The 56289-nt window shown below is 62.4% G+C and carries 54 protein-coding genes and 1 tRNA gene (2 of these 55 cut by a window edge); 33 read left to right on the forward strand and 22 right to left on the reverse strand.

Annotated features, from left to right (window positions below; all coding sequences use genetic code 11):
* The 4 genes from V4T21_RS14620 to V4T21_RS14635 form a co-directional block, all read left to right on the forward strand.
* Positions 1-1553, forward strand: the 3' portion of a protein-coding gene (locus V4T21_RS14620) for a DNA polymerase III subunit gamma/tau (protein WP_332718103.1). 175 nt of this gene lie to the left of the window's left edge; 1553 of the gene's 1728 nt are visible here — the last part of the coding sequence; its start codon lies beyond the left edge, outside the window; the stop codon is at positions 1551-1553.
* On the forward strand, positions 1550-1873 hold the full coding sequence (locus tag V4T21_RS14625; RefSeq protein WP_332718105.1) for a YbaB/EbfC family nucleoid-associated protein: 324 nt from the start codon (positions 1550-1552) through the stop codon (positions 1871-1873). Before V4T21_RS14620 ends, V4T21_RS14625 begins: the two co-directional genes overlap by 4 nt.
* 19 nt (positions 1874-1892) lie before the next feature.
* Entirely contained in the window at positions 1893-2495 is a 603-nt protein-coding gene (recR, locus tag V4T21_RS14630; RefSeq protein ID WP_332718107.1) for a recombination mediator RecR, read from the forward strand.
* A 110-nt stretch (positions 2496-2605) separates the two neighbouring features.
* Positions 2606-5002, forward strand: a complete 2397-nt coding sequence (locus V4T21_RS14635) for a bifunctional diguanylate cyclase/phosphodiesterase (protein WP_332718109.1) — start codon at positions 2606-2608, stop codon at positions 5000-5002.
* Between the two features lie 3 nt (positions 5003-5005).
* Here the strand turns inward: V4T21_RS14635 and V4T21_RS14640 are convergent, their stop codons facing one another.
* A complete protein-coding gene (locus V4T21_RS14640; protein WP_332718111.1) occupies positions 5006-5404 on the reverse strand; it encodes a hypothetical protein in 399 nt (132 codons plus the stop codon).
* Positions 5405-5463: 59 nt separating this feature from the next.
* Complete coding sequence (locus V4T21_RS14645; protein ID WP_332718113.1) at positions 5464-6609, reverse strand: DNA recombination protein RmuC; 1146 nt, start codon at positions 6607-6609, stop codon at positions 5464-5466.
* A 101-nt stretch (positions 6610-6710) separates the two neighbouring features.
* On the opposite strand from V4T21_RS14645, the gene def reads away from it, so the two are divergent.
* The 3 genes from def (at position 6711) to truA (ending at position 9026) form a co-directional block, all read left to right on the forward strand.
* Positions 6711-7226, forward strand: a complete 516-nt coding sequence (gene def / locus V4T21_RS14650) for a peptide deformylase (RefSeq protein WP_332718115.1) — start codon at positions 6711-6713, stop codon at positions 7224-7226.
* 135 nt (positions 7227-7361) lie between these two features.
* Positions 7362-8285, forward strand: coding sequence for a methionyl-tRNA formyltransferase (gene fmt / locus V4T21_RS14655; protein WP_332718117.1), 924 nt, complete (start codon positions 7362-7364; stop codon positions 8283-8285).
* Entirely contained in the window at positions 8286-9026 is a 741-nt protein-coding gene (gene truA / locus V4T21_RS14660) for a tRNA pseudouridine(38-40) synthase TruA (protein ID WP_332718119.1), read from the forward strand.
* On the opposite strand, the gene V4T21_RS14665 is transcribed toward truA, so the two are convergent.
* The 4 genes from V4T21_RS14665 to dapD all read right to left on the reverse strand — a co-directional run bounded on the left by V4T21_RS14665 (position 9017) and on the right by dapD (position 12302).
* Positions 9017-9619, reverse strand: a complete 603-nt coding sequence (locus V4T21_RS14665; RefSeq protein WP_332718121.1) for a hypothetical protein — start codon at positions 9617-9619, stop codon at positions 9017-9019. The two genes, truA and V4T21_RS14665, sit on opposite strands and share 10 nt — an antisense overlap.
* Positions 9620-9622: 3 nt before the next feature.
* A complete protein-coding gene (locus V4T21_RS14670) occupies positions 9623-10192 on the reverse strand; it encodes a hypothetical protein (RefSeq protein ID WP_332718123.1) in 570 nt (189 codons plus the stop codon).
* An 85-nt stretch (positions 10193-10277) separates the two neighbouring features.
* Entirely contained in the window at positions 10278-11453 is a 1176-nt protein-coding gene (gene dapE, locus V4T21_RS14675) for a succinyl-diaminopimelate desuccinylase (protein ID WP_332718125.1), read from the reverse strand.
* Between the two features lie 3 nt (positions 11454-11456).
* Positions 11457-12302 carry a 2,3,4,5-tetrahydropyridine-2,6-dicarboxylate N-succinyltransferase gene (gene dapD / locus V4T21_RS14680; RefSeq protein ID WP_332718127.1) on the reverse strand — a complete coding sequence of 282 codons (846 nt, stop codon included), beginning with the start codon at positions 12300-12302 and terminating at the stop codon, positions 11457-11459.
* Positions 12303-13150: 848 nt separating this feature from the next.
* Between dapD and V4T21_RS14685 the strand changes: the two genes are divergently transcribed.
* The gene (locus V4T21_RS14685) at positions 13151-13996 is read left to right on the forward strand and encodes an LOG family protein (RefSeq protein WP_440589661.1); all 846 of its coding nucleotides are present in this window, start codon (positions 13151-13153) and stop codon (positions 13994-13996) included.
* 3 nt (positions 13997-13999) lie between these two features.
* Here the strand turns inward: V4T21_RS14685 and V4T21_RS14690 are convergent, their stop codons facing one another.
* The 4 genes from V4T21_RS14690 to argB form a co-directional block, all read right to left on the reverse strand.
* Complete coding sequence (locus tag V4T21_RS14690) at positions 14000-15214, reverse strand: hypothetical protein (RefSeq protein ID WP_332718129.1); 1215 nt, start codon at positions 15212-15214, stop codon at positions 14000-14002.
* A 38-nt stretch (positions 15215-15252) separates the two neighbouring features.
* Positions 15253-16512, reverse strand: a complete 1260-nt coding sequence (locus tag V4T21_RS14695; protein ID WP_332718131.1) for an aq_1923 C-terminal domain — start codon at positions 16510-16512, stop codon at positions 15253-15255.
* A gap of 125 nt (positions 16513-16637) precedes the next feature.
* A complete protein-coding gene (locus tag V4T21_RS14700) occupies positions 16638-17342 on the reverse strand; it encodes a pyrimidine 5'-nucleotidase (protein ID WP_332718133.1) in 705 nt (234 codons plus the stop codon).
* Between the two features lie 51 nt (positions 17343-17393).
* Complete coding sequence (gene argB, locus V4T21_RS14705) at positions 17394-18284, reverse strand: acetylglutamate kinase (RefSeq protein ID WP_332718135.1); 891 nt, start codon at positions 18282-18284, stop codon at positions 17394-17396.
* Positions 18285-18411: 127 nt separating this feature from the next.
* Here argB and V4T21_RS14710 point away from each other — a divergent pair, with 127 nt between their 5' ends.
* The 4 genes from V4T21_RS14710 to msrB all read left to right on the forward strand — a co-directional run bounded on the left by V4T21_RS14710 (position 18412) and on the right by msrB (position 20981).
* Positions 18412-18954, forward strand: a complete 543-nt coding sequence (locus V4T21_RS14710; protein ID WP_332718137.1) for a sigma-70 family RNA polymerase sigma factor — start codon at positions 18412-18414, stop codon at positions 18952-18954.
* Positions 18955-18963: 9 nt separating this feature from the next.
* Entirely contained in the window at positions 18964-19680 is a 717-nt protein-coding gene (locus V4T21_RS14715; protein ID WP_332718139.1) for an anti-sigma factor, read from the forward strand.
* A 99-nt stretch (positions 19681-19779) separates the two neighbouring features.
* Positions 19780-20337 carry a fasciclin domain-containing protein gene (locus tag V4T21_RS14720; RefSeq protein WP_332718141.1) on the forward strand — a complete coding sequence of 186 codons (558 nt, stop codon included), beginning with the start codon at positions 19780-19782 and terminating at the stop codon, positions 20335-20337.
* Positions 20338-20498: 161 nt separating this feature from the next.
* Entirely contained in the window at positions 20499-20981 is a 483-nt protein-coding gene (gene msrB, locus V4T21_RS14725; RefSeq protein WP_332718143.1) for a peptide-methionine (R)-S-oxide reductase MsrB, read from the forward strand.
* 146 nt (positions 20982-21127) lie between these two features.
* Here the strand turns inward: msrB and V4T21_RS14730 are convergent, their stop codons facing one another.
* Positions 21128-21574 carry a DUF488 domain-containing protein gene (locus tag V4T21_RS14730; protein ID WP_332718145.1) on the reverse strand — a complete coding sequence of 149 codons (447 nt, stop codon included), beginning with the start codon at positions 21572-21574 and terminating at the stop codon, positions 21128-21130.
* 67 nt (positions 21575-21641) lie between these two features.
* Here V4T21_RS14730 and V4T21_RS14735 point away from each other — a divergent pair, with 67 nt between their 5' ends.
* Both V4T21_RS14735 and V4T21_RS14740 read left to right on the forward strand, forming a co-directional pair.
* Positions 21642-22352, forward strand: coding sequence for a glutamine amidotransferase-related protein (locus V4T21_RS14735; protein WP_332718148.1), 711 nt, complete (start codon positions 21642-21644; stop codon positions 22350-22352).
* Between the two features lie 119 nt (positions 22353-22471).
* Positions 22472-22855 carry a GFA family protein gene (locus tag V4T21_RS14740; RefSeq protein ID WP_332718150.1) on the forward strand — a complete coding sequence of 128 codons (384 nt, stop codon included), beginning with the start codon at positions 22472-22474 and terminating at the stop codon, positions 22853-22855.
* Positions 22856-22998: 143 nt separating this feature from the next.
* Here the strand turns inward: V4T21_RS14740 and yihA are convergent, their stop codons facing one another.
* Genes yihA through rpmH form a run of 4 tightly spaced genes read right to left on the reverse strand, consistent with a single transcriptional unit; the run spans position 22999 to position 26023 of the window.
* Entirely contained in the window at positions 22999-23628 is a 630-nt protein-coding gene (yihA, locus tag V4T21_RS14745; protein WP_332718152.1) for a ribosome biogenesis GTP-binding protein YihA/YsxC, read from the reverse strand.
* 49 nt (positions 23629-23677) lie between these two features.
* Entirely contained in the window at positions 23678-25495 is a 1818-nt protein-coding gene (yidC, locus tag V4T21_RS14750; protein ID WP_332718154.1) for a membrane protein insertase YidC, read from the reverse strand.
* On the reverse strand, positions 25492-25845 hold the full coding sequence (gene rnpA / locus V4T21_RS14755; RefSeq protein ID WP_332718156.1) for a ribonuclease P protein component: 354 nt from the start codon (positions 25843-25845) through the stop codon (positions 25492-25494). Before rnpA ends, yidC begins: the two co-directional genes overlap by 4 nt.
* Before the next feature lie 43 nt (positions 25846-25888).
* Positions 25889-26023: a 50S ribosomal protein L34 gene (gene rpmH / locus V4T21_RS14760; RefSeq protein WP_309162820.1), complete on the reverse strand. Its 135-nt coding sequence runs from the start codon at positions 26021-26023 to the stop codon at positions 25889-25891.
* Positions 26024-26253: 230 nt separating this feature from the next.
* Between rpmH and V4T21_RS14765 the strand changes: the two genes are divergently transcribed.
* The 13 genes from V4T21_RS14765 (at position 26254) to V4T21_RS14825 (ending at position 41537) form a co-directional block, all read left to right on the forward strand.
* Positions 26254-27702 (forward strand): dihydrolipoyl dehydrogenase family protein, encoded by a 1449-nt coding sequence (locus V4T21_RS14765; RefSeq protein ID WP_332718162.1) that lies wholly within the window; start codon positions 26254-26256, stop codon positions 27700-27702.
* Positions 27703-27729: 27 nt separating this feature from the next.
* Positions 27730-29166, forward strand: a complete 1437-nt coding sequence (locus tag V4T21_RS14770; protein ID WP_332718164.1) for a sensor histidine kinase — start codon at positions 27730-27732, stop codon at positions 29164-29166.
* A 118-nt stretch (positions 29167-29284) separates the two neighbouring features.
* A tRNA-Arg gene (locus V4T21_RS14775) sits at positions 29285-29361 on the forward strand.
* A gap of 226 nt (positions 29362-29587) precedes the next feature.
* Entirely contained in the window at positions 29588-30643 is a 1056-nt protein-coding gene (locus V4T21_RS14780) for a LacI family DNA-binding transcriptional regulator (protein WP_332718166.1), read from the forward strand.
* 2 nt (positions 30644-30645) lie between these two features.
* Positions 30646-31620, forward strand: a complete 975-nt coding sequence (locus V4T21_RS14785; protein WP_332718168.1) for an ABC transporter permease — start codon at positions 30646-30648, stop codon at positions 31618-31620.
* On the forward strand, positions 31620-32522 hold the full coding sequence (locus V4T21_RS14790) for a carbohydrate ABC transporter permease (protein ID WP_332718170.1): 903 nt from the start codon (positions 31620-31622) through the stop codon (positions 32520-32522). Before V4T21_RS14785 ends, V4T21_RS14790 begins: the two co-directional genes overlap by 1 nt.
* Positions 32523-32552: 30 nt before the next feature.
* On the forward strand, positions 32553-33968 hold the full coding sequence (locus V4T21_RS14795; RefSeq protein ID WP_332718172.1) for an extracellular solute-binding protein: 1416 nt from the start codon (positions 32553-32555) through the stop codon (positions 33966-33968).
* Complete coding sequence (locus V4T21_RS14800; RefSeq protein ID WP_332718174.1) at positions 33965-35176, forward strand: ADP-ribosylglycohydrolase family protein; 1212 nt, start codon at positions 33965-33967, stop codon at positions 35174-35176. The genes V4T21_RS14795 and V4T21_RS14800 overlap by 4 nt, the downstream gene beginning before the upstream one ends.
* A gap of 27 nt (positions 35177-35203) precedes the next feature.
* Entirely contained in the window at positions 35204-37300 is a 2097-nt protein-coding gene (locus V4T21_RS14805; RefSeq protein ID WP_332718176.1) for an ADP-ribosylglycohydrolase family protein, read from the forward strand.
* Between the two features lie 22 nt (positions 37301-37322).
* Entirely contained in the window at positions 37323-38387 is a 1065-nt protein-coding gene (locus V4T21_RS14810; RefSeq protein ID WP_332718177.1) for an ABC transporter ATP-binding protein, read from the forward strand.
* Positions 38387-39586, forward strand: a complete 1200-nt coding sequence (locus tag V4T21_RS14815) for a CaiB/BaiF CoA transferase family protein (RefSeq protein ID WP_332718179.1) — start codon at positions 38387-38389, stop codon at positions 39584-39586. The genes V4T21_RS14810 and V4T21_RS14815 overlap by 1 nt, the downstream gene beginning before the upstream one ends.
* Positions 39586-40380: an HpcH/HpaI aldolase/citrate lyase family protein gene (locus V4T21_RS14820; RefSeq protein WP_332718181.1), complete on the forward strand. Its 795-nt coding sequence runs from the start codon at positions 39586-39588 to the stop codon at positions 40378-40380. Before V4T21_RS14815 ends, V4T21_RS14820 begins: the two co-directional genes overlap by 1 nt.
* A 131-nt stretch (positions 40381-40511) precedes the next feature.
* Entirely contained in the window at positions 40512-41537 is a 1026-nt protein-coding gene (locus V4T21_RS14825) for an SPFH domain-containing protein (protein ID WP_332718183.1), read from the forward strand.
* Positions 41538-41554: 17 nt separating this feature from the next.
* On the opposite strand, the gene V4T21_RS14830 is transcribed toward V4T21_RS14825, so the two are convergent.
* From V4T21_RS14830 to V4T21_RS14855, 6 genes are all read right to left on the reverse strand, one after another.
* Positions 41555-42271 (reverse strand): FadR/GntR family transcriptional regulator, encoded by a 717-nt coding sequence (locus tag V4T21_RS14830; RefSeq protein WP_332718188.1) that lies wholly within the window; start codon positions 42269-42271, stop codon positions 41555-41557.
* A 3-nt stretch (positions 42272-42274) separates the two neighbouring features.
* Entirely contained in the window at positions 42275-43312 is a 1038-nt protein-coding gene (locus V4T21_RS14835; protein WP_332718190.1) for a four-carbon acid sugar kinase family protein, read from the reverse strand.
* On the reverse strand, positions 43309-44925 hold the full coding sequence (locus V4T21_RS14840; protein ID WP_332718192.1) for an ABC transporter ATP-binding protein: 1617 nt from the start codon (positions 44923-44925) through the stop codon (positions 43309-43311). Before V4T21_RS14840 ends, V4T21_RS14835 begins: the two co-directional genes overlap by 4 nt.
* A complete protein-coding gene (locus V4T21_RS14845; protein ID WP_332718194.1) occupies positions 44918-45844 on the reverse strand; it encodes an ABC transporter permease in 927 nt (308 codons plus the stop codon). The genes V4T21_RS14840 and V4T21_RS14845 overlap by 8 nt, the downstream gene beginning before the upstream one ends.
* Before the next feature lie 12 nt (positions 45845-45856).
* Positions 45857-46771, reverse strand: a complete 915-nt coding sequence (locus tag V4T21_RS14850; protein WP_332718196.1) for an ABC transporter permease — start codon at positions 46769-46771, stop codon at positions 45857-45859.
* A gap of 71 nt (positions 46772-46842) precedes the next feature.
* The gene (locus V4T21_RS14855) at positions 46843-48330 is read right to left on the reverse strand and encodes an ABC transporter substrate-binding protein (RefSeq protein ID WP_332718476.1); all 1488 of its coding nucleotides are present in this window, start codon (positions 48328-48330) and stop codon (positions 46843-46845) included.
* Positions 48331-48644: 314 nt separating this feature from the next.
* Here V4T21_RS14855 and V4T21_RS14860 point away from each other — a divergent pair, with 314 nt between their 5' ends.
* From V4T21_RS14860 to V4T21_RS14885, 6 genes are read left to right on the forward strand one after another with little or no spacing between them, the layout of a single operon-like run.
* Entirely contained in the window at positions 48645-49814 is a 1170-nt protein-coding gene (locus V4T21_RS14860; RefSeq protein ID WP_332718198.1) for a sialidase family protein, read from the forward strand.
* On the forward strand, positions 49811-50761 hold the full coding sequence (gene pdxA / locus V4T21_RS14865) for a 4-hydroxythreonine-4-phosphate dehydrogenase PdxA (RefSeq protein WP_332718200.1): 951 nt from the start codon (positions 49811-49813) through the stop codon (positions 50759-50761). The genes V4T21_RS14860 and pdxA overlap by 4 nt, the downstream gene beginning before the upstream one ends.
* On the forward strand, positions 50758-51687 hold the full coding sequence (locus V4T21_RS14870) for a dihydrodipicolinate synthase family protein (protein ID WP_332718202.1): 930 nt from the start codon (positions 50758-50760) through the stop codon (positions 51685-51687). Before pdxA ends, V4T21_RS14870 begins: the two co-directional genes overlap by 4 nt.
* The gene (locus V4T21_RS14875) at positions 51680-52816 is read left to right on the forward strand and encodes an iron-containing alcohol dehydrogenase (RefSeq protein WP_332718204.1); all 1137 of its coding nucleotides are present in this window, start codon (positions 51680-51682) and stop codon (positions 52814-52816) included. Before V4T21_RS14870 ends, V4T21_RS14875 begins: the two co-directional genes overlap by 8 nt.
* Before the next feature lie 5 nt (positions 52817-52821).
* Entirely contained in the window at positions 52822-53781 is a 960-nt protein-coding gene (locus V4T21_RS14880; protein WP_332718207.1) for a hydroxyacid dehydrogenase, read from the forward strand.
* A gap of 33 nt (positions 53782-53814) precedes the next feature.
* On the forward strand, positions 53815-54855 hold the full coding sequence (locus V4T21_RS14885; RefSeq protein ID WP_332718209.1) for an Ldh family oxidoreductase: 1041 nt from the start codon (positions 53815-53817) through the stop codon (positions 54853-54855).
* A gap of 40 nt (positions 54856-54895) precedes the next feature.
* Here the strand turns inward: V4T21_RS14885 and V4T21_RS14890 are convergent, their stop codons facing one another.
* Positions 54896-56289: the 3' portion of an FAD-dependent monooxygenase gene (locus V4T21_RS14890; protein ID WP_332718211.1), read on the reverse strand. 250 nt of this gene lie beyond the right edge of the window; 1394 of the gene's 1644 nt are visible here — the last part of the coding sequence; the start codon falls outside the window, past its right edge; its stop codon occupies positions 54896-54898.

Genomic DNA, 56289 nt, shown 5'->3' on the forward strand with positions numbered 1-56289 from the left:
AGACCACGACCGCCCGCATCCTCGCCCGCGCCTTCAACTACGCCGACGAGACCGGGCCGCATCCGACGCTGGATCTTTCCAAGGAAGGCATCCATTGCGCCGAGATCATCGCGGGCACTCATGTGGACGTGATGGAAATGGACGCCGCCTCCAATACCGGCATCGATTCCATCCGCGAAATCAACGCCATGACCCGAACGCCGCCGATGAGCGCGCCTTACAAGGTGTTCATCATCGACGAAGTTCACATGCTCTCGACTTCGGCCTTCAACGGGCTTTTGAAGACGCTTGAAGAGCCGCCTCCTTATGTGAAGTTCATCTTCGCGACCACCGAGATCCGCAAGGTTCCGGTCACTATCCTCTCGCGCTGCCAGCGGTTCGATCTGCGCCGCATCTCGCCCGAAGTGATGACCGGCTATCTTTCGCGGCTGCTGGAACGGGAATCGATTCCGGTCGAGCCCGAAGGGCTCTCGATGATCGTGCGCGCTGGGGAAGGTTCGGCCCGCGATTGCCTGTCTCTGACCGATCAGGCCATCGCCCATGGGGGTGGGGCGATCACCGCCCAATCGGTGCGCGACATGCTGGGGCTCGCCGACAGGGCGCGCATCATCGACCTTTTCGAAAAACTCATGGGCGGCGATATCGCCGGAGCGCTCGACGACGCGCGGGCGCTTTACGATTCGGGCGCCGACCCCACGACGATCATCTCCGATCTGGCCGAACTCACCCATCTCGTGACCCGCATCAAGATCGTGCCCTCGGCCGCCGAGGACCCGGTGCTGACCCCCGACGAGCGGACGCGGGGCGCCGACCTCGCCCAGAAACTGGGACTGAGGGTTCTGACACGGACCTGGCAGATCCTTTCCAAGGGATTGGGCGAAATCGCCCAATCGGGCAATGGCCTGCAAGCCGCCGAGATGGTGCTAATCCGCCTGGCCTATGCCGCCGATTTGCCCAGCCCGGACGAATTGATCGAAAAGCTATCGTCCCTGCCGCCCGATTCAGGACCGGCTCCCACGGCGCCGGCGCCCAATGGCGGCGGCTATCAGGCGCGCGCCGCCGCGGCGCCTGCTGCCCGGCCCGCCCCCGCGCCCCAGAGCGCGCCGCAGGCTTCGGCTCGGCCCATGCCGCAGACCTATGCCGAACTCGTGGCGCTGGCCGGCGAAAAACGCGACATCGCGATCAAGCATGCCCTGGAATCGGATTTAAAGCCGGTGTCTTTCGAGGTGGGTCGTATCGAGGTGGCGCTGACGCCCACCGCCAATCCCTCGATCGTTTCCGCGCTTTCGGCCAAGCTCAAGGAGTGGACCGGGCGACCTTGGATGGTCACCATCTCCACCCGCGAGATTTCGGCTCCCACGATGCGCGAGGCGCGGCAGGCGGCCGAGAACGACGCGCGCAACCAGGCGCTCGAGGACCCGCTGGTCAAGGCTGTGATGGAAACGTTTCCGGGCGCCAAGCTGGTCGATATTCGCACCCGCGCCGAGCTCGCCGACGAGGCCGAGATGGCGCCCGATGATTTTGTTCCCATCGATCCGGAGGACGACCAATGAAAGACCTGATGGGCATGATGAAAAAAGCCCAGGAATTCCAGCAGCGCGCCCAGGAAATGCAGGCCGAGGCGGCAAGCCACATCGTCGAGGGCGTCGCCGGCGCCGGCATGGTGACCGTCACCATGACCGCCAAGGGCGACCTTCAGGGTTTAAAGATCGACCCCTCGCTCTTTAAGCCCGACGATGCGGAAATCGTCGAGGATCTGATCGTCGCCGCGCATGCGGACGCTCGCCGCAAGGGCGAGGAGTTCCTGCAAAAAAAGATGAGCGAGATGACCGAAGGGCTTCCCATTCCGCCGGGCATGAAATTTCCGTTCTGATGCCTGCGGATTAGTCGAAATGTCCAATCCTTCCGGCGGACCGGAAATCGAACAGCTTATCCAGCTCCTCTCGCGCCTGCCCGGCCTGGGGCCGCGTTCGGGCCGTCGCGCGGTGCTGCACCTCATCAAGAAAAAAGAGCAATTGATGATCCCGCTCGCCGCAGCGCTCGATCGCGCCGTGGCGGCGGTCAAGGTGTGCGAAACCTGCGGCAATATCGATACGGTCTCTCCATGCACCATCTGCTCGGACTCGCGCCGCGCCGAATCGGGGCTGTTGATCGTCGTCGAAGACGTTGCCGATCTCTGGGCGCTGGAGCGGGCGGGCATCGGCCCGGTGCGCTACCATGTGCTGGGGGGCGTACTGTCGCCCCTCGATGGGGTGGGGCCGGATGATCTCTCCATCGACCAGCTCTTGCGGCGCGCCGGGGAGTATTCCGAGATCGTCATCGGCGTCAACGCCACGGTCGAAGGGCAGACGACGGCCCATTACATCACCGACCGGCTGGCGGAATCCGGCGTCACCATCACCCGGCTGGCCCATGGCGTGCCGGTGGGCGGCGAGCTCGACTATCTCGACGAGGGAACGTTGAGCCAGGCGCTCAAGGCCCGCACGCGCTTTTAACGCGGCGCTAAGCCTGACTGCGAATTCCCCCAACGCGATCGCCGCGTTTCTTGGTTGTTTACCCCTCAGGCCTCATAGGCGTATTCCCTTACGCACCAGTGGGCCTCGGCATGAGCGACCTTATCACGACCCTTTTCATCCAGCACGACATCCGCTTCGTGCTGCTTGCCGCGGCCATATGCGCTCTGTCGGCTTTCGCCTGCATTTCGATCCTCACGCACGCGCGCCATTCCCTGGGCTGGACGCGAACCGTGTGGATCGGGGTGGCTGCCGTATCGGCGGGATTCGGAATCTGGGCGACCCATTTCATCGCCATGCTCGCGTTCGATATCGGCTTTCCGGCCTCCTACGACGTGGCGATCACCGTTGCGTCCCTGATGATCGCGATTGCGGTGTGCGGGGCCGGCGTTGCCATGGCGGCGATCGGCAAAAAGCCATCGGACCTGCTGCTGGGCGGTGCCATCGTCGGTGTCGGCATATCGACGATGCACTATACCGGCATGTGGGCGCTCCAGATCGGGGGCGAGGTGAGCTGGAATTCGGGCCTTGTCGCGCTTTCGGTCGTCTTCGGCATGGCGCTTTCGGCGCTCGCTTTCCGGATCGGCACGGCGCGCAATAAATTCATGGCCCAATCGGCGGGGGCAGGACTGCTCACGCTGGCCATCTGCGCGATGCATTTCACCGCCATGGGCGCGGCGGGCTTTGAAAACTGCTATGCCATTATAACCTCCGGCGATATCCATTCTTCGATCCTGTCCTTGATCGTGGGGGTGGTCTCCCTCGGCATTCTCGCGGCCGCAATGGGCGCGGTGATGCTCGATCTGCGCGAGCGCAGGCGGGCCGTCGCGGAAGAAGGCCGACTGCGCAGCCTCGCCGATGCCGCGGTCGAAGGACTGGTGGTTTGCGACGACCGCAGCATTGTCGCCGTCAACGCGAGCTTCCAGCTCCTGCTGGGCGAAAACGTTGATATTTCGGGCCGTGATATCGATGATTTCCTGCCTTCCATCGATCGGATGGCACTTTCAGACCGACCCAACCAGCTTGTCGAGACCGAGCTTTCGACGCTTTCGGGCGATCGGATACCGGTCGAAATTGTCCTGCGCGAAGTCGATTTCGGCGGCCATGCTCATCATGCGGTTGCTGTGCGAGACTTGCGGGCGCGCAAGGAGGCCGAACACCACATCCGGTTTCTGGCCCATCACGACGCGATGACGGGCCTGGCCAATCGCACCAGCTTCAACAAGCGCCTCGAGGACGAAATCGCCCGCGCCAAGATGATGGGCCAGCGGCTCGGCGTGATGTGCATCGATCTCGACAGGTTCAAGGAAGTCAACGACCTCTTCGGCCATGCGGCGGGCGATGCGTTGCTTCAGAGGGTCGCCGCGACCATGGAAGGGGCGCTCGATGTCGGCCAGTTCGCCGCGCGACTGGGGGGAGACGAGTTCGCCGTCATCCTTCCAGTAATCGGCGATGGCGCCGAAACGGCGGCCGCAGCGCTGCTCGAAGCCTTTTCCGACGCCAATATCAGCAATGCGGAGGGCGGGGTGATCTCCGCCTCGATCGGCATCGCTCTCTATCCCGATCACGCGGTCGCCGCGGATCAATTGATGAGCTTTGCCGATACCGCACTCTATTGCGCCAAGGATGAAGGCCGGGGCAGTTACCGGCTGTTCGAGCCGCAGATGGGCGCCCAGATGCGCGACCGGCGCCAGCTCGAACACGATTTGCGTCTGGCCCTGGCGCGCGGTCAGCTCAAGCTTGCCTATCAGCCCCAGGTCGATATCCGCTCCAGCAGCGTGACCGGGTTCGAGGTGCTGTTGCGTTGGACGCATCCCGATCGGGGTGCGGTGCCGCCCTCCAAATTCATTCCCATTGCCGAGGAAACCGGCCTGATCACCCAATTGGGTGAATGGGTCATGCGAACGGCCTGCGAGGAGGCGGCCGGTTGGGCCAATCCGCTAACCGTTGCGGTCAATGTGTCCGCTGTTCAACTCCATGGCGCCCATTTCGTCGACTTCGTGCGCGACGTGCTCGGGGCCACGGGACTGGCGCCCGAACGGCTCGAACTCGAGATCACCGAAACCGCGATGATCCGCAATATCAACCGCGCCATCTCCAATTTGCGTCAGGTGAAGGCTCTGGGCGTGCGGGTCGCGATGGACGATTTCGGGACAGGCTATTCGTCACTCTCGAACCTGCGGGCCTTTCCCTTCGACAGGATCAAGGTCGACCAGTCCTTTATCCGATCGGTCAACGATAACGATCAGTCGGCGGCTATCGTTCGGGCGGTGCTGGGGCTGGGGAAGGGATTGAATCTGCCGATCCTGGCCGAGGGGGTGGAGCGCATCGAGGAGCTTCAATTCCTCAGCGATGAGGTCTGCGATTCCGCGCAGGGTTATTGGTTCGGTCGTCCCCAGGACATTTCGACCTACAAGGATATCGTGGACGGCACGTGTACGACGCTGTCGGTGCCCGAAGCGCCTGTTGTGCAAAAGCTGCCGGCCTGATTCCTATTCCTCGATCCGGCCTTCGCTGTCCTCGCCGGTGATGCGCTCGATGGCGTCCTCGTCATCGGGGGATTGGGCCTCGATGTGATCGGCCGGGTCGAAACTGGTGGCCGCATCGTCGGGAGCCGAAAGCTCGGCGCCTTCGATGGCGGCAATGGCCGCCGCCACCTCGTCGCGAAGCGCATCGACGTCGCTGCCCACATCGGAGGCCTCGAGGCCCGCAAGGCTGTCGCGGATTTCCCGCAGACGGTCCAGTCTTTCCTCGGCCGGGCGGCTCTCGTCATAGAGATAGTCGTTGACCTCATCGAGGCTAATCGGCATCAGCGCGGCCAGCGGATTGGCATCGTCGCCCATGGCCTGATCGACGGGAATGACGCGGCCTTCGTGGGGATGTTCGGCCATGATGACTACTCCTTGGCAGGTGTTTGACTGCCAACGCGAGCGCCGGGCTTTGGTTGCCATCAATCGATGAGCGAGGGACGATCTTCCTCGAATTCGAGCGCCTCGATCTTTTCGCCGCGCCGCGTCACCTTGCCGGTCGAAATCAGGATCTGATCCACGTCGGCCTGCGTCTGGGTGAAATGGGTCTTGAGCTTGCCGACCCGGTCGTTGAGCCTGCCCACATCGTCGAGAAGCGCGATTACTTCCTTTTGGATAATATGGGCCTGCTCACGCATGCGGACGTCGCGAAGGAGGGCCTGGATGACCTGAATCGAGAGCATCAGCAGCGACGGGGAGACGATCACCACCCGCGCCCGGGCGGCACGCTGCACCACGTCCTCGAACCGCTCGTGCAGATCGGCGAAGATTGATTCCGAGGGCACGAACATGAAGGCGGTGTCCTGCGTCTCACCCGCGATCAGGTATTTTTCGGCGATGGCCTTGATATGGGTTGCACAGTCGCCACGGAAAGCGGTCATCGCCGCGCGCACGGTCTCGGGGGTTTCGGCCTCCGCGATGCGCTGCCAGCCTTCAAGGGGGAATTTGGCGTCGATCACCAGCGAGGGCGCGCCATTGGGCATGTGGACGAGGGCGTCGGGCCGTGAATTGTTCGAAAGCGTTGCCTGGAAGGCATATGCGCCCTGGGCGAGCCCATCGGCGATGATCGCCTCCATCCGCCCCTGGCCGAACGCTCCGCGCTGCTGCTTGTTGGCCAGGATCGATTGCAGCGAGACGATCTCGCCCGAAAGCTGGGTGATGTTGGTCTGCGCCCTGTCGATCACCGCCAGCCGTTCGTTCAATTTGGTCAGCGTTTCCTCGGTCTTGGTCCGGTTTTCGGTCATCGACTGGTTGACGCGATGGGAATTGGCGTCGATCCGCTCGGTGAGGACCCGCGCCAGATCCGAGGTGCGCGTGCCGAAAATCTCGCTCATGGTCTGCATGCGCCCGGTCATTTCCGACTGGATGCGCATCATGTCGGCCATGTGCCGTTCCATTTCGGCCGTCCGGGCCATTTCGGAGGTGGCCTGCTCCTCGCGTTGCCGGGCCGCGCGTGACTGGCTGATCAGCAGCACGACGAGCAACAACACCGCCAGCCCCAGCCCGCCGGCGAGCGCTTCGATGATGGTTATGGGCGTTCCGCCCAGCGTGAAGAGCACTGTTTCCATAATGTTCTTGTTATCTGATTCGCCCGCTCCCATATCCGCTTTGCTTGACCGCGCACGTCCCGGTGGATTAACCAGTGCGCTTCAACCAAACGAGACATCCGATGGCCGTACGCGAAATCCTCATCCTGCCCGATCCTCTGCTGCGCAAGGTGGCCGAGCCCGTCGAAGCGTTCGATGACGATCTGAGAAAGACCGTCGAGGATATGTTCGAAACCATGTACGAGGCGCCCGGCATCGGGCTCGCCGGTCCCCAGATCGGCTATATGAAGCGCGTCGCGGTGATCGACCTCGCCGACGAGGAAAATCCCGATTCCGGCAAGATCGCCATGGTCAATCCCGAAATCGTCGGTCTGAGCGAAGAGACGGCGGTTTCCGAGGAAGGGTGCCTGTCGATTCCCGAATTCTATTACGAGGTCGAGCGCCCCGCCGAGGTGACCGTCAAATACTGGACGCCCGAGGGCGAGGAAGTGACGCGCCACGCCACCGGACGGCTTGCCGTATGCATGCAGCACGAAATCGACCATCTCGATGGCGTGCTCTATATCGACTACCTCTCGCGGCTGAAACGCGACCGGGTGAACAAGAAATTCCAGAAAAGGGCGCGTCTGGCGTCCTAGAGCGTTTCCAGCAAAAGTGGATACCACTTTTGCGGTTCGGAAACGCGCCAAAACTAAAGACTTAGAGCAATTGAAGCGGTTCGTAGAAGCGCTGAAATACTCTAGGCCCTTCCGGCCGAAACAGGGGACAATCCAATGCGCGTCGTCTTCATGGGCACGCCCGATTTCGCGGTGCCCACGCTGACCGAGATCGTCATGCGCGGTCACGAGGTCATCGCCTGTTATACGCGCGCGCCCAAGCCGGCCGGGCGCGGGCAGGCCGAGCGCAAATCCCCGGTCCATCTGGCGGCCGAAGAGTTCGGCATCCCCGTCTTTACCCCGCGCAATTTCCGCGACCCCGCCGATGTCGCGACCTTCGCCGCGCTGGGCGCCGAGGTTGCGGTGGTCGTCGCCTATGGTCTTTTGCTGCCGCCTTCCCTCCTCGACGCGCCGGAAAAGGGCTGCCTCAATCTCCACGGCTCGCTCCTGCCGCGCTGGCGCGGCGCGGCGCCCATCCAGCGCGCGGTGATGGCCGGTGACGCCCGCACCGCTGCCTCCGTCATGAAGATGGAAGAAGGGCTCGATACCGGGCCGGTGGGGCTTGTCGAGGAAATCCCCATAGGCGCGGAGATGACCGCCGGCGAACTCCACGACGAAATGATGCGGCGCGGGGCCGATCTTATGGGCCGAGCCCTTGCGGCGCTCGATCGCGATGCGCTCGATTTTACGCCCCAGCCCCAAGAGGGCGTCACCTACGCCAAGAAGATCGAAAAAGCCGAGGCCCATATCGATTTTTCGCGCGCGGCGCACGAGGTTCACAACCACATAAGAGGTCTTTCGCCTTTTCCCGGCGCGTGGTTCGAAGTGGACCTCGCGGGCAAGCCGGTTCGCGTCAAGGCGCTGCGCTCGGCCCTGGCCCAAGGGGCGGGAGCGCCCGGTACGGTGCTTTCGGGATTGACCATCGCCTGCGGCAGTGGCGCGGTGCGGCTGACTCAGGTTCAGCGCGAGGGCAAGGGCGCCATGGATGCCGAAGCGTTTTTGCGTGGCGCTGGCGATCTCTCGGGCAAGACGGTGGGCTAGATGCCCCGCTACAAGCTCACCATAGAATATGACGGAACGCCCTTCGTCGGCTGGCAGCGGCAGGCCGACGCGCTTTCCGTCCAGGAGGTGATCGAAGAGGCCATAGCGAGGTTTTCGGGCGAGGCGGTTCGAACCCAGACCGCAGGGCGTACCGATGCAGGAGTGCATGCGCGCGGTCAGGTGGCCCATTTCGACCTCTCCCGCGAATGGGACCCTTTCCGCATCTCCGAAGCCCTCAATTACCATCTGCGTCCCAACCCGATAGCCATTCTAGCCTGTGAGGAAGTGGGCGGGGATTTCGAAGCGCGGTTCTCGGCGACGGCGCGCCATTACCAATATCGTATCCTCAACCGCCGGGCGCGGCCGGCGATCGAGGAACGCAAGGTCTGGCATGTGGCGGTGCCTCTAGATGCCGATGCCATGCACGAGGCCGCCAAGGTGCTGTTGGGGCGGCATGATTTCACGACCTTCCGCTCGGCCCAGTGCCAGGCCAATTCGCCGCTTCGTACGCTCGACAGGCTCGAGGTTTTCCGTGACGGTGACGCGGTGATCATCGAGACCTCGGCGCGGTCATTCCTCCATCATCAGGTGCGGTCGATGACCGGGTCGCTCAAGCTCGTGGGCGAGGGGAAGTGGTCGGCCGGCGATCTTCGGGCGGCGCTCGATGCCAAGGACCGGGCGCGGTGCGGCCCCATGGCTCCGGCCTCGGGGCTTTATCTGATAGGCGTCGATTATCCCTGAAACAGCCGGCTGATAATATAAAGGCCGGCAAGGATAGCGAAGAACTGGGCGGCAAGGACCAGCACGATTTCGGTCGCACGCAATCGGGCCACGATGCGTAGGATATTGACCTCAATTGCCACCAACGCCAGACCCAGCGCGGCCCAGAGCGTCAGGATGAACGAGACAAGCGTAGTGCCCGATGCGGGGCCCAGAACGAGCGCTCCGACGAAGGCGGTTCCGAAGGTGACCGGCACGATGGCGGCAAAGAGGATGGCGCTCGCCCAATTGCTGGCGACCATCGCAGGACGAAAAGCGTCGAGCGCGCCCAGCCGGGGGAGGATGACGCGGAGGGCCGAGTATCTGAGAACCGCGATGGCGCCGAGAACGAAGATCTGCGTTGCCGGCGATACCCCGGTGCTGCCGGCACCCAGCCCGATGAAACCCACGAGGACCACGGCGGCGAGAACCAGGGGGACGAAGCTGCCGGCCAGCCCGCGTTGGGAAAAATCGAAATATGCGCGTGCCTCATCGCGCCCCGTCAGCAGTCGCCAGGTTCCGCCCAGCGCCCAGCCGGCCTCCTGGAACAGGGACGATTGGCTGACCGCTGACACGCCTCAGAGCTCCGGGGTGGGCGCGGGGCCATAGAGCGCGCCCACGGCGAGTAGCGCGATCATCATGCCGATGGTCTGCACCACGATGAGCATGACGATCTGGCCTGCCTTCATGCCCACGACCAGCCGGGCATTGTTGATCCGCGCCAGAAAACCGATGACGACGGCCAGGATCAGGATCAATTCGGCGCTGAAGGTGATCAGCGCGACGACCGCCAGGATCACCGAGACGATGGCGTTGACCCAGTTTTCCACAGTGACGAAGGCGACGAATTTTTCGCTGAGCCCGGTCAGCCGCAACACGACCCAGGACGCGCTCATGATGCCCAGATAGAGCAGGGCATTCTGAACCAGCGCCGCGAAGGTCGAGACACCTGCTGTCGAAGGAGCGACGAGGGCGGAAAAGAGGAAGGTGACGACCAGCGAGGCCAGGAGCGCGATGAAACTCGAGGCGAGCCCGCGCAGGTCGGTGAAGAAATACCCCGGCGCGTCGCGCCGCCCGATGATCAGGCGCCAGCTTCCGACGACCGCCGAACGGGTTTCCTCGATGAGAGTGGGCTGAGGCTGGGACACGGATATCGATCCTAAAGGGCGTTGGTCAACATGTAGAGGGCGGAGGACGATCCGGCAAGCAATGGTCCGCGGTTCTATGCGGTCTTCATTGCCCGGCCTCGGCGGCGAGGAATTTCTCGACGTAATGAGCGTAGAATTTCGCCAGCCGCTCGACATCGGCCACCGGCACGCGTTCATCGACCTGATGCATGGTCGCGCCGATCAGACCGCATTCGACGACCGGGCAATATTGCGCGATGAAGCGGGCGTCCGAAGTGCCTCCGATGGTGGAAAGCTGAGGGCGGATGCCGTTATAGGCTTCCATGACGTCGCTGAGGTGGGCGACATGGCCTTCGGGCGGCGAGATGAAGCAGCGCGAAACCGGTCCGATCTGTTCGAACTCGATTGTCGTGCCGCGCGCATCGATTTTGCCCAGCCGGTCGTGGATCTCCGCCAGCAACGTCTCGCCCGTCCAGGTATCGTTGAACCGGACGTTGAAGCGCAGGCTCGCCTGTTCGGGGATGACATTGGCGGTGGGATTGCCGGCGTCGATCGAGGTGACTTCGAGATTGGTCGGCTGGAAGTGCGCGGTGCCCTCGTCGAGCGGGACATAGAGCGCCCGGGCGATTTCGGCGATGACCGGCATGGGGTTGTTGGCGCGCTGGGGATAGGCGACGTGCCCCTGCTTGCCGATCACCGTGATCTTGCCCGAGACTGACCCGCGCCGACCGATCTTGATCGAATCCCCGAAGGTTTCGAACGAGGACGGCTCGCCCACGACGGCGAAATCGAATTTCTCGCCTCGGGCGTCGGCCCATTCCATGATCTTTTTCGTGCCGTTGACGGCATCGGCTTCCTCGTCATTGGTGATGGCGAGAGAGATCGTGCCGTTCTCCAGCGCTCCCGAAGCGACGAGATCGGCCATCGCGCCGCAGAAGGCGGCGACGCCGCTCTTCATGTCGGTCGCCCCGCGCCCCCACATCACGCCATCGACGATTTCGCCCGAGAAGGGATCGTGCGTCCAGGCCGCGACGTCGCCGGGAGGCACCACGTCGGTGTGGCCGGCGAACAGAAGATGCGGGCCGCTGTTGGCCGTGCCCTTGCGCGTGGCATAGAGATTGTCGACCGGATAGGAGCCGTCGCCCTCGAACCTGAGCCGCGTGCAGGTGAACCCGAGCGGGGTGAGGAAGGCTTCGAGCACGTCCAGAACGCCCTCTTCGATCGGTGTGACCGAGGGGCGCCGTATGAGATCGGCAAGCAGGGCGACGGCGGGATGGGGCATGGTCTAGTCGCGCAGCAGGTCGTTGATCGAGGTCTTCGACCGGGTCTTTTCATCGACCCGCTTGACGATCACGGCGCAATAGAGGTTCGGGCCGGGCGTGCCGTCGGGCAGCGGCTTGCCGGGGAGGGAGCCCGAGACGACCACGGAATAGGGCGGGACCTTGCCGTAGAAGATTTCGCCCGTCGCCCGGTCGACGATCTTGGTCGACTGGCCGATGAAGACGCCCATCGAGATGACCGAACCCTCGCCGACCACGACGCCCTCGACGATTTCCGAACGCGCGCCGATGAAGCAATTGTCCTCGATGATCACTGGGCCGGCCTGCAGCGGCTCGAGCACGCCGCCGATGCCGACGCCGCCCGAAAGATGCACGTGCTTGCCGATCTGGGCGCACGAGCCGACGGTCACCCAGGTGTCGACCATGGTGCTTTCACCCACATGGGCGCCCAGATTGACGAAGGAGGGCATCACGATGGCGTTCTTGCCTATGAAGGCCGAATGCCGCACGATGGCGCCCGGAACGGCCCGGAAACCGGCATCGCGGAACTGGTTTTCGCCCCAGCCGGCGAATTTGGAAGGCACCTTGTCCCACCAGTGCGCCCCGCCCGGACCGCCGGGGATGGCTTCCATGTCGTTGAGGCGGAAGCTCAGGAGCACGGCTTTCTTGAGCCATTGGTTGACCATCCACTCACCGCCCGCGCCCTTTTCGGCAACCCGCGCCTCGCCCGAATCGAGAAGGGCGAGCGCCTTGTTGACGGCATCGCGAACTTCGCCTCCGGTCTGGTAGTTGACGGTATCGCGCGCCTCGAATGCGGCGTCGATGGTGGCGGCAAGCTCGCTCATGGACATGGGGAGGGGTGGCCTTCTGGTCTTTTGGGGAAAGAGAATTCGGCGCGGACCATAGCCCAAGCCCCTTGGGGACGGAACCCTCAATCGCCCCGTGCTGATCCCGCGATGTTCGGCTTTGGGGAGACGAGCCGACGCGCCGCACGCGGTGCCCGCTGCGGTTGTGAACGATTTATAGACGGCATGGGGCGATGAGCGCCTCGTGCTGTATTAGTTAGTATGAAGCGGTCATCGCCCCATGCATCCGGGATTTTGGGCCTGGTCGTCCTCTCATGCTGGGGCCAATCCCCGCTGGCTTTCGCCAGTACACCCTCGACCGTGCCGTGGGTCGGCGCTGGGAACGTTTCTGCCTCCGCTGACGCGACCGCCAACGGACCCGAACCGATCCCGCCCAAACGTTCGTTGCGCTTGCGTCCATGAGTGCGGGGTCGTCGGCTTACTATGGCGCGGGTTGTGGGGACGGGGATAAGTTTTGAAGAGGGGGTTTGGCGCAAGCTCAGCGCACCCCTCATCCGACCGCTTCGCGGCCACCTTCTCCCTCAAGGGGAGAAGGGGAGCTGGGGCCGGTGCTGCGGACGGTCTCGACGGTGGAGCGAGTGGCGAGGCTGAAGCTGGATTCCGGGAATGAATCCCGGAATGACAGGATGGAGAGAGGACGGCGCAGTGCGTCAAGCACACAGCGGTGAGGGCGGGGGATGCTTCTGGCGGCGGTGTGTGTCGGTGAGCTTGCCTTATGCGGGCGCCTGGCCGGGATAACAAAATGCGGCGGACCCCTTGGAAAAATCGCCATCCCCGCTTAACACCGGGGCCAGTAGATATCGGTACGATACCCGCCAAGCAAGGAGCCTCGCATGGGCCGCAAACGCCATTCCTCACTGCGCTCGTCAAAAGAGGATATGGAGGTCGTTCGTCATTCGCCGCAAACGCCGCAGACTCAGTCTGCTGCCTATCGGCTGGCGTTTGCCGATGAGGAGTTCCTGACCAGCGAGGATTTGCGCGGCGTTCGGTTTCAGCTTGAATATCTCAAGGTCGAAACGCGGTTGCGCGAAGCGGGGATCAATTCGACAGTGGTGCTGTTCGGCGGCGCGCGCATTCCCGAGCCGGGCAAGCCGGCCTGGGCGGCCAAGACCGATATCGCCCGTGAAAACCTCGAAAAGAATTCGGTCTACTACGACGAGGCGCGGCGGTTCGCGCGGCTGGCCTCGCTCACCTCCAAGGCCATGGGATTTTCCGAGTATGTCGTGGCGACCGGGGGCGGGCCGGGCGTGATGGAGGCGGGCAATCGCGGGGCGGCCGATGTGGGCGCGCCCACCATCGGCTACAATATCGTGTTGCCGCACGAGCAGGCGCCCAACAGCTATGTGACGCCGCAGTTCTCGTTCAATTTCCATTATTTCGCGACGCGCAAGATCCACTTCCTGATGCGCGCCAAGGTGGTCGCCATCTTCCCCGGCGGCTTCGGCACCATGGACGAATTCTTCGAGGCGCTGACCCTCATCCAGACCGGACGCATGGAGCGCATTCCCCTGCTGCTGTTCGGCAAGGCGTTCTGGAACCGGGTCATCAATCTCGAGGCGCTCGCCGAGGAAGGGACGATTTCGCCCGACGATTTCAAGCTGTTCTCATTCGTCGATACCGCCGACGAAGCCTGGGAAATCGTTCGCAAGACCTACGATCTTCCCGAGATCGAACTCTAGGTCCTATGTGGGCGATGCGATAGTGATCGCCGCGCGCAGGTTTCCGCTCAGCAACCGCATGGGGCTGCCCGAGAGCTTGTCGAGGAGCTTTTCGATATCCACGGGCCGGTCCACGGCGAAGGTGATTTCCAGACCCTCGTCTCCGGCAACGAAGCGATCGACCGCGGCGGTTTCGTCCGCCCGGCGCTCGGCATCGGGCGCGGTGGCCGCAAGACCCAAAAGGGCGGCTTCGAGCATCGAGTGGTCATCGCCGGCGAGTTCGAAGATGCCGGGATCGATTTGGATCGCGGCCGACCGCACCGTCGAGCCGGTGAAATAGGACGACGGCATGAAATGGCCCTCGATCCCCGCAAAGTCCAGAAAGGCCTCGAACGGCAGGACATAATCGTGGGCCGCCATTCTGACGATTCCATGGTCGCCGAAATCGAGCTCAAGGACCGCATCGCCGCTGCCATCGGCATCCCAGGCCTGGCTGGCAATTGCGTTGCGGAGTGCCCGGACCGCGTTGGTCATCGATTGGGGCTGGGATGAGAGCGCGGTGGTCTGGGACGACTGGTCGATGACGATTCCCGTGACTGTGATTTCGTCGTTCAGCGTCTCTTGGTCGGCTTCGATCATCGTCTCCTGGACGAGGCTGTCGAACGTCATGAGGGTGTCGCCGTCAAATTCCAGCGTCAGGTTCTCGATTTCGAGCGTGCTGGGATACGCGCCGGGTGCCAGCGGTTTCTGGCCCACATGATGCAGGGCGAAATCGAGCATCGGGCTGGCCGAGAGCAGGCCATTGGTGCCATCGGCCGGACGTCCCAGATGTGCGGGGGCGAGCGAAATACGCTCGATCTCCACGCCCAGGCCAAGATTGAGGACCGAAATGTCGCTGGCCGAGACGCGTCGGGCACTGTAACCGTCCTCGGCCTCGCTCAACCCCTCGGCAATGACGCCCCCGGCCACATCGGCGCACAGAGTGTGCGGACAGATGTCAAAGCCATGCAGACTGGCCGCGAAATCGGTAAGATAGGGAGCAAGCGGTTCGAACAGAACCAATTCGGAAACGATGGCGTTCTCGCCGTCGAGGCGAATCTTGGGACGGCTTTCGGCTTCTAGGCCAAGCGTCAGCGCATCGGCGATCACCAGGTCGATGAAGTCCTGCGGATCGAGAGCCTGGACCGGCGTGCCGATCAAAACGCCTGCCGCTGCCATGATGGTCGTGCGCAAAACCATTGGGAGAGAGCGCGGCCTGTCGGCCGCGCCCGATCGCCTTACTGCGCCGCCTCGGCCTCGTCATTGGCCGAAATCAGCACGTTGAGCATTTCAACGAGGATGAACGGATCGGCCTCGATCTCGTCGGCACGCTCTTCAAAAGCGCTGAAGAGGACGGGCTGGTCGGGGTCGACCGAGATGGTGAAGTTCTGCGGGTCGGCGATGAAGGTGTTGACCGCCTGGGTCACCATGGTCTTGAACTCTTCGTTCTCGACCTCGGCCAGCGCCATGGGCACCATGAACTGCAGGCCGGCCTTGAAGGTTTCGCCATCCACGCCCTGTTCGGCGCCCACGAAATCGAGAACCTTGTTGAACAGAGAAGCGTCCTCATAGCGCAGAGAACCGTCGACGATGGCGATATCGGCCATATAGGCCATCATCGCGTCGTCGAACTGGGCCATGTGCTCGTCGCTCAACTCCTCGCCGGCTTCGGCAAGCTCGACCATCTTGAGGTTGATCTTGACGAGTTCGTCATAGAGCTCGGTGGTGTAACCTTCGAGCGACATGGCCATGCGCAGGGTCGCCAGGTCGTCGACGGTGAAGGCCATATCCTCAAGGGTCAGAACGCCGGTCTCGGGCCACCAGGTGCCCACCCCGTTCATCGAGGCGTTGATCTGCTGGAGCCCGAAGGCTTCGATGACCGGCTGGGCTTCGGGATCGTCGATGGAGCTCAGATCGGCCGTGATACCGTCCACAGTATAGCCGGTGCGGTAGCCGCCCTCGGCATCGGGGTCTTCCACCCACACTTCCATGTTGGCAACGGCGAAAAGCTCGGCGCCGTCGACATCGCTCACGGTCAGCGGGCCGGCGGAAAAGCGGTCATAAAGCTCGAAGCCGATTTCGAGCATGTCGTCCTGGTTGACCTCGGCCGGCAGGACGATCCCTTCGGCCGCGATGTTGGCAAGGCTGAGCGAGATGCCCTCTTCCTCGTCGGTGTATTCGATATCGGCGATGGTGGCGCGCTCGGCGGTGAACCCGCCATCTTCGGTTTCAACCACGCCTTCGAAAATCACGTCGCCGGGCACTTCGGTGGGGTCTTCGCCCGGAACGGTGAAGGTGAAATCGGAAACCGTGATCGTATCGCCCTCGGCGGTCGCCAAGCCGTAGCTGAACGCAAGACCCATGAGCCTGCTCGTCTCCACGAGCCGGTCGGCGAATGCGGTGGCGTCCTGCGCCAAGGCGCTGTGGGTTCCCAAGGCAAGAAGAGCCGCGGCGGCAAGTGCTGTACGCGAGACGGTATTGAGCATGATGGTCCCCATGGGTTCGGCCCTTCCGGCCAGTCGATGACGTCAAAAGCGGTTATAGCATCGCCGCGTTGGGCGGCCAGCGCAAAGGGTAATGCGCGAGCATGACTTTTCGATCACGCCAATCGGGCGAAAAAGCGTCAGCGGCAGCGCTTGAGGAAGGCCGCGAGGTCGTCGGTGACGTGGTGAACATGCTCATGGGCGTCGTCGCGGCCCAACTCCCAGGGGGCGCATTGCTCATGGGCAAACCCCGCCCCGGCCACCACCTGAACCGTCGCCATGCCGATGGTGTGGGGGACGCGCAAATTCTTTTCGAGGTCGTCGAACATGATGGCGTGAGCCGCTTCCACCCGGTGGGCGGCAAGGAAATCGCTATAGGCGATCTCGAGCGGCTTGGGCTGGTATCGGGCGGCCTTGATGTCGAAGATGGCTTCGAACAGATCGCTTGCGCCCAGCCGGGCGAGCACCGCTTCGGCGTGCCCCGCGCTGCCATTGGTGAAGATGAACTTGCGCCCCGGCAGTGCCGCGATCGCCGCGACCAGGTCGGGATGGGCCACGACGGGGGAATAGTCGATGGCGTGGACGGTGGCCAGATAATGCTCGGGATCGATGGAAAAGGTCTTCATCAACCCGTTGAGCGTGGTGCCGTGGTCGCGGTAATAGGCCCGCTGCATGTCCCGTGCCGCATCGCGGTCGAGCCTTGCGACCTCCATCACATATTGGGTGATGAGGGTATCGATCTGCGCGAACAGATTGCATTCGCGCGGATAGAGGGTGTTGTCGAGGTCGAACACCCAATCGGTGATATGATCGAAGGCGGGCACGGGCGGGGTCATCTGGTTCATGACCCCATTATGCCGCAAATCGATGAATTGGAAATGACTTGCTTGCGAGCGTCACCGCACCATCAGCGTGCCCGCGCCGTGTTCGGTGAAAAGTTCGAGCAGTACCGAGTGGGCGGTTTTGCCGTTGACGATCACCACGCCCTCCACGCCCCGGTCGAGCGCTTCGATGCAGGTTTCGACCTTGGGGATCATGCCCCCCGAGATGGTGCCGTCGGCGATGAGTTGTTGGGCCTCGCGTACCGAAAGCTCGGGGATCAATTCGCCGTTTTTGTCGAGGACGCCCGGAACGTCGGTTAAAAACAGCAGGCGCTTGGCGAACACCGCGCCGGCGATGGCGCCCGCGAAAGTATCGGCGTTGATGTTGTAGGTGTTGCCGTCCCGGCCCGGAGCGACCGGGGCGATCACCGGGATCATCTCCGAACGGGCCAGAAGGTCGAGCAGCGTGCGGTCGATCTCGACGGGCTCGCCCACATATCCCAGGTCGAGGACGCGCTCGATATTGGAGGTGGGGTCGATGTATTTCTTGTTCGCCTTTTCGGCGAACACCATGTTGCCGTCCTTGCCGCACAAGCCGATGGCCCATTCGCCCTCGGCATTGATCATGGCAACGATCTCTTTATTGATCGAGCCGGCCAGGACCATTTCCACGATCTCGACGGTGCGCTTGTCGGTGACGCGCAGCCCGCCTTCGAACTTGGATTCGATGCCGAGCTTCTTGAGCATGTCGCCGATCTGCGGGCCGCCGCCATGGACGACGATGGGGTTGACCCCCGACTGCTTCAAAAGCGCCACGTCGCGGGCGAAAGCCTTGCCCAGCGCAGCGTCGCCCATGGCGTGTCCACCATATTTGATCACGACGGTCTTGTTCTCGTAGCGCTGCATGAAGGGCAGGGCCTTGGAGAGCACTTCGGCGTCGTAGGCGTTCTCAAGTCCGTCGGCCATGGGGCTGGGAAACTCCTCTCTTGATAAATGCTCTCTACCTCAATCGCGCCGTCGGTGAACAGCCCTTGATCTAAAACCACCAGCTTTCGTACAGTGGCGCGATTGACCGCGCACCCGGGGAGGGTCCATGAGCGAGCCAGAAGACGTGTCCGGGCTCCTCGCCCGCGTCGCCTTGCGCGACCGCGACGCCTTCCGCACGCTCTACGCGCGCACGAGCGGGAAACTTTTCGGCGTCACCTTGCGTATCTTGGGCACCAGAAGCGAAGCCGAGGACGCATTGCAGGACGTGTTCGTCAAGGTCTGGCAGCGCGCGGCGGCCTTTCGTCCCGAAACGGCAAGCCCCATGACCTGGCTGATAACCATAGCGCGCAACACCGCGATCGACGCGGTTCGCGCGCGCCGGCCCGGCCACAAGGAGCTCGACGAGGCGTTCGAGCTCCCCGATACCGCCATGACGCCCGAGCAATCGGCCATCAACACCGACGATGGCAACCGGATCGAGGACTGCATGCGCCAGCTCAAGCCCGAGCGTGCCGATGCGGTGCGCCGGGCCTATGTGGAGGGGGAAAGCTATGGGGAACTGGCCGAGCGGCTCGGTGTGCCGCTCAATACCGTCCGCACCTGGTTGCGCCGGTCGCTGCTGGCCCTGCGCGATTGTCTCAGAGCATGAGAAGACGAGATGAGTGATTTTGGTGACAGCGAGCTCGACCGGGACGAGCGGCGTCGTGTGGCGGCCGCTGAATATGCGCTGGGCGTGACCGATGGCGAGGCGCGTGCCGCCATGGAACGGGCCATGGACGCCTCGCCCGCGCTGGCGGCCGAAGTGGCCTATTGGGAACGACGCCTTGCCGCGTTCAACGAGGACTATTTGCCGGCCACGCCTTCGGCCGAGCTGCTCGGGCACATCGAGGCGCGGCTTTTTGCCGAGGGCGATGCGAGGAAACCCTGGTACGATTCGCTTTTGGTCTGGCGCGCGCTGGCCGGAACGGCGGCTGCCATTGCCGTACTGGCGGTCGGGCTCAACCTTCTTGCGCCCGGCGTGCAGCAGCCGTCCGAAACGAATCAGCTCGTTGCGGCGCTGCAGCCCGTCGATAGCGACATCAGCTTTCTTGCCCGCTATGACCCGGCCTCCCAAACCTTGCGTGTGAGCGGAACCGGTGCACCGGCCGGAAGCGGCAATGACTATGAGCTTTGGTTCATCGAGGGCGAGGAAGCGCCGATTTCCATGGGCGTCGTCGCGATGGGAGAGGCGCAAGGGGTGGTCGTGGACGAGGCGCTGCGTGACCGGTTGGCCCAGGATATCACCCTGGCCGTGACCCGCGAAATCGCGGGCGGCTCGCCCACTGGCACGCCGCAGGGGCCCATCGTTGCTGCAGGTCCGTTGGCCGCCATCTGATTTTTTTAAAGGGCAGGTGAAACTTCTCTCGCGGCGGCGCCGTAACTGTCTTCCGAGCTTCCCCGAGCGGGGAAGTCAGAACCAATGGAGACGAACATCATGGCTAACCGTGCACTTGCCCTTTCCGCCCTTCTCGCCGCTTCGGCGCTGTCGGGCGCCGCTCTGGCGCAGGACAATCCCATGGTCGGCGGCGCGCCCATGTCGCCCGAGATGAACATCATCGAAAATGCCGTCAATTCGGCGGACCACACGACCCTTGTTGCCGCGGTCGAAGCCGCGGGACTTGTCGAGACGCTGTCGGGCGAGGGGCCGTTCACTGTCTTTGCGCCCACCAATGCCGCGTTCGACGCGCTGCCCGAGGGGACAGTGGAAACCCTGCTGATGCCCGAGAACAAGGAGCAGCTCGCCCAGATCCTGACCTGTCACGTGGTCGGCACCGAAGCGATGTCGGACGCCATCATGGGGATGGTCGACGATGACGGCGGCTCGCACCCGGTCGAAACCCTGGGCGGTTGCATGCTCGACATCACCTATGAGGGCGACCAGATCACGATCACCGATGAGAACGGGACGATGGCCAATGTGACCATTGCCGACGTCAAGCAGTCCAATGGCGTGATCCACGTGATCGATGCCGTGCTGCTGCCGGCGATGTAAGCGGCCAAAAGGCACCGCGGTTCGGGGCACGGGGCACCCCCGGTCCCGAACCGCAACGCGCCCGGCCCGCCCTCCGTCGGCCGGGCGCACCTTATTGACAGGGGCTTGATTGGACCAATCGGCCCGATGGTGGAATAATGGGGCCTATAGGAGTTTTGCGAATGCTTGATCGTCGCCAATTTCTTCTCGCCGGCTCGGCGTTGGCCGGCACCGCCATTTTGGGTTTCGGACCGGCTCAACCGGCCGACCTTGGCGAATTTCCCTTTAAATTGACCGATGACGAATGGCGCGAGCGGCTTTCCGACGAGGCCTATTACGTCCTGCGCGAGCACGGCACCGAATATGCGTTCTCGTCCCCGCTCGATAAATTCTACGAGGCGGGCACCTATCACTGTGCCGGGTGCGACGAGCCGCTTTATTCGTCCGAGGTCAAATATGACAGCCACACGGGATGGCCGAGCTTTTGGGAAGCCATGCCCGACGCGGTCGGCACTTCGACCGATACCACGCTGATGATGACGCGCACCGAATGCCATTGCGCCAATTGCGGCGGGCATCTGGGCCATATCTTCGACGATGGTCCCGAACCCACCGGCAAGCGTCATTGCATCAATGGCGTGGCGCTGGCCTTCGTCGCCGCCTGACCGGCCCCAGGCCGGATCGACACTAAGTGGCCTTGGCTCATGCTTCTGCTGGACCCTGGGAATAAATCCCGGGGTGACAGGAGGTGGGTGTGGGCAAAGCGGCTGCAAGGCCATTTGCGTCATGTTCGACTGAATGTCGATCGGTCCTAGAGGTGCCGGGCAACGAGCTTTTCGCCCCAGCGTCCGTTGAGATATTCGATGACGAGGCTGCGGTGGCAGTGATGGGGCTCGTGCTCCGAGCAGAGCAGGCACGCGCCCTCGAGCTGGTCCGGGGCCAGGGCGTTTTCGATCTTTCGTTCTGCCATCAATCCCATGAACTGGTCGCGATAGAGCGGCCAATCGTCGTCCTTCTTGCGGAAACCGGCCATGATGGGCTCGGTTGGCGCCAGAAGGGGCTCGTACCGATAGCCGATGCCGTCGATGGCCTTGAGGAAATAGGCCAGATCGTCCGATTTGGCGAAACCGGCGAGCTGGGAGGTGTTGTGAAGGCGCACGTCGATGACGTTTTTGACCCCCGCGCCGGCCAGGCGCTCGAAGAACGAGCGGGCGCTCGATTTGGTAAATCCGATAGTTGCCACTTCAATTGCTGACATATCGCACCGCCTTGACGTTCCCCGTGCACTGGGATTGGATCGGGTTCCTTCCCGCGACGGTCCTACAATGAAGCTTACGATTATCGAAACCGGCCATGTGCCGGAACCGCTGCGCAGTCGGTTCAAATCCTATCCCGACATGTTCAACGCAATGTTCGCGCGCCACGGCGCCGGCATCAAGCCCGATTCCCTGCCCCTGCCCCTGCTCGCCGGCGCGCCGCTGCCCGATCCAACGGGACTGGAGGCCGTTCTGATCACCGGTTCGCCGGCCGGTGTCTATGACGATTTGCCCTGGATGGAACCGCTGCGCGCCTTCATCCGCCGCGCTCATGAGGCGCGGACCAGGATGATCGGCATCTGCTTCGGGCACCAGATCATCGCGGATGCGCTGGGCGGTGATGTGCGCAAATCGGAAAAGGGGTGGGGGCTGGGGCGGCACACCTATGAGGTGATCGCCGCGCGTCCGCATTTCATGCCCGATGCGACCAGCCTTTCGATCGCCTGTTCGCATCAGGATCAGGTGGTTGAACCACCTCAGGGCGCGCGGGTGGTATTGCGTTCCGCGTTCGCACCCAATGCGGGTCTGCTCTATGACACCGGGACGATCCTGACGTTCCAGCCGCATCCCGAATTCGAGGACGATTATGCGAGCGCTCTGATCGAGCTGCGGCGCGGCAAGGCGCCCGCCGATACGATCGAGGCGGCGCATGCCTCGATGAAAACCGCCTCCGACAGTGCTATCCTTGCGCGGGCGATTAGGCAGTTTTTGACCGCTTAGAGCGTTTCCAGCAAAAGTGGATACCACTTTTGCGGTTCGGAAGCGCGACGAAACAAAGACTTAGAGCAATTGAGCGATTCGCAGAAAAGCGAAAATGCTCTAAGCAGAGGAGGTGCGGCATGGAGCGGTTTACGGGCGGGTGCCTGTGTGGCGCGGTGAGGATCGTGGCGACCGGGCGCCCCTATCGCGTGGGGCTTTGTCATTGCCTCGATTGCCGCAAGCATCATGGCGCGCTTTTTACCGCTTTGGCGATGTTTCCCGAAGATGCCGTGGAGATCGAAGGGGAGACGCATCAGTATGAGGGACGGAATTTCTGCCCGCGCTGCGGCTCATCGGTTTTTGCGCGCTCGGGCGATGAAATCGAGGTGAGCCTTGGGGCCTTGGACGCGCCGGATCAGTTGATGCCCACTTACGAGCTTTGGACCGTCCGCCGCGAAAGCTGGCTGCCGGACTTCCCGTTGAAGCACTATGAGCGTGATCGCGAAGGGGAGGGGCGGTTCTAGGCGTGATCGGCGGGAACGTGACCCGACAATCCGCAACGCTACCGGCGGTGCGGGAAGGGTTGGGGATACACTTCTTCTGAAGCTGTGGAAGCCTTGCGGGTCCCCGGGTCGCGCCCGAGGACGACGAGGTGAAACGGGGAGCGCTAGTATCCCTCGCGCACGCGGGCGATCTCGGTGCGCAGGGCGTCGATGCCCTGGCCCTTTTCGCTCGAGGTGACGATGAGCTCGGGATGGGCGGCGGGGCGTTTGGCTATGAACTTGGTCGTGGCCTCGATCACCGCTTCCAGCGGCTTTTCGGTGAGCTTGTCGGCCTTGGTGAGCACCACCTGATAGGAAACGGCGGCCTTGTCGAGTTCGTTCATGACCGTCGCGTCATTGGCCTTGGGCCCGTGACGAGCGTCCACCAGCACATAGACGCGCCGCAGATTGGGACGTCCCCGCAGGAATTGGTGGATGAGCTTGTTCCATTTTTCCACGGCGGGCTTGGGGGCCTTGGCAAAGCCATAGCCCGGCATATCGACCAGCCGGATGCCGCCCGATTCGGGGGAAAAAAGGTTGAGCTCCTGCGTGCGTCCGGGGGTGTTGGAGGTCCGCGCCAAGCTCGATTGGCCGACCAGCGCGTTGATCAGCGAGGATTTCCCCACGTTCGAGCGGCCCGCGAAGGCGACCTCGACAAGATCGTCGGCCGGCAGGTCGGAAACGCGCACGCAGCCCTTGAGGAAGACCCAGGGGCGGGCGAACAGCAGGCGGGTGGTTTCTGAAAAATCGTCCATCGGCGTCACTCAAAAAGAAAGGGCCGGTTTCCCGGCCCTTGCAAAACCCTTATTCGGCGGCCTTGGGCTTGCGCTTGAAGGAATTGCGGATGTTGCCCAAAAGGTCCACCTCGACCCCGTGCCGCTTCATGATCACCCATTGCTGGACGATGGAGAGGAAGTTGTTCCAGGCCCAGTAGATCACCAGACCGGCGGGGAACGTGGCCAGCATGAAGGTGAAGATCACCGGCATCCAGTTGAAGATGATCGCCTGGGTGGGATCGGCCGGCGCCGGGTTCAATCGCATCTGCACCCACATGGTGATGCCCATGATGAGCGGCCAGACGCCCAGCATCAGGAACGAGCCGATGACCGGAACGGTGGATGGATCGAACGGCAGAAGACCGAACAGGTTGAAAATCGTCGTGGGATCGGGCGCGGCCAGGTCCTGAATCCAGCCGAAGAACGGCGCGTGCCGCATTTCGATGGTGACGAACAGCACCTTGTAGAGCGAAAAGAACACCGGAATCTGGATGAGGATCGGCCAGCACCCGGCCACCGGATTGATCTTTTCGGTCTTGTAGAGCTCCATCATCGCCTGCTGCTGGGCAGCGCGATCGTCCTTATGCTTTTCCTGGATCTCCTTCATCTTGGGCTGGACCCGCCGCATGTTGGCCATCGAGGCGTAGCTCTTGTTGGCCAGGGGGAAGAAGATCGCCTTGATGATCACGGTGACCGCGAGGATCGCGAGCCCGAAATTGCCAAGGAATTCATAGAGCAGCCGGATGAGGTAGAACATCGGCTTGGTGATGAAGTGGAACCAGCCCCAGTCGATGATCAATTCGAACCGGTCGATGCCGTAGCCGCGCTCATAGCTGTCGATGATCGATTCCACCTTGGCGCCGGCAAAGGCGAGGCTCTGGTGGCTGGCGCTGCCGCCGGCCGGGACGGAAACGGCCTGCTGGGAAACGAAATTGGCGCGGTAGTCATTGCCGCTGGGCGATCCCGTACCGTGGTAGAAACGGGCGTTGATGGCCTCGTCCTGCGGGGGGATGATCGCGGTGGCCCAATATTTGTCGGTAAAGCCCAGCCAGCCGCCGGTGCTCGCGAAATCGATCTGCTGCTCGCCTTCCAGGTCCGAATAGGAGCGCTCGACCAGATTGGCGTCGCCCAGAACCCCGATCGGGCCTTCGTGCAGGATGAAGAAATTCTGAGTCTGCGGGGTGTAGAGGCGCGCGACGCGCGAATAGGGGAAGAGCGTTACATCGGCGGTGCCGGCGTTTTCGACGCTCTGATCGACGGTGAACATGTAGTTCTCATCGACCCCGATCGTGCGGCGGAAGGTGAGGCCTTGGCCATTATCCCAGGTGAGCGTCACCGGAGTGTCGGCGGTGAGGGTTTCCCCGCTTTCCAGCGTCCATTCGGTCTGCCCGTCGGGAACGGCTACATTGGTTCCAGCCGCTGCCACCCAGCCCTGCTCGAGATAATAGGGCTGGGGCGAGCCGACCGGGGAGAGGAGCGTGATTGTAGGGCTGTCGGGATCGGGCGTCTCGTTGTAGCGGGTGAGGTGCAGATCGTCGATGCGCGCGCCCGTCAGGGAAATCGATCCGGAAAGCGAGCCGGTTTCGATCGCCACGCGATCGGTCGATGCCAGCGCCTCGTCGCGGTTCGCAAACACCGTGCTGTCGCCGGCCGCCGTGGGGATGGTCCCGTCGGCGGCGGGAGCCGCCAGGTCGCCGGCCTGTTGCTCGGTCTGCTGGGTGGAGGTCAGCTCGGCCTGGCGCTGGGCCTGCTCGAGCTGCGGGCCGGCGATGAAGAACTGCCATCCAAAGAGCACGAGCATGCTCAGGACGACGGCCAGGATCATGTTGCGATTGTTTTCGTTCATGGCTTTGGATGTCCGCTGGGCGCTTTCGCCTGAGGTATATGGACGCGCTCGAGAGCTTTTCCAAGCTCCCGCGTCAGCGCGTCGAACGGTTCGGTGAGGCTTTCGCGCCGTCCGATCAACACATAGTCATGGCCGGGTTCGAACCGGTCCGAGGCAGCGCGCACCGCTTCGCGCAGGCGCCGCTTGATCCTGTTGCGTTCGGGAGCGTTACCGGTCTTCTTGGTGACGGTGTATCCCACACCGGGCACCGGATCGGCAACGGCAGCCGCCTGCAACACAAAGCCGCGCCTGGCAATTTTCCTGCCCCGCGCGGCTTTCAGAAACTGCGCCCGCTTTTTCAGGCGCCGCATCGGCGATGCCGGAGTGCCCGGCACGTCGGCTCGATCCGCCGACTTAGGCCGAGAGCCGCTTGCGCCCGAGCGCGCGACGGCGATTGATGATCTTGCGGCCGTTCTTGGTCGCCATGCGGGCACGGAAACCGTGACGGCGGGCGCGCACAAGATTGCTCGGCTGAAAAGTACGCTTCATTGATGGTCTATCGCGCGCTCGCCCGCGCGATCCTCTGGTTTGGCTATGCGTTAAAACTCATGTTTGCACGATAAGGCATGAGACTATCGGTCCCGGGCCATCGGCAAAGGTTGGGCGGCTTATAGGGAAAAGGTCGGGGCAAGTCAATTGCGCGCCGCCCACAATTGCGTCAGTTCCGGCCCGCTGGCCAGCCGCATTGGAGCACGCTAAAAGCGGGATGACAAATCCTCGTGGATTCGGGCGAAATCAAGGGCAGGCGCGTGGCGCAGGACGACAAGACCGATCTTTGCATCATCGGAGGCGGTCCGGCCGGAATTGCCGCCGCCGAGCGCGCCGCAGCGCACGGCATGCGCGTGGTGCTTGTCGAAGCGGGCGAGCTGGGCGGGGTGTCGCACAATTGGGGCACATTGCCGGCCCAGGCCCTGGCGGCGGCGGCCGAGCGGGCCCATCAGATCCGTTCGGCGCGCGATCTGGGCCTTGGGGCGGACGAACCGCGCATCAATTTTACCCGCATCAACGCAAGGCTGCGCACCGCCATTGACGAGGCGAGCCCCAAGGTTTCGGCCGAGCATCTCGCCGCGCAGGGGATTGAGATCGTGCGCGGTCGGGCGCGTTTCATCGGCCCTTCGGCGCTCGAGGTGGATGGCCGCGCCATCCGCGCCGGTCATTTCCTCATCGCCACGGGATCGCGTCCGGTGATTCCCGCCATTCCGGGGCTGGAAGCCGTGCCCTATTTCACGCCGGAAACCATCTTCGAGGTGACCCGGCGCCCCGGCCATCTGATCGTCGTGGGCGCGGGGGCGACGGGACTGGCGCTGGCCCAATCCCATCTGCGGCTCGGTTGCCGGGTGACGATCGTCGAAATGCTCGAACCGCTGGGCGATCAGGACCCCGAAATGGCCCAGGCCGTGCTGCGCCGGCTGGTGGCCGAGGGGCTGGACGTGCGCGAGCATACCGGCGTCGTTTCCGTATCGGGCACCGATGACGAGATCGCCGTCGATATCAAGGCCGGGCCCGACGAGGATCGGCTGACCGGCACCCATCTGCTGTTCGCCACGGGCCGCCGGCCAGATTTCGAAAAACTGGGGCTGGAGGCCGCCAAAATCCGCCTCGATGGGGGCGCGCCGGTGCTGCGCCGCTTCGGGCGCACCAGCAATCCGCGCATATTGGTGGTGGGCGACGCCGCCGGCCACAGCGGCGCCCATGCGGCGCGCCACAGCGCCCATCGGGCGGTCGATGCCATGCTGGGCGGGCGAACCGCCCGCGCCGCGCTGGTGCCCCACCTCGTTCACACCCGCCCGCCCATCGCCTGGGTGGGGCTGACCGAGCCGCAGGTAAGGGCGCAATATGGAACGAAATTCGAAGTGGTGCGGGCCGGCTTTTCCCAGACCGACGCCGCCCACGCCAATGCAGAGCCGCATGGTCACCTCAAGCTGATCGTCGCGCCGAACGGGGCGATTGCGGGCGCGGGAATCGTGGGCCCGAACGCCCAGGATCTGATCATGGTTTTAGCGCTCGCCATCGCCCAGCGACTGGGGCTCGACGAAATAGACCGGCTGGTCGTGCCGCACGCCTCTTTCTCCCAGATGATCGCGCTGGCTGCCGCCCAATATAGCCGCACACGCGGCAAGGCGGGGTCCGCCGGTTGGCGCGCCGCGCTTAAGCGTTTGTTGCCATAGGAAAAATCGGGCTGTACTCTTAAGGTCATGACACGGACCATCGCCAAGGTACCAGGCCCCCTGGCCGGCCTCTCCGTCAAGCTGATCACGGCGATCGCGCTGGTCATTCTCCTTGTGGAAGTCGCGGTGTTCCTCCCCTCGCTCGCCAATTACCGCGTGGGCTGGCTCGAGGACAGGTTGCGCGTGGGCGGCGTGGCGATCAGGGTGTTCGATGCCGTACCCGACGTCATGGATCTGCCCGTCGAGATCACCGATCCCCTGCTGCAATCGGCGGGAGCCATCGCCATCGTCTATCGCCGGGAGGGGCAGACCGATTTGATCGTGCTCGATGCGATCACCATGCCCGAACAGACCCATCTGGCCGATCTGCGTGACACCAACCCCTTGCGGTCGGTCGGCGCGGTGCTCGATACGCTGGCGTTCGGCGGCCAGCGAACCTTGCGCATTGTGGGGCACCCTCCCGGCGCCAGCGATGCCGTGGTCGAAGTGCTGATGCCCGAAAGTCCGCTTCGGGCCGATCTTTTGACCTATACGGGCAATATCGTTCTGGTTTCGATCGTCATCGCAGGCGTCACCGCCTTCGTCATTTATATTCTTACCGAAAGCCTGCTGATCGGGCCCATCAAGCGGCTGACCAACGCCATGCTCGCCTTTCGCGAGAACCCGGAAAACGGCACGCTGATGATCGTTCCCGACGAAACCCGCCGCGATGAGATCGGGATTCTCGAGCGCGCCCTGGCCGATACCCAGGCCGAGCTTTTCGCCATGCTCCATCAGCGCCGGCACCTTGCCGACCTGGGATTGGCCGTTTCCAAGATCAATCACGATTTGCGCAACATGCTGACATCGGCCCAGCTTTTGTCCGACCAGGTGGCCAATCTCGACGATCCCCAGGTCCAACGGCTGGCGCCGCGCCTGGTCAATACGCTCGACAAGGCCATAGCTTTCGCCCAGACCGTGCTCGACTACGGCCGCCAGCAATCCAGCCCGCCCCGGCCTCAGCCGGTCGATCTGCGCGCGATCGGTTTCGAGGCGGCGCTATCGGCGGGGGCAACCGGGCACCCGCGCATCATTTTCGACAACAAGGTTCCCGACGACGTTGTGATCTCGGTCGATCCTGACCAACTGGCGAGGGTTCTGGTCAATCTGTTCAAGAATGCGCGTGAAGCGCTCGAAGCATCGGGCACGAGCGTTTCCCAGCCCGAGATCGGCTTTTCGGCGCTGCACCAGGATGATCGCGTAAGATTGCTGGTTGCCGACAACGGCCCGGGTCTTCCGCCCCGCGCGCGAGAAAACCTGTTCGTAGCGTTCGAGGGCTCGGCCAAGGCCGGCGGCACCGGGCTGGGGCTCGCCATCGCGCGCGAACTGGTCGAAGCCAATGGCGGCACTATAGAGCTTGTCAAGGGCGAGGAGGGGACGGTGTTTGCCATCGATCTCCCACTTTTGCCGGGCGAACGGCGATAGTGACGATTTCGTCGAAAACTTGCATCGGCCGCCCTTGCAATGGCCGCCAACCTTGTATAAGCGTTGCGCCTGCCGATCGGGGCAACGCCCTCGAACGCGTTTACCGCACCGGCACCGCGCGCCCGTAGCTCAGCTGGATAGAGCACCAGACTACGAATCTGGGGGTCAGAGGTTCGAATCCTTTCGGGCGCGCCATTTCATACATATTTCTGAATGTTTCCGCTCGGTGTTGCCTTGGCTAATCATGGCGGCTTGAGGGCTTTTTGCCGCCGACCGCTTCCCCGAAGAGGGATAGCGAACAGGTCTTCGCGAGCAATGCATCCGCCTTGGCTCCGAGCAGATTGACGGCTATCAAGAAATTTTGGTAACGTTCCCATGATGAGGAAGGGAGAGGGTGCGCGATGCGTGCTGCAGATTGGTGATGGGGCCCTCGCGCAAGAGGCAGCCCACCATCATTGATATTGCTGAAGTCGCCGGTGTTTCCAAAAGCACTGTGGCTCGCGCGCTGTCGGATTCGCCTAATATCGGCGAATCGACGCGCAAGCGCGTGCTGGATGCCGTGCGTGCACTGGGCTATGAGCGCAACCATCTCGCCCGTTCCTTGCGCGCCGGTCGCACCGGGATGATCGGCCTGGTCATTCCCGATATCGCCAATCCCTTCTGGGCTGAGGTTGCTCGCGGAGCTCAGGACGAAGCAGCGCGGTCCGGTGCGTCTCTTCTCGTCTTTTCTTCCGATTGGGACGCGGCCCGCGAAGCGAGCCATCTGCGCGCACTGCGTCAGGCCCGCGTCGATGGCGCCATCGTCAATCCCGTCGCTGACAATGTCGATGGCCTTGGACGTTCCGGCTTGCCGGTGGTTCTTATCGGGTCGAGCGCCGAGCGGTTTCCAGAGCTTTCGAGCGTGGGCAGCGATATTGCCCAGGGCGTGGTGCTTGGCCTCGATCATCTCGCAAGTCTTGGACATTACCGGCCCTCGCTCCTGGTGGGCACCCGAAATCGTCTCGCGCGTGTGCGCTTCATGCGAGTGGTTCATGATTACTGCATCGCCCACGATATCGACCCGGCTACGCTCTCGATAGAGGAGGGGGGCTATACGGTGGAATCCGGACACGCCGCGATGCGCAGGCTCCTCGAGCGCGACCGGGATGCCGCGCGCTGCGTCTTTGCCGCCAATGATCTAATGGCACTGGGGGCTTTGCTGGCCACGCGCGAGGCCGGGCTGCGCTGTCCCGAGGATGTTTCGATCCTGGGCTTCGACGGCATTCCGGCAGGAGCCTTTTCCGATCCGGGACTCACCACCATAGAAAAGCCCGCACGGGCAATCGGTCTTGAAGGCATGAAGCTTCTGACCGAGACCATCGAGGGCAAACTCGAGCATCGCCGCGTCCTGTTGGAATGCGGTCTTCTGGTTCGCGGGTCGCTGGCCCAGAACCTCGGCGATGCCGCGCCGCAAGTGCTGGCGGCAGGGAGGAACTAGCCATGAGTCTTGACGAGAAACAGCTCGCATCGACTGTATCCAATATTGGGAACGTTCCCAAATCGGCACGCTCGTCTTACTTCTCTTCCATCGGCCTCAAGCTGCGAATCTGGTGGCCCTATTACCTGATGCTGGCGCCTGGCATCATATTCTTCGTCATCTTCCATTACCTGCCCATCTGGGAGGCCAAGATCGCCTTCGAGCAGGTGCGCATCATTCCGCCCAACGTCTGGGTGGGCTGGCTGCATTTCCAGACCCTGTTCAATTCTCCGGTCTTCTGGCAGGTCTTTTTCAACACGCTGATCATCTCGGGCATGAAGATGATCTTCGTTTTCCCCGTGCCGATCGTCGTGGCTCTCCTGCTCAACGAGGTACGATCGGGCTCGCTGCGCAAATTCGTGCAATCGGCGATCTATCTGCCCCACTTTCTTTCCTGGGTGGTGATCGCCGGGGTAACCATCGCGGCGCTTTCTCCCTCTGGTGGCGTCATCAACCATATCGCCGGCCTGTTCGGCATCGCGCCGCGTTCCTACATGACCGACGCCGGCGCCATCCGCTGGGTGCTGGTGTTCTCGGAAATCTGGCGCTCGGCGGGCTGGGACAGTCTGCTCTATCTCGCCGCCATCATCGCCATCGATCCCCAGCTCTACGATGCCGCCGAGATCGACGGCGCCAATCGCTGGCAGAAGATCTGGTACGTGACGATCCCCGGCATCGTGCCCACCATCGTCACCCTGTTCATCCTCAATGCGGGCATGTTTCTGTCGGCCGACCTCAATCAGGTCATCAATCTCTCCAACGACGCGGTGCTCTCCAGGATCGATATCCTCGACACCTATGTGTACCGCATAGGCCTTCAGACCGGTCAATATTCACTGGCCACCGCCGCCGGCCTGTTCAAGGCTGTGCTGGGCATGATCCTGATCGTCGCTGCGCATCTGCTCTCCAAGCGCCTGACCGGAAAGGGAGTGTGGTGATGCTCGGTCTCAATTCGCGCCGGACGCCACTCGAGCGTCTCGAATACGCGATCATCCTTTCGGCGCTGCTGCTGATGGTGGTGATAACCGTTCAGCCCATCCTCAACCTGCTTGCCGTCTCGCTCTCCGATCCCGCCCAGGTGCCGGGGATGACGGGGCTGGAAATCTTTCCCCAAGGGTTGAGCCTCGACGTCTGGACGCTGCTGCTCAATCATCCGCACGTCATGCGCGGGCTGCTCAATTCCATCTTCATCACCACGGTTGGCACGCTCATCAATCTGGTCTTTACCGCGCTCATGGCCTGGGCGCTCTCGCGCCCCAATTTGCCGGGCCGACGTTTCCTGTTCGTCGCCGTGCTGCTGACCATCGTCTTCGATCCCGGCATCATCCCCGATTACTTCGTCAATCGCCGCCTGGGCCTGCTCGATACCTACTGGTCGGTGATCCTCTACAAGGCCGTCAACGCTTGGTATCTGATCATCCTCATCCGCTTCTTTGAGGAAATCCCGAAAGAACTGCTCGAAGCGGCCGAACTCGATGGAGCCAATGCTTTCCAGGTGCTTTGGTACGTCGTCCTGCCGCTGGCCAAGCCGGCGCTGGCGACCATCGCGCTCTTTTATCTGGTCTTTCACTGGAATGAATTCTTCCGCTCCATGATCTACCTGACCGACCAGACCAAATGGCCGTTGCAGGTGGTGCTGCGCCAGTTCGTGATCAGCGGAGACCGCGTCTCGATGGTCGGTGCGCAAGCCATGGCCAATTTTACCGGTGCCGGCCAGATTTCGATCCGCGCGCTCAACGCGGGGATGATCATCCTCACGATCCTGCCGATCCTGGCGATCTATCCCCTGATCCTCAAATTCTTCACCAAAGGCACCATGACGGGCGCGGTGAAAGGATAACCCATGCAAGACATACCGGAGGAGACCTACATGCTTGCAAGAAAACTGCTTCTGGCCACCTCGGCCGTGGCGTTGGCCGCGACCCTCGCGATCCCCGCGATGGCCCAGCCGGTGACCATTCGTCTGGCGTCCAAGGATTTGCTCACCGCCAATCCCCAGGACGTCGCCCATATCGAGCGCATCGAAGCGGCGCTGGCCGAACGGGGAACCGAGGTCGATATCCAGATCGTCGACCTGCCGGGCTCGGGCTATGCCGAAGCGCTCAACGTCATGATGCTGTCGGGCGATATCCCCGATCTCATCTATTTTCAGGGCGGTGACGCCGAAATGGCCAATCAGGGCGTGCTGGAGGATTTGCGCCCCTATGTGGAAAATTCCGAATTCATCTCGGACGCGCTCTGGCCGCACAATATCGAACGGCTCGAGAACTATCCGTACCTTCTCTACGTCTATCCCCTCCGCAACCCCCAGCCGGTGATCCGCAGGGATTGGCTGGAGCGCAGCGGGGTGGGCATGCCCGAGACGGTCGAGGATTACGTCGAGTTGTTTACCGCCATCCGTGACGGTGATTTCGACGGCAACGGTCAGGACGACACCTTTGGCGTCACCACCGCCGACAACACCAATGAGCTCGATTCGATCTTCAACCAGGCTTTCGGCGTCACCGGAACCTGGATGCAGAACGCTGATGGAGAATGGATCCATTCACGCGTTTCCGATGCCGAACGCGACAAGATCGCCTTCTACGCCTCGCTGCGTGAGCAGGGGCTTTATGATCCCGAATACATAACCACCCGCTGGGATATCAAGGAAGACAAGTTCTATACCGGGCGCGCCGGCGTGATTTTCGGGTCTTCCCCTGAGGTGATCGACATCTATGGCGGCAAAGTCCGCCAGCTCGAGCCTGATGCCGAGCTGGTCCTGCTCCCGCCGCCCGCCGGGCCTGCCGGCCAGGGCATCGCCGCCGCCGACGTTTCCAAGGAAAGCCGTGGCTTTGCCATCTCCTCGCTCTCCGAGCATAAGGAGGAAGCCTTCGCGGTCCTCGATTTCCTGGCGAGCCCCGAAGGGCAGATGTTCGAACGGCTCGGTTTCGAGGGCGAGGAATATACCCGCAACGGCGACGACTATGAGGTCACCGACGCCATCTCCACCTGGTATGCGCGTTTCATGGTCACGTCCAACTGGACGCCTCCGGTCGTCTGGCAGTCCGAGGCGGCGCTCCAATCGCTCGATGTGAGCTCTCAATATTTTGTTCCCGACAATGGTTTCGTCTGGCCGGCTGAATACGCCGCCAGCCTCGATGCCACCGAGAACGTCTATCGTCAGTGGGTCTATCGTTTCGTTTCCGGTGAAGCGAGCATGGACCAGTGGGATAGTTTCGTCGCCGAATGGAACGCAGCCGGCGGCCAGTCCATGACCGAATACGCAAGGACCGTGCTTCAATGACACTCATGCAGAACGCGGGTCCGTCCTTTGACGGGCGGGTCCGCGGGCTGCTCCATGGCGTCGCTTTCGGCGACGCTATCGGGGCGCCCGTAGAAAAGCTCACACCGGCCGAAATCAAGGCCATGTACGGACGTGTGACAACGCTCGACAATCAGTGGCACCGCACCAGCCGCGACCCGGCGGCGGGCAATGGCCGCATCCGGGGCAACGGCATCGTTACCGACGACACGTTGATGACGCTCTCGCTGATGGCCGTCTATAATGATGTGGGACGCCACATCGATGCCTGGGACATGGCCGACGGCTTCGTGCGCCAGATCGCCTGGGTCAAGCGCTACGTCCCCGAACTTCAGCGCGAAACTGCGCTGCTCGAACGCCTGTTCTATCCTGAAAAATGGATATTCCAGCGCCACCAGCTTTCCGCCTGCGATCCGCGCCAGGGTGGCATCGGCAACATGGTCAATTGCGGCGCCGCCATGTACATCGCCCCCATCGGGGTCGTGAACGCTTGCGATCCGCAGGGCGCCTATGACGAGGCCATCGCCTTCGCTTCGGGTCATCAGCAGAGCTATGGGCTTGAAGCCGCCGGCGTCCTCGCCGCCGCCATCGCCGCCGCTTTCATACCCGGCACCGATATCGATACCATTGTGGGAACCGCCTATAGCCTTGCCAGGGACGGGACGCGCTCGGCCATCGGCGAGATCGCCGAAGCCGCGAAAATCCTGCGCGACACCGGCGCCGACCGAGACGAAGTGGTTTCGACCTTTCATGAAAAGATCTTGCCCTTCTCTCCCTTGGGCGACGATCTCGACCACACTGCCGCCAAGGCCGGCAAGGCGACACCCAACTACCAGCCTTCGCGCTTCCTCTCGATCGAGGAACTTCCGCTCGCGCTCGGCTTTGCCATCGTCGCCGGGGGCGAATTCCGCCCGGCCATCGAAGACGGCATCAATTCGGGGCGCGATACCGATTCCATCGGCGTCATGGCCGGTGCGATCCTTGGCGCCATGCACGGAGAAGCGGTGATCGACGCGGCGGAAGCCTCTCAGATCGACCAGATCAACCGCCTCGATCTGGCCGCCGAGGCCACCCGCTTTGCCTCTACTGCCCGCGCCATCCTTGCGGCGGACCGGCAGCGTGCCGAAGCGATTGCGGCGCAGCGCGCCCATTTTATCGATGCCCCCGTTGCCCGCGCCGCGGCCAACTGAGACAAATTCTGACCTACGGGACCTTAAATGCTTTCCAATTCCGATCTCGTCCATCGCATCTATTCGGGCTTTCTGGGCAAGGCCATCGGCGTGCGCGTCGGCGCACCGGTCGAGCCCACCATCTGGTCCTATGAGCGTATCCGCGACACCTATGGCGAGATCACAGGCTATGTGCGCGATTTCAAGACCTTCGCCGCCGATGACGATACCAACGGTCCAGTCTATTTCATCCGCGCCATGCGCGACTACCAGCTTCGTCCCACGCCCCAGGAGGTCGCAAAGACCTGGCTCAATTACGCCGCAGAAGGCCATGGCATGTACTGGTGGGGCGGCTATGGCCGCTCGACCGAGCACACCGCCTATCTCAACCTGCGCGCCGGCATCGAGGCGCCCCGTTCGGGCTCAATCGCCCAGAACGGTGCTGCAATCGCCGAACAGATCGGCGGTCAGATCTTCATCGATAGCTGGGGCTGGGTGAACCCGGGCAACCCACAACGCGCCGCCGAGATGTCGGCGACAGCCGCTTCGGTTGCCCATGACGGGGAAGGGCTCAATGGCGCCCGGTTCTGCGCCGCCATGATCGCAGCCGCCTTCACCGCCAAATCGGTGGAAGAACTCTTTGAGGCCGGCCTTTCGGTCATTGCGCCCGATTCAACCTATGCCGCCGTGGTCAACGCCGTGCTCGCACAGCATAGGGAAAACCCGTCAGACTGGCGCGCCTGCCGCGATCTCCTGACCCGCGACTGGGGCTATGACCGCTATCCCGGTGTCTGTCACATCATCCCCAACGCCGGCGTCCTGGCGCTCGCCATGATCTATGGCCAGGGCGATCTTTGCCGCACCGTCGAGATCGCCACAATGTGCGGCTGGGACACCGACTGCAACGCGGGCAATGCCGGCGCCATCATCGGCACGTTCGAGGGTGTACAGCCCTCCTGGGACAAATACCGCAAGCCCATCAATGACATGATCGTCACCTCGGGGGTCACCGGTGCGCTCAACATCGTCGATGTTCCCACTTTCGCGCGCGAGCTCGCGACCCTCGCTCTCCAGCTCGACGGCAAGGACGTGCCCGAAGGGTGGGCCGAGGCAATGACCGAGCGCGGCGTCCATTTCGATTTCTCGCTGCCCGGCTCGACCCATGGCTTCAAATTCTCGGGCACCAACCAGCTCGAGCTCAAATGGGCCGACAAGGACAATGGAAGCGGGCAGGGAGCTCTTGAAATCCTCGTCGACCGGTTCGAGCGCGGTCATTCGGGCAAGGTGTTCTGGAAGCCCTTCTATCGCCGCTCCGATTTCGATGACGAGCGGTACCGTCCCATGTTCTCTCCGCTGGTCGCCAGCGGCCAGACGGTCTCCTTCGACATTTTCATGGAGCCTTGGGAAGGGGACGGTCATCTGCGCGTCGCCCCATACGTCCGCGCCACGATGAGCAAGTCGATCATCGAGACGGGCGCCTATGAAACGCCTCAGGCTGGCGGGTGGACCCATATCGAATTCAACGTCCCCGAGGCCGACAACGAGGCGATCGACGAAATCGGCATCGACATCGAATATTTCGGCCGCATGAAATTCCTGGGCAAGCTCTACCTTGCCAATTTCCGGGTCGCCGGCAAGGGCGTGACACGCATCGATCCCAAAAAGGAAGTCGAGGAGTGGGAATCGATCACCCGCTTCACCTGGAACCGTGGCTATTGGAAGAAGGAAGGCGATGCCATCACCTGCCTGACCGATACCGATGCGGATATGTGGACCGGCCATCTCTATACCAGAGACGCCACCGTCGCTGCCGAGATCACCCCGCTTTCGGGTGCTTCGCACCTCGTGAGCTTCCGCGCGCAGGGCACCTCGCGCTTTTACGCCGCCGGGTTCGAGCACGGCAAGCTCAGGATCATTCGAGAGGATTTCGGCAAGACGATCCTTGCTGAAACCGATTTCGAAACTGAACTCGGCCGCGCCTACCGTCTCGAAGTCGAAGTCAAAGGCACTGCCATCGCCGTATCGGTGGATGGCCGGCGGCTGCTCGAAACCAGAGACGACCGCTTTGCCTATGGCCAGGCCGGTCCGCGTCTCGGGGGACCCGGCCGCTTCGCCATCGGCTCTTTTGAAATCGTCGAGCACTAATCGGCCAACAAAGGACGGACTCATGTCCCAGATCACGCTCAGAAACGTTTCCAAGCGCTATGGCTCGGTACCCGTGCTCAATGATATCTCCATCGATATCGCCGAGGGCGAATTCGTAGTGTTGGTCGGCCCCTCGGGCTGCGGGAAATCTACGCTTCTGCGCATGATCGCGGGCCTTGAGGACATCTCCTCGGGCGAGATCGAGATTGGGGACAAGGTGGTCAACACCATGCCCGCCAAGCAGCGCGATCTCGCCATGGTGTTCCAGTCCTATGCGCTCTATCCTCATATGAAGGTGGCCGACAATATGAGCTTTGCCTTAAAGCTCGCCGGCCAACCCAAGGCCGAGATCGAGGCCCGCGTGCGCGAGGCCGCCGAAATCCTCGGGCTCGAAAATCTTCTGGACCGCCTGCCGCGCAATCTTTCCGGCGGCCAGCGCCAACGCGTCGCCATGGGCCGCGCCATAGTGCGCAACCCCACGGCATTTCTGTTTGACGAGCCGCTCTCCAATCTGGACGCCAAGCTGCGCGTCAAGATGCGTTCCGAGATCAAGAAGCTGCATCAGCGCCTGGGCCGGACGATGATCTACGTCACCCACGACCAGACCGAGGCCATGACGCTGGCCGACCGCATCGTGGTGCTCAACGAGGGCCGGATCGCCCAATTGGGCACTCCGCTCGAGGTCTATCAGGACCCGGCCAACACGTTCGTCGCTGGCTTCATCGGATCGCCCGAAATCAACCTGCTCGAGGCAAGGGTCCTCGGACCCGACGCCAGGGAAGTTGAACTGGCCGACGGGACGAAGATGCCCATCGCCGTTCCCGCGAAGCTCGAAAAGGGTTCCGCCGTCACCTATGGCATCCGCCCCCAGCACTTTGCTCTCGCCGAAACCGGCCTCCGCGCTGAAGTCGTCCTGGTCGAGCCCACCGGTGACAGCCAGGATCTCGTTGTCCGCGTCGGCCAGACCGAACTTTCCGTGGTCGTCCACAACCGGGCGGTCTTTTCGCCCGGAGATGTGGTTATCATCGCGCCGGAAACCGGCAAGGCGCTGCTGTTCGACAAGGCGACCGGCCAGAGGCTGCGCTGATGGCCCGGAGCTTCGATACCCAAGCGCAGGGTCCTCTTTCGGGGGTTCGCGTCCTCGATCTTTCGCGCCTGGTCGCCGGCAATATGACCTCGCTGCAACTGGGCGATTTCGGCGCCGAGGTGATCAAGGTCGAACCCCCTGCCGGTGATCCCCTGCGCGCCTGGACGGATGGCGGGTCGCCGTTTTTCTGGAAGGTCTATGGCCGCAACAAGCGCTCCATCGCTCTCGATCTTCGTCGTCCCTCCGCCATGGAGGCGCTGTGGTCGCTCATCGAGACTGCCGATGTGCTTATCGAAAACTACCGCCCCGGTACGCTCGAAAAGATGGGCCTCGCTCCTAAGGTTCTGCACGCGCGCAATCCCAATCTCATTGTCCTGCGCGTTTCCGGTTTCGGCCAGACCGGGCCTTACGCCCATCTGCCCGGCTTCGGCACCATCGTCGAAGCCATGAGCGGCTATGCCTATCGCACCGGTTTTCCGGACCGCGAACCGATACTGCCCCCGTTGGCCCTCGCCGACATGATCGCCGGTCTTTACGGCGCGTCGGCGGTGACCACGGCGCTTTTGGCCCGCGAAAAGGGTGCAGCCAACGGCCAGGTCATCGACCTCTCCCTTCTCGAGCCGATCTTTTCCGTCCTCGGGCCGGAAGCGGCGATCTTTGCCAAGACCGGCATCGTCAAGGAACGCATCGGTTCGGCCTCCAACACCTCGTGCCCGCGCAATGTCTATGTCTGCGCCGACGGGAAATATCTGGCCCTTTCCGGGTCCACCCAGGCCGTGGCCGAACGCATCTTCACCATCATAGGCCGCCCGGACATGATCAACGACCCGCGTTTCAGGACCAATTCGGACCGTATCCGGCATCGCGATCTTGTCGATGCGGCCATCGGCGGCTGGTTTGCCGCCCGCCCCAGCGCGGAGGCGCTGTCGATCATGCGCGAGGCCGGCGCCACTGTCGGACCGATCTATTCCATCGCCGAAGCCTATGAGGACGCCCATTTCCGCGAACGCGAGGTCTTTGTCGACGTCGAGGATGCCGATTTCGGTTCGCTCCCCATGCACAACATCGTCCCGCGACTTTCTCAAACCCCAGGAGGGTTCTTCCGGCCGGCACCGGAATTGGGAGCCGATGGCGAAGCGATACTGGCCGAAATCGGATTGGACCCCTCTCTTATCTCGGCGGCGCTGGATATTTCGTGATGAAACTGCGTTCGCTTCTCTACGTCCCCGGCGACAATGAGCGCTTCATCGCCAGGGCGCATGAGCGCGGGGCCGACGCCATCATCATCGATCTCGAGGATTCAGTCCGCCCCGAGCGGCGCGATGGCGCGCGCCAGGCGCTTGCGGACACGGTCCAATCGGCAGGGCAGGGCGGCGCGCAGGTCCTGGTCCGCATCAATGCCGATCCGGAGACGTCGCGCCAGGATGTCGATGCGGCTGCGCGAGCGGGGGCGGACGGGCTTTATGTTTCGAAAGCCAACCGCGCACGCATAGACTCGATTGCCGCCGATGCGCCCGGCACGGCTTTATTCGCACTTATCGAAGACCCTGCAGCCCTTCTCGATGCCGCTGCCATTGCGGGCCATCCCTCGGTGCGAGGGCTTTCGGTCGGAGGCGAGGATATGGCCACCGCGCTGGGTGCCGATCCCGATACCCTGCGTATGCCCAAGCTCATGGTCCATTATGCCGCCAAGGCATTTGGCAAGCTGTCATTGGGGCTCTTCCGATGCATAGCTGATTATGCCGATATCGCCGGCATCGAGACCGCCGCCCAGGAAGCCCGCCGTCACGGCTTTGATGGCGCGAGCTGTATCCACCCCTCAGCCGTGCCGATCCTCAACGCCGTCTTCTCGCCCACGCCGGAAGAGATCGATTGGGCCCGTCGCGTTCTCGCCGCTGCGGAGACGAACGAGGCCGGCGCTTTTACGGTCGACGGCCGCATGGTCGATGCGCCCATTGTCGCGCGCGCCCGCACCATCCTCGTCAAATCATGACCCCGAACCGCTTGATCTTGGGGAAAATATCAGGAAAATCAGGGCAAAGGAAAGATCCGTGGCCAAGTCGAAGGGATGCGAGCGCCGCAAAAATTGTTACGATGTAGCACCTCGGACGACGCCAAGAGAGAATGAAGTATATGTATGAACTCCTGGGAATCCCCATTCCCGTGATGCCCGTCGCCAATAATATCGGCCTGTTGATCGCCCTTATTGTCGGCCTGTTCTGGCTCAAGAGCATTTTCGTCATCACCCCCCAGCAGCACGTCAGGGTGCTGGAGATGTTCGGGCGCTACAGCGGGTATCGCTCAGCCGGCCTGTCGCTCAAACTGCCTTGGCCTCTTCAGGTGGCGCGTAGGCCGTTTTCGCTCCAGACCAAGCAGATCGCGCTGCAACTGGGCGTCAAGTCGAAAGACAATGCCTTTGTGACCATGCCGATCAGCCTGCAATATCGTGTGATCCCACGCGCGGTTAAGGCTGCCTTTTATGAATTGCACAATCCCGAAGAACAGATCGAATCCTATGTGGCAACGGAGGCTCGCGCCGTTGCTGCGACGAAAACCTTCGACCAGCTTTACACCGACCGGGACGAGTTCACCCGCACCGTGCGAGAATCGCTCGATGAAGCGATGAATGGCTATGGCTATGAAATCAGGGCGGTCCTGATCGACGATCCGAGGCCGACCGAGGAAATGATTTCAGCGTTCAATGAGGTGCTTGCATCGCAGAGAAGGCTCGAGGCGGCGCAGAATGACGGCGAGGCCGAAAAGATCAAGCGGACCAAGAGCGCCGAAGCTTCGGCGGCGGCCATGACGATCACCGCCGGCGGCATCGCCGAGAGCCGCAGCATCATCGCCGAGGGCAACGCCAGGGCATTGGCGGCGTTTCGCGCCGATACGACGCTGACCGATTCCGACGCGATGGCCTTCATGATGGAGATCAACCGCCTCGAAGCCTTGCGCGATGCCGCAACCCACGGCGGACGTACAGTCATGGTGGCCGGCGAGGGCCATGGAAGTGATCTAGGAACCAAGGCACTGCTTGCCTCCCTCGCGCGAGGGGAAATGGAACAGGCTGATTTACCGGCGAAAAAGTCGCCCAGGCCACCGGCCAGCTCTCTCCGGGACGATGCAGGAAAGAATGGCGAAGTGAGCTGACTCTCGGCGCATTGCGCTCAGATTTGACGCTCTGTCTTCAGGCTTGGTGCGAAAAGGCGGTCGCGCGAGCCGGAGAGGTGAGTTGTCATCAGCGCGCGAGCGGTGCTGGCATCGCCATCACGGATGGCTTCGAAAATCGCGGTATGTTCGACAAAGACATGTTGCAAGCCATCGGCGGTCGAGCGCAGGGACAGGCCGTGGAGGCGCATGCCGACGGCGATGTGATCTTCCAGCGCCTGCATCGCGGTCGCGAAATAGGGATTGGTCGAGGCCTGAGCGATACTCAGGTGAAACATGAAATCGGCATCGGCGCGGTGAGCCTGACGATTGGTCGCGTCGCGCAAAAGACTGAGGGCCGTCCTGATTTTTTCCAGCGCTTCGGGTGAACGGCGCGTTGCGGCCATGGCTGCGGCTTCAGGCTCGATGGTCAGGCGGAAATCATAGCAGTGCTGGAGATCGGAAAGGTTCTCCATATGGCCAAAACCCAAGGGCTCGCGCAGGCCCTGTTCACGCACGAAGCTGCCGGCGCCACGCCGCGAATAGATCATCCCTTGATCGCGCAGGCGCTGCAAGGCATCGCGCACGACAGGACGAGAGACCTGAAACTCCGCCGCCAGCGCATGCTCGGTCGGCAGGCGCTCGTCGACGCGATATGCGCCTGATTTGATGGCCTTCTGGATACGGTCGAAAACCGAATCCGAAAGACTGCGCCGAACATTGAGCCCATCCGGCATGATCTACACACGATCCTCTTCAACTGGATGGATGGCACCGAGCAGAAGCGAAAGCGTCTCTCGTCCGCCAAACCCTCCGGACTTTGTAATTACAGTAAATTTTTCGGTTCGGGCAATAGGCAGGCCGGGAAGGGCTTCGCCCAAAATGGTCAGAACGCCGATGCCCAATTGCTCGAGAACGATCTGCGCTGTTGCACCGCCTGAAACGAGCAGAACCGAACCGATTGGTGGGGCCAGACGGTGGAGCGTTTCACTCAGCGCCAGCGCGACCGAGCGCCCGTCGGCAGGACGTTCAGCTGGCACGGCTTGTATTATCGTGAGCGGCGCGGAGGCCGGCATTGCCTCTGGGCCGCGGCCGTTGGGCGCGGCGATGTAGGCAAGGTCGCTGCATGAGGCGCGCAGCGCGTTGATCTGTTCCAGGGTGATCGGGTCGGCCGAACCGATGACGCAATACACCGGAGCCTTGGGCAATCGGGGGCGTTGCGGTGCGGCCCCGGGCGCCATTCCCGCAGCGATGGCTTCAGCCAGGCTGCGTGCCCCAACCGGCAGGTCGAATGTTTCGCGCTGGATTGCGGCATTGATATCGTCCTCGGTCGCGATATCGGGCATCGCAGCGCGTTTGGCGTGATGGCTGAGACGATGCGCTATGTCGATAGGCTCGGCCACGCCAAACCCGCCCAGCATCCCGCCGCGCATCCAGCGGCCAAAGGCGGGGATGGCAGGGACGACGAGCGCGCGCCTATGGGGCAGGGCATCGAGTTCGGCTTCGATATTACCCTTGAGCCGGGAGTCCACTTTCTTGAACAGAGCAAGCCCGCTCGGCAACGCCGCGACAACCGATGCGACTTGGGCGCGAGCCTCGCTCGCGGAAATTTCCCGACTGTCGGTTGAAACGCTGACCACATCCGCATTCCGCGCCAACGCACTAGGTAAGGTCTTTGCGGAGAGCGCAACCACTGTCGATAGTCCACGGGCGGCAAAGGGCGCTGCAGCGTCCAGTGCACCGGTCAGATCATCGGCTATGATTGCGAGTTTGCTCATGATGTCTGGTTGGCACCGAGCCGGCGCTGGGCCTGAATATCGGGGTCCGGGTCGAGATTGGCGGCGAGAAGGCGCTGCGTATAGGGATGCACGGGGGCGTCGAAAATCTTGGCAGTGGGGCCGCTTTCGACGATTTCCCCCGATTTCATCACGACGACAGTGTCGGCGAAATCGCGCACCACGCCGAGATCGTGGGCGATGAAAAGATAGGAGATGCCCAGGCGCTGGCGCAAATCGTCGAGCAGCTTCATCACCTGCGCCTGTACCGAAACGTCGAGCGCGGAAACCGCCTCGTCGCAGATGATGAGTTCAGGCTCGAAAGCCAGGGCGCGGGCGATGGCGATGCGCTGGCGCTGACCGCCGGAAAACTGGTGCGGATAGCGGTTGGCATGTTCTGCCGCCAGCCCCACCTGTTCGAGCAATTCGGCAACGCGTTTGCGCCGCTCGGCCTTGTTGGGCATCAGCCGGTGAATGTCCCAGCCTTCCGAGATCAGCTCATAAACCGACATGCGCGGGTTGAGCGATTGGGTCGGGTCCTGAAACACCATCTGAATTTCGCGCCGCACGGCCAGAAGGTCGCGCGGGGATAGGGTCAAAAGATCACGCCCTTTCCAAAGCGCGGTGCCGCCATCGGCGGCCTCGAGCCGCAGAACTGTGCGCGCCAGGGTGGATTTCCCAGAGCCGCTTTCACCCACCACCGCCACGCTCTGGCCGCGCTGGAGCGTGAGAGAAACACCATTCAAGGCGGTGAAATTGCCGTAGGTTTTACGCAGGCCGGCAATATCGAGCAGTAAGGGCTCTTCCTCGTTCAGCGCCTTGATTTCGCCCTTGCCGGGGGCAGCGCCGATGAGCTTGCGGGTATAGGCATGCTGGGGGTTATGATAGACATCCCGCACCGCGCCGTGCTCGACGATTTCCCCCTTGCTCATCACGACCACCCGGTCGGCGATCTCCGCGACGACGCCCAGATCATGGGTGATGAGCACGAGCCCCATGCCGGTCTCGGCCTGCAATTCCTTGAGCAGTGCCAGCACATCGGCCTGAATGGTGACGTCGAGTGCGGTGGTCGGTTCGTCGGCGATCAGGATATCGGGCTTGAGCATCAACGCCATGGCGATCATCAGGCGCTGGCGCTGACCGCCGGAAAACTGGTGCGGATATTTCTTGAGCGCCGCTTCGGGATCGGGAATGCCGACCCGTTTGACCAGTTCGAGCGCACGGGCCCGCGCCATATCGGCGGGGCGGCCATGGGCAGTCATCATCTCGACGATCTGCCAGCCCACCGTATAGACCGGGTTGAGGTGCCCCAGCGGGTCCTGGAAGATCATGGCGATGCGCTTGCCGTTGAGCGCCCGGTGGTCTTCGTAGGAAACCTTGAGCAGGTCGCGGCCTTCAAAAAAGATTTCCCCGCTCACGATTTCGGCCGGCGGGATATCGAGAATATTCATCACCGCCGAGGCGGAGACCGATTTTCCCGATCCGCTTTCGCCCAGAATTGCGAGGGTTTCGCCACGATTGACCGACCAGGACACGTTGCGGACGGCGTGAACCGTGCCGCGAGCGGTGTGAAAGTCGACAGAGAGGTTTTTGACGGTCAGCAGGGCTTCAGTCATTCGACGTTTTCCGGCTTTCGAGGCGCCAGCGTTGGGCGGGGTCAAGGGCAATGCGCATCCAGTTGGACAAAAGATTGAGCGAGAGCGCGGTGATCACGATCAGCAGCCCCGGCCAGAAGGCCAGCCACCATGCGTTGGCGAGGTAGGGACGGCCCTGGCTCACCATCAAGCCCCAGGTGATGTCGGGCGGCTGGATGCCGATGCCCAAAAATGAGAGCGAAGACTCGGCCAGCATGACGAAGGCGAAATCGAGTGTCGCGATGGTGACCAGCGTGGGCGCGATCACCGGCAGGATGTGGCGTATGATGATGCGCTTGTGAGAAGCGCCCATGACGATGGCGGCCTGCACGAACATGCGCTCGCGCACTTCGAGCACTTCCGCGCGGGTCGTACGCAGATAGATCGGGATGCGGGTGATGGCCAGAACGAGGATCATGTTGGGGATCGACGGGCCGAGAACGTAGAGCACCACCACCGCGAGCAGCAGCGAGGGGAACGACATGATGACGTCGGCAAGGCGCATGATGATTTGAGAGGCCATCTTGCCCATATAGCCGGCAATCAGGCCGAAGAACGCCCCGATGACCATTGCCGAAACCACTGCTCCCGCCGCTACCGCGAGCGTGCTGCGCGCTGCGACGATCAGGCGGGCCAGCATGGGCCGTCCCAGTGAATCTCCGCCAAGGATAAAGGCCCAGCCACGTTCGAGATCGAACGGAGGGCTATTGCGGCCGCGCAGGTTCTGGCTTGTGGCGAGGTCGGCCAGGAGCGCGGGCCCGATAACCGCGCAGAGCACGATTATGAGCAGGACGATCGCCGAAACAAAGGCGAGCTTGTCGCGCCAGAGCATGCCCAAGAGCTGGAGGGCCTTGTTTTCCGGCTTGTTGGTGGCGGACGGAGTAAGCGGCAAATCGGTCATCGTCTTGCGCCTTTACTGCCGGATGCGCGGATCGAGAATCGAATAGGCGATGTCGATCAGGATGTTCATGAGAAATATGGCGACGGCGGTGACCAGGATCGCGGCCATCACGACGTTGAAGTCACGCTGGATGATGGAGTCGATCATCAGCTTGCCGATGCCGGGAAATCCGAAAATGGTTTCCACGATCACGGCACCATTGAGCAGGGCCGCGGCCTGGTCGCCGATGACGGTTATGACCGGCAGCATGGCGTTGCGCAGCGTGTGAACGAAGATAATGGGACGGTTCTTGACGCCCTTGGCGCGCGCGGTCTTCACATAGGGCGCGGCAAGTGCCGAAAGCATCGAGCCTCTCACAACCTGGACGATGAGGCCGAAGGGTCGGATGAACAGCACGGCGATGGGCATGATCCAGTGCCATGGCGTTCCAACGCCCGATGTCGGCAGCCACCCCAGATTGACCGAAAACAAAACGATCGCGACAATCGCGATCCAGAAATCGGGCGCCGAGGCGCCGATAAGGGAAACGACCGAAATACCCCGATCGATGATGCCGCCGACATTGAATGCGGCGATGGCGCCCAGAACAATTGCCGCCACGACAACCAGCGTCATGGTGATCAGCGCCAGCGGCAGGGTCCAGGCGTAAGCCTGCAGTACGATGTCGAGAGCCGGTTGGGCGCGGCGCAGGGACTCGCCGAAATCGAAGTGCAGAATGTCCCACACATACATGCCGAACTGTTCGATGACGGGACGATCGAGGCCGTGAAGCGCCCGGAACTGTTCCTTCATGGCTTCGGTCGCGTCGATCGGCAGGAAAAGGGCTGCCGGGTCGCCTGTCAGGCGCGAGAGAAAGAAGACCATCACCATGAGGACGACGAGTGAGAGCAGGCTGGTGATCGCTCTCTGGCCGATCTGTCGGGTCATTTGGAAATACCCATTCATTTGAAAAAGGCGACGCCCTAAGGATGGGCGTCGCCTGAAGGAGTGTGCAAGGCTTAGTTGAAGCCGATTTCCGACAGCTGGAGCTGTTGGTTGGTGGCGATGGTCGGCTGGAAGTCCAGACGCTCGCCCACCCGGCTGTGGCCGACCATGTGGAACAGCAGGACGTCGGCGACGACCTCGTCATGGACATAGGCGAACACTTCCGACCAAAGGGCGGCGCGCTCGGCGTCGGTGGCGGCAGTAGCGCGGGCGATCAGATCGTCGACATGAGGATCTGCCACGCCGGACTGCGTGCCTTCGCTTGCATATTTGAAGAACATCGAAAACACCGGGTCGCCACGGCTGTTATCGTGCTGGGCGAGCACCAGATTCGTACCTTCGCTTTCGGGATACGGCTTGGAATAGTACTGCTCGTGCTCGGCGACTTCGACCATGCGGACGCTTGCATTGAAACCGACCTCGACGAGCATTTGCGTCAGAGCTTCGGCAACTTCGGCCACATTGGGGAAGTTTTCGGTGCGGGCGATGATTTCGATCGGCAGACTGGTATCGACGCCATCGGCCTGAGCGTCGGCAATCAGCTGGCGGGCCAGATCGGGATCGTAAGCCGGCGGCGTGAGATCGGGATTCCAGCCCAGGGTGGTGGGCGGAACCATGGCGACGGCCAACTCGGTTCCTTCCGAGAGCAGGGTGCCGATGAACGCTTCGCGATCGATAGCGGCATTGAGGGCCTGACGGATGCGCAGATCGTCGGTCGGTGCGTCCTGGCCGTCGATGCGCAGATAAACGGTTTCCGAGTTCGGATAGGAGAAATCGGTGGCCGGGTTGGTCGCCTCGAGCTCGGTGATCTGCGGAGCGATATCGGCCTCGCCGGTCTGAACCATCGCCGCGCGAACGGCAGCCTCGGAGCGGAAGACGTAACGGGCGCCGGTCACCTCGGGCGCTTCGCCCCAATAATCGTCGCGGCGTTCGAGCTGGATATACTGGCCGGTCTGCCATTCGGACATGACATAGGGGCCGGTGCCGATCGGATCGCGGACGAACTCCATCGGCGTTTCGGACGGAACGATGGTCACGAGAGTCATCAGCAGCGGCAGGATCGGCTGAGCCGGTTCCGCCGTGATGTCGATCGTGAGGTCGTCGACGACATCGAACGAAAGCGTCGTATCGGCGAAATAGCGCTGGCTTTCGCAGGTGATCTGGTCGCTGAACACGCGGGCGAACGAATGTTCGACGTCGGTGGCATCGAGCGTCGTGCCATCGGAGAAGGTGACGCCATCACGCAGATTGAAGCGCCATGTGCCATCGCCCATGTCTTCCCAGCTTTCGGCAAGGCGGGGCATCAGGCCCTCGTCGCCACGCACGTCCAGTTCGGTCAGCGTTTCGCTGATGTTCTGCATGATGACGCGCCCGATATTGGAGCGTGTGGCCATGCAGGGATCGATGAGATCGAGCTCTTCGCTGAGCACGACGGTGATATCGGTGTTGTCCTGAGCAACGGCCGGGCTAATGGCCGTGGACGCCAGCAAAATGCCGGCCATGATATGTTTCGGCGTCAAAGTTTCCTCCCTTGGCAGCAATCGAGCGGCATGAGCGGGGCTGCCGCATCGCTCAGTATGGGCGCGTGCTTGCATGCAAGTGCGCCTAAGCTGGCCGCACTATCGAACGGCAGGCATTATGTTGTCAAATTAAATTCCGATCCAGAATTAAAACTGATGCCCGTAAAGGTTTAACATATTGATTTTAAATATAAAAAAATATCAAAAAGGACCGGAGTGCGCAAAATTACAACTAAGATAACTTGACAACTTAATGGCAAGAGTGGAGTTATCGCGGCAAGAAATTGGGAGGAAGCATGTCTCCGAGCGACATTGAGGCGGCCATGAACGGCCGGTTAAAGGATGCAGGGTCAAGGCGCTACGAGGCATTTCTGCCCTCGCCCATGGTTCAGAATCATGCAGCGTTCCTCGAGCGTTTCGAGGATGGCACGCTGGCCTGCCTGTGGTTCGGAGGCACGCTTGAAGGAAAGTCCGACATTTCGATTTTCGGCTGCACGCTGGCGCCCGGCGCGGACACCTGGAGCGCGCCGGTTCGTTTGAGCGATGATCCTGAACGGTCCGAGCAAAACCCTGTGCTTGCCCATGATGGAGCGGGATGGAATTTGATCCACACCGTCCAGCCCGCCGGCAATCAGGACGAATGCCTCTTGCGGTCCCGCCCTATTGCCCTGTCCGATGGACATCTCGTTACCGGCACGCCGAAAACGATCGATCTTCCGCTCGGCACATTCGTTCGCGCGCGCTTTGTGCGGCGCAAGGATGGCGCCTGGATGATGCCGGTGTTTCGCTGCATTTCGCGTCCGGGACAGCGTTGGACGGGAAGCCACGATACCGCCGGCGTCGCCGTCAGCCATGATGACGGGCAAACCTGGTCGATGACCGAAGTTCCCGGCTCGGTCGGCTCCGTCCACATGACGATAGTGCCGCTCGATGGAGATGAGATGGTCGCCTTTTACCGGCGCCGGCAATCCGATTTCGTGCATCGGTCGGTCAGTAGCGATGGCGGTATCTCATGGTCGGCCCCTGAGCCAACCGACGTTCCCAACAACAATTCCTCGATCAATGTCATCCGCCTTGCCGACGGGCGATTGGCGATGGTGTGCAACCCCGCTTCGGCAGCCACTTCGGACGATCGCCGTGCCTCGCTGTATGACGAGATCGAAGAGGGCGACGATCGGCCCGATGCAACCGGCGGATGCTCACCGATCTGGGGCGTGCCGCGCGCCCCGCTCAGCCTTTGCATTTCCACCGATGGCGGACACACGTTTCCGCTGCGCAGGGTGATCGACGATAGCGCGGGCACCTGCCTTTCCAACAATTCGGAAGACGGACGCAACAAGGAATTGTCCTACCCCTATCTGCTGGAGGGGGAAGGGGGCGAACTCCATGTCGCCTACACCTATTTCCGGCGGGCCATCAAATATGTCCGGCTCCCCGGCGGCTGGATCGACGGAGAACAAATGTGAGCGAAATCATTGGCATCACCATGGGCGATCCGGCAGGCGTCGGACCGGAAATCACGGTTCGCGCCATTGCCGAAATGAGCGCCGAGGACCGCGCGCGGACCCGGATTTACGGGCACCGCGCCACCTTGGAAAAGGCGATGGAGGCATCTGCGGTTTCGCTCGATCTCGATGGTCTGGTCGAGGACGTTGAGATTGAAGGCGGCGTTCTGGCCTGGGGCAAGCTCGACGCATGCGGTGGCGACGCTGCATTCCGCTTCATTGCAAAGGCCGTCGAGCACGCGCAGGCTGGAACGATCGGCTGCATCGTTACCGCCCCGATCAATAAGGAAGCGCTCAACCTTGCCGGCCATCACTATGATGGGCACACCGGCATGCTCGCGGCGCTGACGGGGCAAAAATCGGCCTTCATGCTGCTGGCGTCCGATCGGCTCAAGGTCATCCACGTTTCGACCCATGTCTCGCTCAAGACCGCGATAGACCGCGCGACGCCGCAGCGGATTCTCGAAACCATCCGCGCCGGCAATGAGCACCTCAAACGCATCGGGTATGCGGCTCCGCGTATCGCGGTTGCCGGCATCAACCCCCATTGCGGCGAAAGCGGGCTGTTCGGCACCGAGGATGATGAGCAGATCGTGCCCGCCGTCGCCATGGCCCGTGAGGAAGGCATCGACGTCACCGGCCCGATCTCGGCCGATACGGTCTATCATCGCGCCTACAATGGCGCGTTCGATCTGGTCGTGGCGCAATATCACGATCAGGGGCACATCCCCATCAAGCTCGTCGCCTTCGATACCGCCGTCAACGTTTCACTCGGTTTGCCCATCGATCGGACTTCGGTGGACCACGGCACGGCGTTCGATATCGCCGGAACGGGCAAGGCCAATCACACCAACATGAATGCAGCCATCGCCTATGCGCGTCGGCTGGCTGCCGGGAGCGCGAAATGAATCCTGCACTCAACATGCCCATCAGCGGCGTCTTTAGCGCGGCTGCAACGCCGGTCACCGTCGATGGCGGTCCCGATCACGCCGTCTTTGCCGAGCACTGCAAGGCGCTGCTCGTTGAAGGTTGCGACGGCATCGCGTTGTTGGGAACGACGGGAGAGGCCAATTCCTTTTCCATCGCCCAGCGCCAGCAGATGATCGATGAATTGCTCAAATCGGGCGTCGAAGCCTCGCGCTTGCTGCCCGGCACCTCGCAGACCAACGTGGCCGATTCCATTGCGCTTGCGCGCCACGCGGTGGACGCTGGCGTCAAGGGATGCGTCGTACTGCCGCCCTTCTACTATAAGGGCGTGAGCGACGAAGGGCTTTTCCGCTTTTACGCCGAGCTGATCGAGGGTGTCGGACACAATGATCTGCGCGTCGTGCTCTATCATATCCCGCCCATCGCCCAAATCGGCATCTCGCTTGAATTGACCCGGCGGCTGATCGAAGCTTTCCCTGGCATCGTCGTGGGGATCAAGGACAGCTCGGGCAAACTCGAGAGCATGCAGGCCTTCGCCAGCAGCTTCGAGAATTTCTCGGTTCTGGCCGGTGCCGATCCTTTCATGCTGCCGCTTCTGCGCTCGGGCGGCGCGGGCTGCATCACCTCGAGCTCCAACCTCATCGCCGCCCATCTGCGGGTCGTCTTCGACAATTGGTTCGACGATACCCAGGCCGAGCGTGTGGATGCGGCGCAGGCGCGAATTAACGCATGGCGCGACCTTTCCAACGCCTATGTGCAACTGCCCACCGTCAAGGCGATGCTCGCCAAGCGCCGCAATCACGAGGGCTGGCTGCGCGTGCGCCCGCCGCTTGTCGAACTGACGCCGGAAGAAGCCGAAAACGTCTGGGCTCAGATGACGGAACTCGAGGCCGCAGAAAATGCCTGAAACAGCACTTTCGATGGCGCGGCAGATTACCCTGTTGCAGCCGGCGCGGCTTGAAATCGGGGCAGGGGCCATTTCCCGGCTTGGCGATTGGGCCACTCCGTACCAGCGCATTTTCGTCGTCGCCATGGCGCCGACCGAAGGCTTTGTCGAGCGCATCGGGCTCAAGGGAAACGTCCAGACCTATATTGATCTCCCGCCCGAACCCGATCTACCCGCGTTCGAGGCCGTGCTTTCAGCGGCGCGCGCGTTCAAGCCCGATCTGGTGGTCGGTCTGGGCGGCGGTTCGGTGATGGACGTGGCCAAGCTTGTCGCGGTTCTTTGGGACAGCGAGCAATCGGTTCCCGATGTCGTCGGTGTCGAAAAAGTGTCAGGGCGCCGCACGGCGCTTGCCCAGGTGCCCACCACGTCGGGGACAGGTTCGGAAGCCGGCATTCGCTCGCTGATTACCAATCCCGAGACGCTGGCCAAGATGGCGGTGGAAAGCCGGTTCATGCTCGCCGATATCGCAATTCTCGATCCGGAATTGACCTATTCGGTTCCAACAGCCGTCACCGCCGCGACCGGGCTGGATGCGTTGGCCCATTGCGTGGAGGCCTTCACCAACATCAAATCCCACCCGCTGATCGATGGCTATGCAAGGCTGGGTATCGGATTGGTCGGACAGTTCCTCGCCCGCGCCGTCGCCGATGGCAGCGATACCGAGGCGCGGGCAGCCATGATGCTCGCATCCTACTATGGCGGGATATGCCTGGGGCCGGTCAACACCGCCGGAGGGCACGCGCTGTCCTACCCGCTGGGGACACGGCTCAAGCTGCCACATGGGTTGGCGAATGCCATCGTCTTCCCCCATGTCCTCGCCTTCAACACGCGGACCCGAACCGAAAAGACTGCCTGGATCATGTCAGCGCTGGGACTCGACGGCGCCGCCAATGAAGATGCCGTGCGCGAAAAGAGCCTGGGTTGGTGCCGCGATCTCGGTGTCGAGATGCACCTTGCTCGCCACGGTGCCCGCGAAGACGAACTCGGGCTTTGGGCAGAGGAGGCTTTCGCCATCAAGCGCCTGATCGATAACAACCCCCGCCCCCTGGAGGTCGAGGATATCCTTTCCATCTACCGCCGCGCCTATTAGCCGTCATGACATTCCGCATCGTCACCATCGGCTCGCCGCTCGCGCCCTCCGGGGCCGAGATGCTCGCCGCCGAAGGGATCGCCAATTTCTTCACCCCGGCCTATCCCTCTCATGACGAGACCATCGCGTTTCTCGCCGAGCATCGGCCCGAAGCCGCGATCATTCGCCTGATCGAAAAATTCGACGGCGCTATGATGGATGCGGCGCCAGAACTCAAGGTCATCGTCAAGCACGGTGCCGGTACCAACGATATCGATGTCGAAGCTGCAAAGGCGCGCGGCATCGCCGTGCTCGCCGCCACCGGCGTCAACGCCCATTCGGTGGCCGAACATGCGCTGGGTTTGATCCTCGCTCTGGTCAAGGATTTTCCCCGGCAGGACAAGCGCATTCGCGATGGCATTTGGGACAAGGCCGGATATCATGGGCGCGAGCTGCGCGGGCAAAAACTCGGGCTGGTCGGCTTTGGCCGCATTGCCCGCAGTCTCGCCGATATGGCCCACCCGATCGGGCTACAGGTCAGCGCCTATGACCCCTTCGCCCCGGCCGAAAGCTTCGGCCAATTCGTGCGCCCCGAGCCCGATCTCGACAAACTGCTCGAAACCTCAGACATCGTCAGCCTCCACACCCCGCTGCTCGATGCAACGCGCGGCATGATCGACGCCCGCCGCATCGGCTCGATGAAACAAGGCGTCATCTTCATCAACACCTCGCGCGGCGAAGTCGTTGACGAACCAGCGCTGATCGCTGCGTTGCAATCGGGCCGGATCGGCGCCGCCGGGCTCGATAGTTTCGCCCAAGAACCGCCCCCGGCCTCCGCGCTCTGGAGCATGGACAACGTCATCATGACGCCACATGTCGCCGGTGTCACTGAAGATGCCAAGGCAGCGATCTCGGCCATTTCGGTCAGCAATGCCCTCGATTTCCTCAAGGGCGCTGCCATCGACCGGTCCTATTTCGTATCGTAACGCCTAACGGCAACCTCCAGGAGGCGAACGCAAATGTCCACGCGCTACAATCCGGCTGAAATTATCGAAATTACGGCCAATATCTTCGCCAAGGCCGGTCTCGACGATCCCAAGGCTCGCACCGTCGCCGAAATTCTAGTCGAAGCGGATCTGACCGGGCACACCACTCATGGACTTGCGCTTGCGCCTTGGTATCTGGAATCGATCGAACAGGGCGTGATGACCAAATCTGGCGAGCCCGCCATCATTTCCGATCGAGGCGCCAGCATTACCTGGGATGGCAACCGGTTGCCGGGTGCATGGCTTACCGTGACTGCGCTGGATCTGGCCATCGAACGGTCCGCCCAGTTCGGCACTGCGGTGGTCGCTATCGGCAACAGCCATCACATCGGCTCGCTGTCCGCCTATCTCACGCGCGCCACCGACAAGGGTTTGATGGCGATGGTTGCCTCGTCCAGCCCATCGGCGGCAACCGTCGCGCCCTTCGGCGGAACCAAGGGCGTGTTCACACCCGATCCCCTGGCTGCGGGCATCCCGACAAGCGGAGATCCCATCCTCGTCGATATCAGCGCCTCGATCACCACCAACAACATGACGAGCCGCTTGCAGGCGGAAGGAAAACGCTTCGAGCACCCCTGGCTCATGGAGGCCGATGGCACCGCAACGACCGACCCCCAGGCCCTCTCGCGCGGCGGCACGGTGCTGCCCACTGGTGGTCTCGATCATGGCCAAAAGGGCTATGGCATGGCGCTGCTGGTCGAAAGCCTGACCCAGGGCCTGTCGGGCATCGGGCGTGCGGACGAGATCAAAGGCACCAATGCTTCGATCTACCTTCAGGTGTTCGATCCCCAAGCCTTTGCCGGTCATGACGCTTTCGTGCGCCAGACCGATTGGCTGGCCGATGCCTGCCGCACCAACCCCCCGCGCCCCGGCGTCGAACGGGTCCGCCTTCCCGGCGACCGGGCGGGACAGCGCAAACGTGATGCCCTGGCAAACGGTCTGGATCTCCATCCGGGCATCATCGACAAGCTGCGGCCATGGGCCGAACGCTATGGAGAAGCGTTGCCTGTTTGACTTGTGATGCTCTGATTCGTACCAGCTTTCGCCCAAACTATTATGCTGCGTGGTAGCGGGCCATCCCGTCGACGGAATACCCCGTTGCCACGGCGGCCAGTTTGGCGGGATCGGTGGGAAGCTCGTTGCCGCGCCAGGCGATGTGGAGGTCGGGGCGCACGAGGAAATAATCGCAGCCGTAAAGGGTGCGGAACCGATCCTGGGGGAAATCGAGCACCGTAATGGGGGCACCGATCTGCTTGAAGGCCGCAACGATGGCGTCGACTGCCTCGGCCTTGGAACCCATGCGCAGGACAGCATAGTTGCGCCCGATCAGATCGTTGATCGAAACGCCCGGTTTGACCCATATGTGGGGCAGGCGGACGCCGGTCCAGGCCGTAGGATTGTAGGTGCGGAACAGATGCTCGGGGCCGCCGGGCTCGTCCCAGATCAGCGGACTGTCGGTGTAGCGATAACCCAGCTCGGCGCCGATCATTTCATTGGTCTTGCGCTGTTCGTCATCCGCGACTTCGGACAGATTGCGGCGCAGGTTTTCGCCCTGGGGCGTATCGTCGTTGAAGCCGGGCGCCCATTGGGAACGCCATTTGCGGCGACCCAGGGACGCATAGCGCGAGGCACCGATATTGCGGTCGCCGATCTGGCGGCGCTCGATCTCGTAGGATTGCAGCAGTTTGGGACCACCCCAGCCCTGGATGGTGGCCGCGAGCTTCCAGGACAGGTCGATGGCATCGCCCACACCCGTATTCATGCCCAGTCCGCCGGTGGGGATAACCAAATGGGCCGCATCGCCAGCCAGGAACACCCGGCCTTCGCCATATCGATCCGCCAGCAGAAGATTCTGCTTCCACTCGCCCACATAGAGCATTTCATATTCGATCGGAGCACCCACGATCCTTTCGAACTGGGTGGCCATGGCCGCATCGTCTTCAACGACTGCGTGCAAGGTCCAATGCCGGGTCGAGTCCTGCATGATCAGGAAGGATGATTGGTTGTCGGCCACGTGATAATGGCGACCGTGCCCGGGGCCATCGCCGAGCGGGATGCGGTCGAACAATTCGTCGCAGCGATAGAGCGCCTGACGGAGCTTGAGAATATTGCCCTCGCCGCGCAGGGAGATGTCGAGTGCCTTGCGGACCCGGCTTGCCCCGCCGTCGCAACCGGCCATGTAGCTCGAGCGGATATCGAAGGTTTGCCCGTCGGTGCGCCGCACCGTGGTGGTGACGCCCGTTTCGTCCTGACGAAAGGACTCGAATTCGGTGCCGTACATCACCTTGACCGAGGGAAGGCTCTCGGCAATCGATTTGAGGACCGGCTCGAGCGTATATTGGGAAACCAATTGATAGGACTCGGCGGGCAGGGACGTGTCCTCGCTGGCATTAATCTCCGTCAGTGCGGCGTTGACGGAGTCGTATTCGAGACGCAGCAACGGCGGCT

Source organism: Pelagibacterium mangrovi, assembly GCF_036662815.1.
Taxonomy (GTDB): Bacteria; Pseudomonadota; Alphaproteobacteria; order Rhizobiales; family Devosiaceae; genus Pelagibacterium; species Pelagibacterium mangrovi.

What these genes read in the sequence shown, in the direction of transcription:
- V4T21_RS14815 (WP_332718179.1), top strand. Translation starts at nt 38,387, where the DNA reads ATGGCCCGGAGCTTCGATACCCAAGCGCAGGGTCCTCTTTCGGGGGTT.
- V4T21_RS14780 (WP_332718166.1), top strand. Translation starts at nt 29,588, where the DNA reads ATGGGGCCCTCGCGCAAGAGGCAGCCCACCATCATTGATATTGCTGAA.
- V4T21_RS14730 (WP_332718145.1), bottom strand. Translation starts at nt 21,574, where the DNA reads ATGTCAGCAATTGAAGTGGCAACTATCGGATTTACCAAATCGAGCGCC.
- def (WP_332718115.1), top strand. Translation starts at nt 6,711, where the DNA reads ATGGCCGTACGCGAAATCCTCATCCTGCCCGATCCTCTGCTGCGCAAG.
- V4T21_RS14860 (WP_332718198.1), top strand. Translation starts at nt 48,645, where the DNA reads ATGTCTCCGAGCGACATTGAGGCGGCCATGAACGGCCGGTTAAAGGAT.
- V4T21_RS14840 (WP_332718192.1), bottom strand. Translation starts at nt 44,925, where the DNA reads ATGACTGAAGCCCTGCTGACCGTCAAAAACCTCTCTGTCGACTTTCAC.
- V4T21_RS14690 (WP_332718129.1), bottom strand. Translation starts at nt 15,214, where the DNA reads ATGGTTTTGCGCACGACCATCATGGCAGCGGCAGGCGTTTTGATCGGC.
- V4T21_RS14700 (WP_332718133.1), bottom strand. Translation starts at nt 17,342, where the DNA reads ATGAACCAGATGACCCCGCCCGTGCCCGCCTTCGATCATATCACCGAT.
- recR (WP_332718107.1), top strand. Translation starts at nt 1,893, where the DNA reads ATGTCCAATCCTTCCGGCGGACCGGAAATCGAACAGCTTATCCAGCTC.
- V4T21_RS14845 (WP_332718194.1), bottom strand. Translation starts at nt 45,844, where the DNA reads ATGACCGATTTGCCGCTTACTCCGTCCGCCACCAACAAGCCGGAAAAC.
- V4T21_RS14785 (WP_332718168.1), top strand. Translation starts at nt 30,646, where the DNA reads ATGAGTCTTGACGAGAAACAGCTCGCATCGACTGTATCCAATATTGGG.
- V4T21_RS14635 (WP_332718109.1), top strand. Translation starts at nt 2,606, where the DNA reads ATGAGCGACCTTATCACGACCCTTTTCATCCAGCACGACATCCGCTTC.
- V4T21_RS14710 (WP_332718137.1), top strand. Translation starts at nt 18,412, where the DNA reads ATGAGCGAGCCAGAAGACGTGTCCGGGCTCCTCGCCCGCGTCGCCTTG.
- V4T21_RS14805 (WP_332718176.1), top strand. Translation starts at nt 35,204, where the DNA reads ATGCTTTCCAATTCCGATCTCGTCCATCGCATCTATTCGGGCTTTCTG.
- V4T21_RS14885 (WP_332718209.1), top strand. Translation starts at nt 53,815, where the DNA reads ATGTCCACGCGCTACAATCCGGCTGAAATTATCGAAATTACGGCCAAT.
- V4T21_RS14645 (WP_332718113.1), bottom strand. Translation starts at nt 6,609, where the DNA reads ATGGAAACAGTGCTCTTCACGCTGGGCGGAACGCCCATAACCATCATC.
- dapE (WP_332718125.1), bottom strand. Translation starts at nt 11,453, where the DNA reads ATGCCCCATCCCGCCGTCGCCCTGCTTGCCGATCTCATACGGCGCCCC.
- V4T21_RS14640 (WP_332718111.1), bottom strand. Translation starts at nt 5,404, where the DNA reads ATGGCCGAACATCCCCACGAAGGCCGCGTCATTCCCGTCGATCAGGCC.
- V4T21_RS14740 (WP_332718150.1), top strand. Translation starts at nt 22,472, where the DNA reads ATGGAGCGGTTTACGGGCGGGTGCCTGTGTGGCGCGGTGAGGATCGTG.
- rnpA (WP_332718156.1), bottom strand. Translation starts at nt 25,845, where the DNA reads ATGCGGCGCCTGAAAAAGCGGGCGCAGTTTCTGAAAGCCGCGCGGGGC.
- argB (WP_332718135.1), bottom strand. Translation starts at nt 18,284, where the DNA reads ATGGCCGACGGACTTGAGAACGCCTACGACGCCGAAGTGCTCTCCAAG.
- rpmH (WP_309162820.1), bottom strand. Translation starts at nt 26,023, where the DNA reads ATGAAGCGTACTTTTCAGCCGAGCAATCTTGTGCGCGCCCGCCGTCAC.
- V4T21_RS14685 (WP_440589661.1), top strand. Translation starts at nt 13,151, where the DNA reads ATGGGCCGCAAACGCCATTCCTCACTGCGCTCGTCAAAAGAGGATATG.
- V4T21_RS14735 (WP_332718148.1), top strand. Translation starts at nt 21,642, where the DNA reads ATGAAGCTTACGATTATCGAAACCGGCCATGTGCCGGAACCGCTGCGC.
- V4T21_RS14715 (WP_332718139.1), top strand. Translation starts at nt 18,964, where the DNA reads ATGAGTGATTTTGGTGACAGCGAGCTCGACCGGGACGAGCGGCGTCGT.
- V4T21_RS14800 (WP_332718174.1), top strand. Translation starts at nt 33,965, where the DNA reads ATGACACTCATGCAGAACGCGGGTCCGTCCTTTGACGGGCGGGTCCGC.
- V4T21_RS14870 (WP_332718202.1), top strand. Translation starts at nt 50,758, where the DNA reads ATGAATCCTGCACTCAACATGCCCATCAGCGGCGTCTTTAGCGCGGCT.
- truA (WP_332718119.1), top strand. Translation starts at nt 8,286, where the DNA reads ATGCCCCGCTACAAGCTCACCATAGAATATGACGGAACGCCCTTCGTC.
- yihA (WP_332718152.1), bottom strand. Translation starts at nt 23,628, where the DNA reads ATGGACGATTTTTCAGAAACCACCCGCCTGCTGTTCGCCCGCCCCTGG.
- msrB (WP_332718143.1), top strand. Translation starts at nt 20,499, where the DNA reads ATGCTTGATCGTCGCCAATTTCTTCTCGCCGGCTCGGCGTTGGCCGGC.
- V4T21_RS14720 (WP_332718141.1), top strand. Translation starts at nt 19,780, where the DNA reads ATGGCTAACCGTGCACTTGCCCTTTCCGCCCTTCTCGCCGCTTCGGCG.
- V4T21_RS14625 (WP_332718105.1), top strand. Translation starts at nt 1,550, where the DNA reads ATGAAAGACCTGATGGGCATGATGAAAAAAGCCCAGGAATTCCAGCAG.
- V4T21_RS14855 (WP_332718476.1), bottom strand. Translation starts at nt 48,330, where the DNA reads ATGGCCGGCATTTTGCTGGCGTCCACGGCCATTAGCCCGGCCGTTGCT.
- V4T21_RS14830 (WP_332718188.1), bottom strand. Translation starts at nt 42,271, where the DNA reads ATGCCGGATGGGCTCAATGTTCGGCGCAGTCTTTCGGATTCGGTTTTC.
- V4T21_RS14835 (WP_332718190.1), bottom strand. Translation starts at nt 43,312, where the DNA reads ATGAGCAAACTCGCAATCATAGCCGATGATCTGACCGGTGCACTGGAC.
- V4T21_RS14850 (WP_332718196.1), bottom strand. Translation starts at nt 46,771, where the DNA reads ATGACCCGACAGATCGGCCAGAGAGCGATCACCAGCCTGCTCTCACTC.
- V4T21_RS14810 (WP_332718177.1), top strand. Translation starts at nt 37,323, where the DNA reads ATGTCCCAGATCACGCTCAGAAACGTTTCCAAGCGCTATGGCTCGGTA.
- V4T21_RS14820 (WP_332718181.1), top strand. Translation starts at nt 39,586, where the DNA reads ATGAAACTGCGTTCGCTTCTCTACGTCCCCGGCGACAATGAGCGCTTC.
- yidC (WP_332718154.1), bottom strand. Translation starts at nt 25,495, where the DNA reads ATGAACGAAAACAATCGCAACATGATCCTGGCCGTCGTCCTGAGCATG.
- V4T21_RS14880 (WP_332718207.1), top strand. Translation starts at nt 52,822, where the DNA reads ATGACATTCCGCATCGTCACCATCGGCTCGCCGCTCGCGCCCTCCGGG.
- V4T21_RS14825 (WP_332718183.1), top strand. Translation starts at nt 40,512, where the DNA reads ATGAAGTATATGTATGAACTCCTGGGAATCCCCATTCCCGTGATGCCC.
- dapD (WP_332718127.1), bottom strand. Translation starts at nt 12,302, where the DNA reads ATGTCCATGAGCGAGCTTGCCGCCACCATCGACGCCGCATTCGAGGCG.
- V4T21_RS14770 (WP_332718164.1), top strand. Translation starts at nt 27,730, where the DNA reads ATGACACGGACCATCGCCAAGGTACCAGGCCCCCTGGCCGGCCTCTCC.
- fmt (WP_332718117.1), top strand. Translation starts at nt 7,362, where the DNA reads ATGCGCGTCGTCTTCATGGGCACGCCCGATTTCGCGGTGCCCACGCTG.
- V4T21_RS14795 (WP_332718172.1), top strand. Translation starts at nt 32,553, where the DNA reads ATGCTTGCAAGAAAACTGCTTCTGGCCACCTCGGCCGTGGCGTTGGCC.
- V4T21_RS14790 (WP_332718170.1), top strand. Translation starts at nt 31,620, where the DNA reads ATGCTCGGTCTCAATTCGCGCCGGACGCCACTCGAGCGTCTCGAATAC.
- V4T21_RS14695 (WP_332718131.1), bottom strand. Translation starts at nt 16,512, where the DNA reads ATGGGGACCATCATGCTCAATACCGTCTCGCGTACAGCACTTGCCGCC.
- V4T21_RS14875 (WP_332718204.1), top strand. Translation starts at nt 51,680, where the DNA reads ATGCCTGAAACAGCACTTTCGATGGCGCGGCAGATTACCCTGTTGCAG.